The 48,449-nt window shown below is 69.8% G+C and carries 37 protein-coding genes and 3 pseudogenes; 19 read left to right on the forward strand and 21 right to left on the reverse strand.

From position 1 onward, the window contains the following. Positions 1-146 precede the first annotated feature (146 nt). The 4 genes from AB0G17_RS33765 to AB0G17_RS33780 form a co-directional block, all read right to left on the reverse strand. On the reverse strand, positions 147-1,631 hold the full coding sequence (locus tag AB0G17_RS33765; RefSeq protein WP_361390889.1) for a UDP-N-acetylmuramoyl-L-alanyl-D-glutamate--2,6-diaminopimelate ligase: 1,485 nt from the start codon (positions 1,629-1,631) through the stop codon (positions 147-149). Between the two features lie 909 nt (positions 1,632-2,540). Further along, on the reverse strand, positions 2,541-3,935 hold the full coding sequence (locus AB0G17_RS33770; RefSeq protein ID WP_361390891.1) for a chloride channel protein: 1,395 nt from the start codon (positions 3,933-3,935) through the stop codon (positions 2,541-2,543). 354 nt (positions 3,936-4,289) lie between these two features. Further along, positions 4,290-4,706, reverse strand: a complete 417-nt coding sequence (locus tag AB0G17_RS33775; protein WP_361390893.1) for an SHOCT domain-containing protein — start codon at positions 4,704-4,706, stop codon at positions 4,290-4,292. 69 nt (positions 4,707-4,775) lie between these two features. After that, positions 4,776-5,609, reverse strand: coding sequence for a class II glutamine amidotransferase (locus tag AB0G17_RS33780; protein WP_361390895.1), 834 nt, complete (start codon positions 5,607-5,609; stop codon positions 4,776-4,778). A gap of 818 nt (positions 5,610-6,427) precedes the next feature. On the opposite strand from AB0G17_RS33780, the gene AB0G17_RS33785 reads away from it, so the two are divergent. From AB0G17_RS33785 to AB0G17_RS33805, 5 genes are all read left to right on the forward strand, one after another. Next, positions 6,428-6,928, forward strand: coding sequence for a VOC family protein (locus AB0G17_RS33785; protein WP_361390897.1), 501 nt, complete (start codon positions 6,428-6,430; stop codon positions 6,926-6,928). Positions 6,929-7,427: 499 nt separating this feature from the next. Beyond that, positions 7,428-7,760, forward strand: a complete 333-nt coding sequence (locus AB0G17_RS33790; protein WP_361390899.1) for a hypothetical protein — start codon at positions 7,428-7,430, stop codon at positions 7,758-7,760. Between the two features lie 846 nt (positions 7,761-8,606). Next, positions 8,607-9,440: a PIG-L family deacetylase gene (locus AB0G17_RS33795; protein ID WP_361390901.1), complete on the forward strand. Its 834-nt coding sequence runs from the start codon at positions 8,607-8,609 to the stop codon at positions 9,438-9,440. A gap of 352 nt (positions 9,441-9,792) precedes the next feature. Beyond that, complete coding sequence (locus tag AB0G17_RS33800; protein WP_361390903.1) at positions 9,793-10,866, forward strand: hypothetical protein; 1,074 nt, start codon at positions 9,793-9,795, stop codon at positions 10,864-10,866. Between the two features lie 49 nt (positions 10,867-10,915). Next, the gene (locus tag AB0G17_RS33805; protein WP_361390905.1) at positions 10,916-11,593 is read left to right on the forward strand and encodes a hypothetical protein; all 678 of its coding nucleotides are present in this window, start codon (positions 10,916-10,918) and stop codon (positions 11,591-11,593) included. Positions 11,594-11,651: 58 nt separating this feature from the next. On the opposite strand, the gene AB0G17_RS33810 is transcribed toward AB0G17_RS33805, so the two are convergent. Together AB0G17_RS33810 and AB0G17_RS33815 are read right to left on the reverse strand one after the other, a co-directional pair. Beyond that, positions 11,652-13,019, reverse strand: a complete 1,368-nt coding sequence (locus AB0G17_RS33810; protein WP_361390907.1) for a hypothetical protein — start codon at positions 13,017-13,019, stop codon at positions 11,652-11,654. A gap of 352 nt (positions 13,020-13,371) precedes the next feature. Further along, complete coding sequence (locus AB0G17_RS33815) at positions 13,372-13,899, reverse strand: MarR family transcriptional regulator (protein ID WP_361390909.1); 528 nt, start codon at positions 13,897-13,899, stop codon at positions 13,372-13,374. 180 nt (positions 13,900-14,079) lie between these two features. Between AB0G17_RS33815 and AB0G17_RS33820 the strand changes: the two genes are divergently transcribed. The 4 genes from AB0G17_RS33820 to AB0G17_RS33835 all read left to right on the forward strand — a co-directional run bounded on the left by AB0G17_RS33820 (position 14,080) and on the right by AB0G17_RS33835 (position 19,019). After that, positions 14,080-15,393, forward strand: a complete 1,314-nt coding sequence (locus AB0G17_RS33820) for an SgcJ/EcaC family oxidoreductase (RefSeq protein WP_361390911.1) — start codon at positions 14,080-14,082, stop codon at positions 15,391-15,393. Between the two features lie 438 nt (positions 15,394-15,831). Further along, positions 15,832-16,716 (forward strand): hypothetical protein, encoded by an 885-nt coding sequence (locus tag AB0G17_RS33825; protein WP_361390913.1) that lies wholly within the window; start codon positions 15,832-15,834, stop codon positions 16,714-16,716. 43 nt (positions 16,717-16,759) lie between these two features. Next, a complete protein-coding gene (locus AB0G17_RS33830) occupies positions 16,760-17,773 on the forward strand; it encodes a clavaminate synthase family protein (protein WP_361390915.1) in 1,014 nt (337 codons plus the stop codon). Between the two features lie 235 nt (positions 17,774-18,008). Then, complete coding sequence (locus AB0G17_RS33835; protein ID WP_361390917.1) at positions 18,009-19,019, forward strand: hypothetical protein; 1,011 nt, start codon at positions 18,009-18,011, stop codon at positions 19,017-19,019. A gap of 4 nt (positions 19,020-19,023) precedes the next feature. On the opposite strand, the gene AB0G17_RS33840 is transcribed toward AB0G17_RS33835, so the two are convergent. Beyond that, positions 19,024-19,332 (reverse strand): hypothetical protein, encoded by a 309-nt coding sequence (locus AB0G17_RS33840; RefSeq protein ID WP_361390919.1) that lies wholly within the window; start codon positions 19,330-19,332, stop codon positions 19,024-19,026. A gap of 399 nt (positions 19,333-19,731) precedes the next feature. Between AB0G17_RS33840 and AB0G17_RS33845 the strand changes: the two genes are divergently transcribed. From AB0G17_RS33845 to AB0G17_RS33855, 3 genes and pseudogenes are all read left to right on the forward strand, one after another. Further along, positions 19,732-20,409: a hypothetical protein gene (locus AB0G17_RS33845; protein ID WP_361390921.1), complete on the forward strand. Its 678-nt coding sequence runs from the start codon at positions 19,732-19,734 to the stop codon at positions 20,407-20,409. A gap of 106 nt (positions 20,410-20,515) precedes the next feature. After that, the gene (locus AB0G17_RS33850) at positions 20,516-21,154 is read left to right on the forward strand and encodes a hypothetical protein (RefSeq protein ID WP_361390923.1); all 639 of its coding nucleotides are present in this window, start codon (positions 20,516-20,518) and stop codon (positions 21,152-21,154) included. A gap of 371 nt (positions 21,155-21,525) precedes the next feature. Continuing rightward, a pseudogene (locus AB0G17_RS33855) lies at positions 21,526-23,066 on the forward strand (MFS transporter); the annotation flags it as partial. Between the two features lie 95 nt (positions 23,067-23,161). Here the strand turns inward: AB0G17_RS33855 and AB0G17_RS33860 are convergent. Beyond that, positions 23,162-27,379: a S8 family serine peptidase gene (locus AB0G17_RS33860; RefSeq protein ID WP_361390925.1), complete on the reverse strand. Its 4,218-nt coding sequence runs from the start codon at positions 27,377-27,379 to the stop codon at positions 23,162-23,164. A 91-nt stretch (positions 27,380-27,470) separates the two neighbouring features. Between AB0G17_RS33860 and AB0G17_RS33865 the strand changes: the two genes are divergently transcribed. Both AB0G17_RS33865 and AB0G17_RS33870 read left to right on the forward strand, forming a co-directional pair. After that, on the forward strand, positions 27,471-28,418 hold the full coding sequence (locus AB0G17_RS33865) for a helix-turn-helix domain-containing protein (RefSeq protein WP_361390927.1): 948 nt from the start codon (positions 27,471-27,473) through the stop codon (positions 28,416-28,418). Positions 28,419-28,667: 249 nt separating this feature from the next. Beyond that, entirely contained in the window at positions 28,668-29,459 is a 792-nt protein-coding gene (locus tag AB0G17_RS33870; RefSeq protein ID WP_361390929.1) for a polysaccharide deacetylase family protein, read from the forward strand. A 67-nt stretch (positions 29,460-29,526) separates the two neighbouring features. On the opposite strand, the pseudogene AB0G17_RS33875 reads toward AB0G17_RS33870, so the two are convergent. Further along, positions 29,527-29,667, reverse strand: a pseudogene (locus AB0G17_RS33875) (SAM-dependent methyltransferase); the annotation flags it as partial. 368 nt (positions 29,668-30,035) lie between these two features. Between AB0G17_RS33875 and AB0G17_RS33880 the strand changes: the two are divergent. Then, a pseudogene (locus AB0G17_RS33880) lies at positions 30,036-31,146 on the forward strand (hypothetical protein); the annotation flags it as partial. A 210-nt stretch (positions 31,147-31,356) separates the two neighbouring features. Continuing rightward, positions 31,357-31,869: a hypothetical protein gene (locus AB0G17_RS33885; protein WP_361390959.1), complete on the forward strand. Its 513-nt coding sequence runs from the start codon at positions 31,357-31,359 to the stop codon at positions 31,867-31,869. Positions 31,870-31,958: 89 nt separating this feature from the next. Here AB0G17_RS33885 and AB0G17_RS33890 read toward each other — a convergent pair whose 3' ends face one another. The 3 genes from AB0G17_RS33890 to AB0G17_RS33900 form a co-directional block, all read right to left on the reverse strand. After that, positions 31,959-33,563: an amidase gene (locus AB0G17_RS33890; protein ID WP_361390931.1), complete on the reverse strand. Its 1,605-nt coding sequence runs from the start codon at positions 33,561-33,563 to the stop codon at positions 31,959-31,961. Positions 33,564-33,568: 5 nt separating this feature from the next. Next, a complete protein-coding gene (locus AB0G17_RS33895) occupies positions 33,569-37,126 on the reverse strand; it encodes a caspase family protein (protein ID WP_361390933.1) in 3,558 nt (1,185 codons plus the stop codon). Between the two features lie 127 nt (positions 37,127-37,253). Beyond that, positions 37,254-37,517, reverse strand: a complete 264-nt coding sequence (locus AB0G17_RS33900) for a hypothetical protein (protein ID WP_361390935.1) — start codon at positions 37,515-37,517, stop codon at positions 37,254-37,256. Positions 37,518-37,679: 162 nt separating this feature from the next. Between AB0G17_RS33900 and AB0G17_RS33905 the strand changes: the two genes are divergently transcribed. After that, complete coding sequence (locus tag AB0G17_RS33905) at positions 37,680-39,131, forward strand: amidase (protein WP_361390937.1); 1,452 nt, start codon at positions 37,680-37,682, stop codon at positions 39,129-39,131. A gap of 89 nt (positions 39,132-39,220) precedes the next feature. Here the strand turns inward: AB0G17_RS33905 and AB0G17_RS33910 are convergent, their stop codons facing one another. The 9 genes from AB0G17_RS33910 to AB0G17_RS33950 form a co-directional block, all read right to left on the reverse strand. Continuing rightward, complete coding sequence (locus AB0G17_RS33910; RefSeq protein WP_030224583.1) at positions 39,221-39,424, reverse strand: cold-shock protein; 204 nt, start codon at positions 39,422-39,424, stop codon at positions 39,221-39,223. 271 nt (positions 39,425-39,695) lie between these two features. Further along, complete coding sequence (locus AB0G17_RS33915) at positions 39,696-40,034, reverse strand: MerR family transcriptional regulator (RefSeq protein ID WP_361390939.1); 339 nt, start codon at positions 40,032-40,034, stop codon at positions 39,696-39,698. A 723-nt stretch (positions 40,035-40,757) separates the two neighbouring features. Further along, positions 40,758-41,678: an NADP-dependent oxidoreductase gene (locus AB0G17_RS33920; RefSeq protein WP_361390941.1), complete on the reverse strand. Its 921-nt coding sequence runs from the start codon at positions 41,676-41,678 to the stop codon at positions 40,758-40,760. Positions 41,679-41,906: 228 nt separating this feature from the next. Beyond that, positions 41,907-42,314 carry a transglycosylase SLT domain-containing protein gene (locus AB0G17_RS33925; RefSeq protein WP_361390943.1) on the reverse strand — a complete coding sequence of 136 codons (408 nt, stop codon included), beginning with the start codon at positions 42,312-42,314 and terminating at the stop codon, positions 41,907-41,909. A 1,004-nt stretch (positions 42,315-43,318) separates the two neighbouring features. Next, positions 43,319-44,038: a hypothetical protein gene (locus AB0G17_RS33930; RefSeq protein WP_361390945.1), complete on the reverse strand. Its 720-nt coding sequence runs from the start codon at positions 44,036-44,038 to the stop codon at positions 43,319-43,321. A gap of 272 nt (positions 44,039-44,310) precedes the next feature. Next, positions 44,311-44,922 (reverse strand): DUF6058 family natural product biosynthesis protein, encoded by a 612-nt coding sequence (locus AB0G17_RS33935; RefSeq protein ID WP_361390947.1) that lies wholly within the window; start codon positions 44,920-44,922, stop codon positions 44,311-44,313. Positions 44,923-45,073: 151 nt separating this feature from the next. Beyond that, entirely contained in the window at positions 45,074-45,340 is a 267-nt protein-coding gene (locus AB0G17_RS33940; protein WP_361390949.1) for a DUF4235 domain-containing protein, read from the reverse strand. Continuing rightward, positions 45,337-45,672: a hypothetical protein gene (locus tag AB0G17_RS33945; protein ID WP_361390951.1), complete on the reverse strand. Its 336-nt coding sequence runs from the start codon at positions 45,670-45,672 to the stop codon at positions 45,337-45,339. Before AB0G17_RS33945 ends, AB0G17_RS33940 begins: the two co-directional genes overlap by 4 nt. 120 nt (positions 45,673-45,792) lie before the next feature. Continuing rightward, positions 45,793-46,839 carry a YihY/virulence factor BrkB family protein gene (locus tag AB0G17_RS33950; RefSeq protein WP_361390953.1) on the reverse strand — a complete coding sequence of 349 codons (1,047 nt, stop codon included), beginning with the start codon at positions 46,837-46,839 and terminating at the stop codon, positions 45,793-45,795. Positions 46,840-47,029: 190 nt separating this feature from the next. Between AB0G17_RS33950 and AB0G17_RS33955 the strand changes: the two genes are divergently transcribed. Continuing rightward, positions 47,030-47,323 (forward strand): hypothetical protein, encoded by a 294-nt coding sequence (locus AB0G17_RS33955; RefSeq protein ID WP_361390955.1) that lies wholly within the window; start codon positions 47,030-47,032, stop codon positions 47,321-47,323. A 237-nt stretch (positions 47,324-47,560) separates the two neighbouring features. Next, the gene (locus tag AB0G17_RS33960) at positions 47,561-48,301 is read left to right on the forward strand and encodes a class I SAM-dependent methyltransferase (RefSeq protein ID WP_361390957.1); all 741 of its coding nucleotides are present in this window, start codon (positions 47,561-47,563) and stop codon (positions 48,299-48,301) included. Positions 48,302-48,449: the final 148 nt, after the last annotated feature.

A 48,449-nucleotide genomic window follows, 5' to 3' on the forward strand; every position in this document is an offset into this window, starting at 1 on the left:
TACGAGGGCTCTCGCCCGGCGCGCCGAGAGCACGCACCAGACGCCGCCGGACCGCCCTTCGGGCGACGACGGGAATTTGACGACAGGCCCTAGGACCGTGTCCTGGGCACTGCAAGCGGCGCCGGGCAACAAGAAGGCCGGTACGCCTACCGCGTGGAGAGTTCGCGTACCGTCGCCATGTCGCTGAACGGCAGCAGTTCCTCGTTGACGATCTGGTAGGGCTCGCTGCCTTTGCCCGCGATCAGGATGACGTCGCCGTGTCCTGCGGCGGACAGGGCGAAGGAGATGGCGCGGCGGCGGTCGGCGAACCGTTCGAAAGTGGTGCCGCTCGCGAGCAGGCCCGGGACGATCTGATCCATGATCGCCCGGGGGTCTTCGTTCCGGGGATTGTCCGAAGTGAGAACGCACAGATCGGAGTAGGTGCCGGCGATCTCTCCCATCCGGGCGCGCTTGGTGACGTCCCGGTCCCCGCCGCAGCCGAAGACCGTGACCACCCGGCCAGAGGCGAAGCCGCGGATGGTGGTCAGCACCTTCTCCAGTGAGTCCGGGGAGTGCGCATAGTCCACGATGACGGACGTGCCGTCCGGGGTCTCGTAGCGTTCGAACCTTCCCGGGATCGGGGGCATCCGCTCGAGTGCGGCGACCAGTCCGGCCAGATTGTGCCCAAGGAGGTGGCAGGCCGCGACAGTGGCCAATGCGTTGGAGACGGAGAACCGTCCAGGCAGGGGGATCGCCGCCGGATACTTGTGGCCGGCGTGGTGCAGGGTGAAGCGGGTGCCGAGGGCGTCCATGGTGAGGTCGGTCGCCCGGTAGTCCGCATCCGCGTCGATGCCGTACGAGACGACCGCGCCGGGCATCATCGCCCCGATGCCCGCTCCGACCGGGTCGTCGGCGTTGACCACCGCACGTCGGCACAGCCCCTGGAACAGACGCAGTTTGGCGTCCCGGTAGTTCTCCATGGTGCCGTGGTCGTCCAGGTGATCCTGCGTCAGGTTGGTGAACACCCCTACGTCGATGAACGAGTGGTCGAGGCGGTGGGTCAGCAGGCCCATCGACGTGGCTTCGAGTGCCACGGTGCCGACACCGCGGTCGCGCATGCACCCGAGCAGATACTGGAAGTCCGGCGACTCCGGTGTGGTCAGTACCGACCTCGGCATCGGGATCAGTTCGTCGCCGATCCGGCTGCCGCCCGTCCCGATGACCCCCACCCTGGCGTGCTCGGCGACCCTCAGCACCGACTCCACCATCGAGGAAACGGACGTCTTCCCGTTGGTGCCCGTGACGGCCACCATCTTCATCTGCCGGCCTGGCTCCCCGTGGTAGCGGGAGGCGACGACCGCGGCAGCCTTGCGCGTGTCCGCGACGGCTACGACGCATGCGCCGGCTGCCGACGCCCAGGCCACGACCGGAAGTCGCGCTGTCGCGGAGTCGATGAGTATCGCCGCCGCCCCGCGCGCGATAGCCGGTCCGACGGACTCGGGGCCGCCCTCGCGATGACCGGGTACCGCGATGAACAAGGATCCCGGAGCGGCGCGGTGGACGTCGAAGCAGGTGCCTCCGGTGATCCTCGTCTCCGGATCGCCCTCGATGACTTCATGATCGTGCCCGGCGAGCAACTCGCTCAACTTCACAAGGGTCCTCTCGAAGATGCCTGACTGCCGGTCGTCCGGCGGTCGGCGCGCAAGCGGCGCCAGGGCGCCAAATGATGACAAAGCAGGGGATTACGGAGAGGACCGTCGCCGTGCGGTTATAGAGGTGGGGAGGGGCGGCCACGCGGAAAGTGGTCCGCCCGGAAGAGCGGAAGGATCTAGGAAATGTCGGGAATCGCCCGGAATTGCTAGCCGTGGCCGTGCAACGCGCGAGAGTAGATCGCCGGCACGTTCACCAGATCGACGGCCGTCGCGCACGCGGCGGCCGGGCACAGGGCATGAGCGGCCTGGAACAGGCACTCCCTCACTGCGCATGTGCGACCCATGTGTGGAGTGTACGTCCCCCTGCGAGCGCGAGCGCCCACGCTCGTTCGCACATCTGCGTTACCGCTGCTGTACTGTCTCCCGCACCCGCGCCGCGAGGAACGCCGTGCGGTGGCGCAGCTGGATGCTGTTGGCGATGCGCGCAGAGGCGTGCAGGATGAGCCAGCTTCTCTACCGCGGCGGAGGCCGCCGCGGCCCCCGCCCCAGCTCCTGCTCTTGCTCCTGCTCCTGCCCGAGTGGCGGGGCGGACGATGGCTATGGGTCCCGCTCCACAGTGAGACTCCCGACGAAGCTACCCTGCCGGGGTGCGAGGCCCGCTCGTTGCTCGTGAGCTGGTGCTCGGCTTCTGCGCCTCTCCAGCAGGGTGACGGCCGTCGGCTCCCCGGTGCTCGCGACGAGTTCGGCGACGGGCGTGCCGTCCGCTCCGCCTGTCACCCGGTAGATGCCCTCGCCCCGGTCCAGCGTCCCGCGGGCCACCAGCAGGCGCCGTCCGGGGTGGTGGTCAGCGAGGTGGCGTGGTCCATCACCGTACGGCTGGGGTCGCCGTTGACCGGAGCGAAGCTGTCGTCAGGGTGCCCCGGCCGCTTCGGGGTTGCCCGCCTCCGCCGTCGGCTGTTCGGCGCCCGTAGAGGGCGGCATTGCCGTGCCGGCGGGCAGCAGTTCGGTGGCGACGAAGGCGATCACCGCCGCGAGGATGACGATGGGCATCATGGCGGAGCTTCCCAGCAGGAGGACGACGAGCACCACGCTGCTGACCGGCAGCCGCAAGGTGGCGGCCGTGGCCGCAGCCATGCCTGCCGCCATGGCCGGTACGAGGCCCAGGCCGGGCAAGGGGGCCAGCAGGGCTCCGACGGCCGCTCCGAGGAAGAGGGCGGGGAAGACGGGGCCACCGCGCAGGCTGCCCAGGCAGAGGGTGTAAGCGACGCCTTTGAGCAACAGGACGGCGATCAGCGCACCCACGCCCCAGGCGTGCGGGTCGGCGGCCAGTCGGCCCAGGGTGGTCTGGCCCGACAGGGCGACATCGGCGGGAGTACGGCCGGTGATCAGGGCGTAGACGGCTGCGCAGACGCCGGCTGCCACGGCGCAGAGAACGGTGCGGGAGAGCACGCCGCCCGCGACGTACGCGGCGAGGCGTCGGGCCGCCCTCAGCATGGGGTGCAGAAGGACGGCGAGGGCGACGGCGATGGGTATCGTCCACAGCACGTCCGCCGCGTCCAGGCGCGGTAGAGGCTTGGACAGCTGAAGGCTGAGGTTGCCTGTTTCCAGCCCGGTCCACCGTCCGAAGCCGGTGAAGACCAGGGCCCCCACTCCGCTGGAGACAAGGGCGGGCAGGATGACCGCGAACAACTGCGGCCCGCCGACCCCAGCCACCTCGATCAGAAGTACCGCCGCGATCAGCGGATTGCCGAAGATCGCGGCGATGGCAGCGGCGGCGCCGGCGGCGCCCAGCAGCGCGGTGCTCTGCGGGGTCGACGGAGCCCGTGTGAGGCCATGGAAGAGCAGGGCCAGCCCGCCACCCAGAGCGATCAGCGGTGCCTCCGGCCCCAGAACGGCACCAAAGGGCAAACTCGCGACCGCGGCCAGCAGGACGCCCGGCAAAGTGACCGGCGAAGTCCCTCCGGTGTGAAGGCCGGACGCGGGGATGTGCCCGCCGGCGCCGGGAAGACGCCCGGCGAGCAGACCAACGACGGCTCCGGCGACCAGGAGCAGGGGGAGCGGCCACCACCACGGCGGAGCATCCCAGCCAAGCCCGTGCGGAAGGTTCGCCCAGAGGCCGTGCTCCAGTTCGTGCAGTCCCACGAGGAACCAGAACGCGATCAGGGAGACCGGGATGCCGATGAAGGCGGCGAAGACGAGCACCCTGAGGTAGCCGGGAGCGCGCAGTATTTCGCGCAGCCGGTCCGCCTCCTGTGTCTGCTGCCCGCTTCCGCGGTCCGCGGGTTGCGTGCTGGGCTCCGTCATGGATGGCCTTCTTCCATGGATGGCCTTCTTCCTCGCCCATGACCAGGATTGACAGGGATGGCAGATTGACAGGGATGGCCGTCGCAGCAACGCCAGCGGCCGGATGGGGTCGAGGGAGCCGGCGAAGATGCTGGGCGAGTCGAAGCGTGGTGAGCAGAACCTGCTGCTACTCCTTCGGACAGGACGAGGACGCAGGTCTGCTGATTCCCGATCAGACCGTGTTCGGCGATGCGATCGGCGGGTAGGGCGCATCGGCCCTCCATAGGCGGACGAGGTGCCCGGCCGGGCAGCGGTCGTGCTCGGCGTTTTCAGGAAGCGAGGACTTTGCCCTTGGCCTGGTCGTACTCGGTCCTATCAGGAAGCGAGGACTTTGGCCTTGGCCTGGTCGTACTCGACTGCCGTGATGTCGCCATGGTCCTTGAGTTCGGCCAGCCGGGACAGCGCCTCGGCGTGGTTGGAGGTGCCGGCGCTCTCGCGCACGTAGGAGCGGAAGGCCTCCTCCTGCCGACGGGCCCGCTTGAGTTCGCGTTCGCCCATCCCGCGCCCTCGGGCGATCAGATAGACGAGGACACCCAGGTAGGGCAGCAGGATGACGAAGATGGTCCATCCCGCCTTGCCCCAGCCGTTCATCCCGTCGTCGCGGAAGATGTCCCCGATGACGCGGAAGAGCAGCATGAACCAGAGCACCCAGAGGAAGCACAGCATCATGGTCCAGAACATGTTCAGCAGCGGGTAGTCCACCGCCAGCAACTGTGCGGTCGATTCCTTCATGGCCGGTCCCCTGTCATGGTGGCGTTTCGGATGTGGGTTTCCCCGGACGGACGTGATCTCCGGTCGGCGCTACGCCGGTTCCGGGGCGAAGGTGTGCAACTCGTCAGCGCCGGGCTGGACAACGCCGTAGCTGCCTTCCGGTACTTCGTTCCAGGCGCCGGGCAGATCACCGAGGGGTTCGGACACGATGAGGCGGGTCTCCTCGGAGATGTCCCGCAGGAACGCGATATCGGGGTGCAGTCTGCGCAGTGCGTCCACCCGGCTGCTGTAGAACAGCGACCGGGAGGCGTGCCCGCTGGAGTAGCGGAAGGCCCAGACGCGTTCGCCGTCGGTGATGGCGAGCGTCATCTGGAGCGGGAGTGCCACTCCGTGGTCGTGGCCGGCTCGCTCCACGACTCCGGCCATCTGGGCCACGGCCGCGGGTGGGTCCTGATCCAGGCCGAAGGTGAGGGCAAGGTAGAACATCACCTCGGAGTCCGTCGTCCCTTCGATGTCGGAGTACAGCGCGGGGTCGACGAGCAGGGTGAGGTCCCGGCGCATCAGGTGGAAGCCGGAGATGGCGCCGTTGTGCATGAACATCCAGCGGCCGTGCCGGAACGGGTGGCAGTTCGACTGCTGCACCGCGGTGCCGGTCGATGCCCGGATGTGGGCGAAGAACAGCGGCGAGCGGACGTGGTCAGCCATCTCCCGCAGATTGCGGTTGTTCCAGGCGGGACCGACGTCCCTGAGGAGCGCCGGCGTGCTGTTGTCCTCCGAGTACCAGCCGACCCCGAACCCATCGCCGTTCGTGGTCTCCACGCCGAGCTTGGAGTGCAGGCTCTGGTCGATCAGTGAGTGGGCGGGTTTGTAGAGGATGGTGTCGAGCAGCATGGGTGTCCCGGAATAGGCAAGCCATCGGCACATCTGCGATCACCTGGGTCCTTACAGCATGCCGGACGGGAAAGATGCTTCCCGATCGCTCGGCGTGGGTTGCTCGAACGCCCGGCGTGGGCCCCGGCGTGGGCTGCTCGAACGCTCGGCGTGGGTTGCTCGAACGCCCGGCGTGGGCCCCGGCGTGGGCTGCTCGAACGCCCGGCGTGGGCTGCTCCAAGGCCTCGCCCGTCACCTCTTCGCTGCGACCGCCGTGGGGGGTGGGAGCGTCCCTGGCATGGATTGCCGCGGGTCTTCCGCGGGCGACATCGCGTGGATCTGGTCAGGCCATCTCATTCTCGGCTCACTCTCCGGGGCGCGCCACACGGGGGCGGGAACGCGGGGCCCACGGAGCAGTCGTCCGGGTTCAGCAGGCGGGTGCGGTGTAGCTCGGCCAGCAGGGTGGCGCGCGGGCGTGGCCAGACGTCGGCCACGGTCCGGCCCCGCGGCTCATTTCCGCAGGGGGCGTCTCCGTCCGGGACTGTGCGAAGCCGAGACTCGCAGCGAGGACCGCTCCGATGTCCACCTGCGCCTGCTGCAACTCGCCTGTCGCCTCCTCCACCATGAAGCGGCCCCACTCGGGCGCCTTCTCCCTGCCCCCGTCGCGAAGGAGAACCGACGCGAGGCGTGCTCGCCCCCGAGGCAGTGACGCACTTGGGAGAGAGCTCCTCGCGCGTGTGCAGACGGACAACCGGTCCGATTACGTATCGTAAGGACTCCCTCACAGCTCGCGGTATTTACTTGAAGTCTCACATTGTTTTATGGTCGAAGCGAGGCCACCGCCTCAGCCTTCGCTGCTCTGGGAGAACTCCATGCCTGTACGCCGCCTCAACCACGCGGTGCTCTACGTACGCGACGTCGCGCGAGCCGTCGAGTTCTACGCCGACGTCTTCGGCTTCACCCTCGACGTCGACATCCCGGGCCGCGCCGCCTTCCTCAGCGCCGAGGACACCCTCAACGACCACGACCTCGGCCTCTTCTCCGTCGGCCCCGACGCACCTGGCCCCGAGCACGGCCGCGTCGGTCTCTACCACCTCGCCTGGGAAGTGGGCACCCTCGGCGAGCTCGCCGCCATCGCCGACAAGATCAACAAGCGCGGCGCCCTCGTCGGCACCACCAACCACCACGTCTCGAAATCCCTGTACGCCAAGGACCCCGACGGCAACGAATTCGAGATCATGTGGCGCGTACCCCGCGAGGACTGGCCGACCGCAGCCGAGGAAACCCGCCCCGGCCCGCTCGACCTCGAAGAATCACTCAAGCGCTGGGGGCCCGACCGCAAAACAGGCGCCGCAGCCGGATCCGCCACCTGACCGACCATCCGCTGTCAGGAGCAGCGGGGAGCCAGACAAGAAACGGGGCATCAACCGCCAGCAGTTGACAGTGAGGTGGAGCGGCCCGCGCGGTGAGGGCGGTCATTGTTCGAAAGGCGGCTGGGCGCCGGGCATTGATCTCGATCAGCACTGGCCCCGACCGCCCGCACCACAGCTCGACGTGGGCGACACCGGAGTCGAATCCGACGGCGACGGGCCGCCTCGGTGGCGAAACACGCCAGTTCCGACGCCCGGTCGTCGTCCAGCGGGGCGGGAAGGACGTGGCCGAGCTCGACGAAGCGGAGGTGGGGACCCAGCCATTTCGCGGTGACACCGGCCACCGCCGAGCGCCCGCCCTGAGCGATTTGGGAGTCCTACGAGCGTGACGCCCTGGCCATCTTCGGGGCCGGAACCCTGACGTATCCGGGTGAGGACGGGGTAGGGCGCGGGAGTGAGGCGGCGTGGGCGCGTCGCCGTGGCCAGGCAGAAGGAGGAGCGGATGACGTACCAAAAGCCGTTGCCGGACCCCGAGTCGGCGGTGCAGGGACCCACCGAGGCCGAGCACGCGGGGCGGGCGGCGGTACGTCGCCAGGCCCAGGGAATGACCCATCATGAGGCGGCCAGGGCGTTCCGCCGGCTGGCCGCGCGCGCGGCCAGCCCGGAGCCGGAGGAGATCGGGGAAGCGTCGGCCGAGCCGGACGGCGGACGCCGGGCCGCCGAACTCGCCGAGTGGGAACGCATCGTGGAACAGCTGGCCGACCACGCGGGCACCTATGACGTCGAGTTGGACCCGTACGTACAGGGCGAACGCGCCGCTTCCGGCGAATCATAGGGGCAGGCCCTGGCACGGAGCGCGGGGCGCCGTCGCCATGCCAGTGCCCCGCGCGTTTGGTTGCACCGGCTCAGCAGTGGCGCGCAGCGCTCACACCGGACCTGCGCACCCTGACAGCGCCGGCCGCCACCGCCGCCGACACCGACGCCCCCCACCGACGCCACCACCGCCACCTGTCAGGCCGCGGCCACCGCCCCGTGTTCCGGTGCGCTGCGGTCGCGGCCCCCGGGGTGGCGGTGGCGCCCGACGGCCGGCGTCCTCTTCTTCCATCGGCATGTGCGACCACTCCGTGACCGGGGACGTTGTCTGCGCCGTCTGCCCTGCCCGAAGGCCCACCGGTGAGCGGGCCCCGTGGGGCGTACGGGGCCGACGGCCAACACGGGCCCACTCCCCTGTGCCGCGGCCCGGTCGGGGGGCTCGCCGGGTCGCGCGGCACGAGGATGTGGATTGCCGTTATAGGCATCATTACGTGGATTGGTGGGGCTTCGTTGCCTGGACGTGCCGGGCGGGACGGAAAGTAGCGGTGCGAAGCCGGATCGGACTTCGTGGCACTACCAGCAACACCGCGCGGCATGCCACACGCGGCGACGCCCGCCCGGCTCAGAAAGGCCAGAGCTCAGAGGTGTTCCGGTGTGCGGCGGGAACAACCAGTACGGCCGAAACTGTTGCACCGGTCGAGAGACCGGCGCCACGCGGGCGGGGAACACAGAGACCAACAACCGTCCCCACGTGATCCGGACTTCTCGGGTTCGCGGTACATCCGGTCATCCGACATTCGGGGGCGGCCGTTCATGTGTGTCCCCCGCGGACTCGGACCGAGACCTTTCCACGCTGGAGGACTGTTTCATGAACAACGGGCCCTTGACGCTCATGGCGGTGCACGCCCACCCCGACGATGAGGCCACGGGAACAGGAGGTGTCCTCGCGCGGTACGCGGCGGAGGGCGTTCGTACGGTCCTCGTGACGTGTACCGACGGCGGCTGCGGTGACGGACCAGGTGGTGTCAAGCCGGGCGATCCCGGGCACGATCCGGCGGCTGTCGCTGTGATGCGGCGTCACGAACTCGAGGCCAGCTGCGACATCCTGAAGGTCAGTCATCTGGAGACGCTGGGCTACGCCGACTCCGGGATGATGGGCTGGCCGACCAATGACGCCCCCGGCTCCTTCTGGCAGACACCCGTCGAGGAGGGCGCTGCCCGGCTCGCGGAACTCTTCCGGCGCTACCAGCCCGATGTGGTCGTCACCTACGACGAGAACGGCTTCTACGGCCACCCCGACCACATTCAGGCCAACCGCATCACGATGGCGGCGCTGAAGATGACCGAACTGACACCGAAGGTGTACTGGACGACGGCGCCCCGCTCGATGATGCAGCGGTTCGGGGAGGTCATGCGCGAGTTCGGTGTGGACGGGCAGGAACCGGATCCCGCTGAGGCCGCCGCGCTGGCCGAGATCGGACTCCCCGACGAGGAGATCACCACCTGGGTGGACACCACCTCGTTCGGCGGCCAGAAGTTCGACGCCCTGGCCGCGCACGCCAGCCAGGGCGAGAACATCTTCTTCCTCAGGATGGGTCAGGAGAGGTTCACCGAGTTGATGGGCGTCGAGACCTTCGTACGCGTCCAGGACACCACCGACGCGGCCGTACCCGAGAAGGACCTCTTCGCCGGACTGCGCTGATCCGACCCACCCGCCCTCTGTAGGCAAATGGCCCCGCTCGGTTGCGTGGCGATCATCGGGGTCCAATCACCCCACGCACCCGAGCAGGGCCACCCGAGCAGGGCCGCTGAGCGAAAACCTTCCCCCAGGTCCCGGTCCGAGCCGAGGCCGTATCAGGACGAGCGAGGAGGGGCAAGGAGGAGGAGAATTGAGGAGTGCCGATACCTGAGGGGCGGCTGCCTGGGTGCCGTATCGGTCCCGTATCGTCTCGTCCCTTCTTTCATCGCTCCCGCTCACTGCTCTCACTCTCCATTGCTCATTGCTCATGTCATACGCCGCGCGAATCCTCGGCAGATCGCTGACCGCCATACTGGTGAGTATCACGGTCGCATGGGCTCCGGCAGCCTACTCGGCGCCGAGCGCGGTCACGAAGCAGGAATCGCTCTCTCTCACCCCGTCCACGGGGCCGCCAGGGAGTTCCGTTCACATCAGTTTCACGAGCTGTGCCGCTCCTGGCTATATCAGTGGCATCAAGTGGGACGAGGACTACGTCGACTTCAGCGCAACGGGTCAGCCCGGCGGTGCCGATTTCTCTGTGCCGACCGACGCTACCGCCGCTACCGTAGGGCCGCATGACGTGACGGCGAGATGCTACAAAGGTGCCTACGCCACTGGTGCTACGACGTCGACGTCCTACGCCACCGGGACCTTCACCGTGACCGCGCCGGCTGACCCCGAAATCATCCTGCACCCCACCGAAGGCGCACCGGAGACATCGGTCACGGTAAGCGGTTCTGGATTCAACTGCTCATACGTGGATGTGGCGTGGGACGACACCCAGCTCACCGGTGCCGACGTCACGAGTGACGCGAAGACCATCACCACCGAGTTCTCCGTTCCGACGGGTTCCGCCGAGACGACGCACACCGTACGAGCCGCGTGCACGGACTATCCCGATCGCAGCGCCACGGCTGATTTCACGGTGACAGGTTCAGGAACGAACGGAACCGGGACCACAGGCGAAACGGATAACGGAAGCACCACAGGCAACACCACCGGAGAAACCAACGGAAGCACCACGGGAAATACCACCGGGAACACCAACGGGGACAGCAGCGGAAACACCACAGGAAGCACGAACGGGGACACCAACGGAACCGGGAACGTCACCGGGGACACGAACGGAACCAACCACGGGAGTACGACGATTCCGACCGGTTGGGTGGTCGGGCCCTCCCTCTTCGGAACCCTGCTGCTTCTGGCCGCCCTGGTCTCCCTGCTGAACCGTCGCCACCGTGGCCCACGCTGGGTCCATGACCACATCCGTGCGGCGCTGCGCCCCGGAGCCGGGACGGTCGCCCTGCAGGAGCGACGGGACACCGGTTCAGCGAACCGCGCCATACGGCTCGAACCTCACGCGGATCCAGGTGACCAGCGCCTCTATTGACCTCCGCTGACCTGTATCAGGCCCTATCAGCCTCCACCGAGGTGTAGCCATGACCACGACTGCCGCAGCGACAGAGCCGCTCACGGTCCGCGCTTTTCTGCTCGGCCGGGAGGACGACAGCCCGCCCGACGCGCTCGTCGGCCCGCTCCAAGGCAGCGGGGCGGCCAGACGACTCCTCAGCGGAGGGACCCGCCCCCTGACAGCCGCGGCCGAACAAGCCGTCGAGGGTGAAATGGCGGGCGTCATCGACTCCTTTCTCAGCCTGGATCTTTTCGACGTGGCAGCAGGCGGCTGGCGCAAGCACGCCGCCCTTACGGAGGCCGCGCGCCGCACCCGCGCCGCCCCGGGCAGCGAGGAGGTTGTCGCTCTCGCGACCCACGAGATCACATCACGTCACCGCCCTTACGTCGACGTGCTCATGGACGGCGTCAACCTCGGCACCCTTGAAGTAGGCCTCGACCTGAGCTTCCGGATCACCGGACTTGTCGCCGTCGTACGCGATGCCCAGCTGGTCGCCATCCGCAGCGGGGAATGCCGGCTGAACGGGTATCTCACCATCCAGCAGATTCTGCTGACGAAACGTCAGGCCCAACTGAACCTCCCAGGCATCTGGCACCTGCACACCCCGCTCCCACTGCTCAACAACGAGCCACCACCACCACCGCCTCCTCCACCGCCACCCCCGCCGACCCAAGCGACGTCCTGGGGCAGACCGCGCCCCCAGTGAACGGCCCTGGAACAGCGCCGCAGTTCGAGGGACGGTCGCTGGGCGGTCGCTGGGCGCACTACCGTCGGCGCACGGCCCGCCGTACTCCCGCACCCGCAGCCAGCAGAGCCAGTGCGCCCGCCCCAACCAGCGCGACCGACGATCCGGTCGAGGCGAGGCTCCCGCCCTGCCCCGAGCCGGACGTCGTGCTGCTGGCCGTGGTCGTCCCGCCGGTCGTGGTGGAGCCGCCCGCCGCAGCCGTCCCTGCCGACGACGAACCCGAGGAGCCGGAGGTCCCCGACGTTCCCGCCGAGCCGGACGTACCCGAAGTACCCGAGGTACCCGAGGTACCCGAGGTACCCGAGGTACCCGAGGTACCCGAGGTACCGGACGTACTCGTCCCGCTCGTTGTCCCGCCGCTGCCGCTGCCTCCTGTGGTCGAGCCCTGGCTCTTCGTCTTCACGACGATGTCTGCCCGGTTGTTCGACAGCTTGGTGTCGTACGACATGTACGGGCTGCCCACGTAGACGGCCCCCTTGGCGGTTCCCGCGCGCGGGCCGAGCTGCAGCTCGAAGGGGTAGGTGGTCTTCTGGTTCTCCAGGACGAAACTGCCGGTGCCGCACCGGTAGTCGACGCCGGGCCGCAGCATCGGGACGTCCAGGGCGGTCGTGTCCGGGTCAGCCACGACACACCCCTTCGGAGCCTTGAGGACCTTGACGCCCTGGGGGAAGTCGATGTCGACATAGGCGATGTTGTAGAATCTCCACAATTCACTCACCCAGGCGGGTCCGAGGTTGCGGAACTCCACCGCCGCCTGCACGCGGGCCCCGGCAGCACCCTCGACCTGTGTGCCCTTGACCGACAGATCCGCCGTGTTGGGGTAGAGGAACTCGTCGTCCGAGTTCAGATTCGGTACCGGCCGGCCTTGAGGCAGCTTCTCCAGCTTCAGCTCGGGCCCGGTGCCCTTGACCCCGGAGGACTGGCCGCGTAACTGCGCGCGCATGGCCGGGGTGTCGGCGTGGGCCTCGGTCCGAAGCCAGTCCTTGTACGCGACGTCCCTCCCCACCACGTCCACCTTGGGCACTACGTCGTACGCCGCGCCGGGCTCGTATGTGCCCGGCACGAAGCAGAGCACCTTGCCGTGGTAGGGCTGGACCTTGGCGACGTCCTCCGGAGTGGTGCTGTACTCGCAGTTGGAGAAACGTTGCGTCAGCTCCATCCCGCGGGTGGTGCGGAATTGCAGGATGACCCCGTCGACCGTCTTCTGGCCCTCGTTGACGAGAGTGAAACGACCGTGCTGGACGACGCCGCGCGCACTCTTCTTCGGCAGGTCGCTCCACCCGAACTTCAGCCGTACGTCTGTGGGTTGGTCCGCCGCGTGCGCCGGGCCCACCGCGCTCAGGGTGAGCAGTGTGGCGGCGGCGAAGACCGTGAAGGGAATTCTCATGCCGGTCCAGACCCGTGGTCCACCCCGAAGGTTGTCCCGCTGTTACCGGTCTGTTTCATTTTCTTGCTTTCGTCACAACCTCCGTCTTTCCCCTCCCGCATCCTCGTTCCCGCGCCCACCCGGCACCTGGGTGGCGAGGCGAGCCGGCTGTGGTCCGGGGGCGGTCGGCTCCGATGCGCCCGTTCGGCCGCGCCGGTGGGTGGAGGGGGCGTGGTACGCCACCTACAGGCAGCTCGCCGCCACAGCGGAAGGCGGGACCACGCACCGCCGCCGTGCACTGGAACTCCCGCGGCGCGTCGCCGGGCACCCGTTCTGGAAGCGCCCGGTGGCTACCTCCGCCGCCCGGGTCGCTTCAGCCCGTCGTCGGTGTGTCCGGTTGGTCGCCGAGGGAGATCAGCAGGGTGCGAAGGAGCCGCGCGAGTTGTTTGCGCTCGGTGGGGGCCAGGCCGCCGAGGAGGCGTTCCTCGTTCGCCAAGTGGTGTCCTACCAGGTCCTCGATGGCGCGTATGCCCGCGTCGGTCAGGGAGATGAGGACGCGGCGCCGGTGGGTGGAGTCGAGCTCGCGGTCGACGAGGCCCTTGTCGACGAGCCGGTCGATGCGGTTGGTGAGCGCAGGTGAGCTGATCATCGCGGCTGTGCTGAGCTCCCCCGCGCTGACGGTGTACGGCGGGCCCGCGCGGTAGAGCGTCGCGAGGACGTCGAACTCCCACGGCTCGACGCCGTACTGCGCGAAGTGCTCTTTGAGGGCCCGCTCCAGCAGGCGGGAGGCACGGGACAGGCGGCCGATCACAGCCATCGGCGCGGTGTCGAGGTCGGGCCGGACCTGCTGCCACTGCCGGATGATCGCGTCCACGCCGTCGCCCGGTGGGGTTGCCGCCATGTGTCCTCCCTTGTGGTGTCCCCCCTGGCCCGACCTGACATCGAACCGACTTCACCATGAGCTTAACACTTCGACGTCGAAGTTTTTGACATCGCGGCAGCCCTGTGCCTAATATTTCGACATCGAAGTTTTCGACCAGCGCTCAACCAGGGCGCTCGGCTTCCGCGAAAGGTGATCCCCGTGAAGGTCCTTCTCATCGGCGTCTCCGGCTACATCGGCTCCGCCGTCTCCGCGCACCTTGCCGACGCCGGTCACCAGGTGGTCGCACTGGTACGTGACACCCATCGCCCGGACGCCGGACACGAGCAGCGCGTCGGAGACCTGACCGACCCCGCCTCACTCACCCGCGCGGTCACCTCCGACATCGACGCCGTCGTCAACCTCGCGCCCCCGACCGGCGACCCCGCGGTGGACGCCGCAGCGATCACCGCGCTCACTGATCCGCTGCGCGGCACTGGGCGCGCTTTCGTGTACGCGAGCGGCGTGTGGGTCCTCGGCGCCACCGGCCCTGACGCTGCCGACGAGAACGCCCCGGTCAACCCGCCGCCGATCGTCGGATACCGCCCGGCAATCGAGCGCCAGGTGCTCGACACCGCCGACGCCGGCGTGCGGGCAACCGTGATCCGCCCTGGCATCGTGCACGGAAACGGCGGCGGCATACCCGCGCTGCTCGTCGATCGCGCTCGCAAGCAGGGGGCTCCGACGTATGTCGGCGAGGAGACCGTGCACTGGCCGATGGTGCACGTCGACGACCTGGCCGACCTGTTCGTCGCCACCGTCGAGAAGGCGCCCGCCGGCAGCCTGTGGCATGGTGTCGCCGAATCCGCGGTCCTGGTACGCGACCTCGCGGCAGCGGCCGGAGCGGCGGCCGGGGCCGACGGCGAGCCGCAGTCGTGGCCCCTGGAGGAGGCCCGCGCGGAGCTCGGCGCACCGTTCGCCGACGCGCTCGCCCTCGACCAGACCGTCAGCGGGGACGCGGCGCGCGAAAGCCTCGGCTGGCTGCCGCGGCGCGCGGGAGCGGTCGCCGACGTACGCGAACTCTCGTACCCGCAGGTGGACACGGACGGCATTGAGGTGTTCGGCGCGGCGGACGGCCAGCGGGCCGACGTCGAGGCCATCGTCCGCTTCGTGGCGGGCGTCCAGTACGCGCAGCAGAACGAGCTCGTCGACGCGTTCATGAGCAACTTCCGCAAGCAGCACCCGGTATGGACGACCGCGCACGGCAAGCGGCTGTCGGGCTGGGAGGAGATCGACGCCTTCACGCGCCAGGTGCTGCCTGGCGCGATGAAGCAGTCGACGGCCACCTACGAGGTCGTGCGGATCCTGTTCGTCCGCCCGGACGTCGCCGCGGTCAACGTCCGCCAGCGGCCGGTCACCCTCGACGGGCAGCCCATCGAGGACCAGCCGGAAGGCCGCCCGATGTACGTCCTCGCCAAGGACAACGGCCGCTGGCGGATCGCGGCCGCGCAGAACACCCAGGTCTTCTCCGGCTGACGCACCGGGCGCCCGCCTCGTCACAGCCCGGCTCCGGTGGCATCCCATCGGAGCCGGGCCTGGTCCAGGTTGCCCACACATCACGACGCGGCCTGAATTCGGTGGTGGCGTGGCCTGTCGCTGAGCGTGGGGGCGCCAACCGACCGGCTGGAATGGCGTGGATCAGGGTTTCGACTGAAGTGTTCATGGCCAAGTACTTTGACTATGGGCTTATCACCGGTTGCCGGTCATCCTGCTGTCGCCGTCTTTCGCGAGCCCCGAGGCGGGCGGGCCGCCCCGGCGTTGGGCACGCGGGTTCATGGTGAGGCGGAGCGGACCGCGCGCGTGCTGGCCGGGGTGGCGACCCATGCCAGGCCTGTCGAGCGGACCCTCGCACTGCGGCACGCCGCCTCTGCTGCCCACGCGTTGGTAGCCGTACTGTCGGACCAGGCTCCGGCCGTGTCCGGTGAGGGGCTTCCCGCCGAGTCGATCAGCCAGTCCTTCTTCCGGGTCCGTGAGGGAGAGTTGTCGGATCAACAGGCCGCCCTGCACGGCGTCCTGGTCGTCCACCGCGCTCTGGAAGACCTGTGTGATGCTCCGCTGTCGGGTGGCGACCTGGCGCTGGAGATGGCCGGGATGCGTCAGGCGGTCGTCGACCTCACCGGGGCGACAGTGGGCACCGACCGTGGCTTCGACCCGTCAGTCGCCGTCCCCGAACCTGGTACGGAGGCGTCGTTGGAGGAGGTGTGGAGCGCTCGGTGGCTCATCGGCCACCAAGTCCATGTCTTGTTCAATGTCTGCGCCGCGGTCGCCGTGGCCGACGCCGCCGGCCATCTGCGTCACGGCGACAGCGACGCCGCGCTGCTCAGGCTGGCGGACGCGACGGTGTACGTACGGGGTTTCCCGGCGGCTATGACCCACGCCAGTACGATCCCGGCCGATCACTACATGGCGGTGATACGCCAGACCATGGCACCTCCGTCGGTGGACATCCCGTTGAGCGGGCGCCAGCACCGCGGATACAAGCTGTTCCGGGCGGCGATGAGGGAGCTGCTGTCCGTCGTTCCCGACTCCTACGAGGACCTGGCGGCCCGCGCCCCGGAGCTGGCCGAGGCGCGGGGCGCCCTCCTGGAGGCCGACATCGTCGACGGTGAACGGCACGTCACGCTCGCGTACTCGATGGTGCATCTGAATCGTTCCATCGCCCAGAAACCCCAAGGCCCCGACAACGCCGTCGCCGAGCTTCGGCTCATGCGGCATCGCCGCGCCGCCCAGTACGCCTCCCTGATCCGTTTCGGGGATCACTACATCGCCGACGCCGTGGCCGGCCTGCGCCACTCGTGAGCCGCTCATCCGCCGCCGCCCCCATCCCCGGCAGGAGACTTTGATGGCCGAGACGACTCCCGACAGCACCCACAGCACCGGCCGCACCGGCGTCGCCGGCCGGGAACTCGCCCCGGCCGACACCGACGCGTGCGAGCGACTGGCCCGCGCCCTGTGCACCGGCGGGAACGACCAGGTCGACAGCCCCGAGTGGGTGGCACGGGCCCGGGACGCCTGGGAGGACCTTCCGCTACGGCTGCGCCGCGAAGTGCGCCGGTTCCGACGGCATTCCGGCCCAGACGGCACCGTGGTGATCGGCGGTCTGCCCGTCGATCAGGCCACCCTGCCCCCGACACCGACCGTACCCGGCTCGGTCCAGCGCAAGGCCACCATTCCGGCCGCCGTGCTCACCATGGTGGCCTGCGGGCTCGGGGAGCCGCTCGCCTATCTGGCTGAGAAATCCGGCGCCCTCGTACAGGACGTGGTACCCGTGCCCGGGCAGGAGACCTTCCACGGCAACGCCGGATCGGTTCCGCTGTCCTTCCACACCGAAAACGGCTTCCACCCCCACCCACCGGACTATGTGGTGTTCCTGTGCCTGCGCGCCGATCACGACCGGATCGCCGGCATGCGCATCGCCGGCATCCGCCAGGCACTGCCCCACCTCACCCCAGCCGGCCGCCAGGCCCTGTTCAGCCCGGAGTTCCTCACCACATCACCTCCATCCTTCGGCTCCCGCGCCACCAGCGAGCCGGATGCCGAGCCGCGACCGGTGCTGTCCGGAGCAGCCGAGGATCCCGATATACGTATGGCTCAGCTCGTCACCAGCCCACTCACTCCCCGGGCCGCCGCAGCGCTGAGCGAATTCGGCCGCGCCTGCGAGGCGACCGCCCACACCCTGCGCCTGGCACCCGGCGATCTGGTCATCATCGACAACCGCGTCACCGTCCACGGACGGACCGCCTTCCAACCCCGTTACGACGGAGCAGACCGCTGGCTGCAACGCACCTACGTCACCACCGACCTGCGCCGCTCCCGTGACCATCGCCCCCACGACGGCCACGTACTCGCCCGGTGACCCGTCCGCGGGAAGCGCAAGGCTCCGTGGTCGGCCGCAGAGCCGGGGTCTTGATGGTGCGCGGCGGAGTACACCTGCGTTGTCTTCTGCTGGATCCGCCACACCGGCGCGTCAGAGCTTGGCCAGGAGCGGGTGACTGATCGCGTACGGGGACGGCCGGCTGCGGGGCCGGGCCGTGTAGGCGGGGCACCGTCAGTCACAATGGCGCCAGAAGAAGAACGATCATGGGGGACGGATGACCAGGCTGCGCCTGAAGGTGCTGGTCGGTGCGGTGGTGCTCGCGCTCGCGGCCGCCGCACTGGTCTGGGGCGTGTGGCTGCGGGACGAGGGCGGGGACGACCTCGCCGACCGCTGCCAGGGGACGCTCGCGGTGGAGGAGGCACGGGCGTTCTTCGGCGGAGGGGAGCTGAAGGCGCGCGGTCACACCGGTGACTGGGTCGGCCACGAGTCCCAGTGGTGCTCGGTGTGGGCCAAGGGCGACGACGGCGGGGCGGTTCTCCGGCTCCAGATCCGTCCCCGGGCCGCCTACCGGGCCAACGGCGCCGGTGACGAGGCGTCCGCCACGCCGATCGGGCATGGCTGGAGCGGATCGTTCACCGACCGGAACGAGCCGCAGGCAGCCGTACTGGTCGACTGCGCGCCCCTTGCGGGCAAGGGCCTGTACGTCACGGCCGAGACGAACGAGCCCGCCGAGGAGCTCTCGGCCGGGCAGCTCCTCCAAGTGGCCCGCCTCGCCACCGAGACGGCACGCAACGCGGCAGGCCGCTTCTCCTGCGAGGGCAAGCTGGGCGAACGCCCCGCGAGCGTCGACCGCACGGACTGGACCCAGCGGCCCGTCGCCCAGGCGGCAGGCACCTGCGCCGACGTCGTCAACCTCCGCGAGGCCGCCCGGCTGACCGTCACGACGGTCTCCGAGAAGCCCGCCGGACGCGCGCTCACCGAAGAGTGTTCGCTCAAGCGAGGCGAGTTGGGGCTCTTCCACATGACCGCGTACTACGGGCCGTCGGCCGAGCAGGAGATGTACCTCGACGGCCGGTACCCCGGCACCGCGAAGGACTCCTACAAGCGGTCGGTGCCGTGCAAAGGCGCCATCGGAACCGCGTACTTTAAGCTCGTACGCACCAACGACCGTGCTCCGGACGGGACTTCCGGGGCGCACGGCACGAGCGACCCAGCCACGCTGAACCGCCTACTGGGTTCCTTCGCCACGGCGTCGGCCGGCCGGCACGGCTGCCCCGCCGCCTGAGCCGTCAGCGGACTTCGATCGTGATGTAGGAGATGTTCTGCCGGTACGGCGCCGCGCACGAGACCTTCGAGTTTTGGTACCACTGCACCCACGGGCCGTAGAACGTGTACCTGTAGTCGTTTACGCCGTCCCGGCAGGTGATCACTATTCGCTGCTGACCAGGTCCGTAGTGGCAGGTGGAGCTAGCCGTGGCATGGTCCAGCTTCGTCGACTGACAGCCGTGCGGGGCGGCGCTCGCCGGGGTGGCGAGCGCGACAGGCACCGCGACAGCCGCTCCTGCGAGAAGCAGCGGCGCGGTGAGCAGTGAGGTCATTTTCCTGCGGCTGCGCATTGAAGTCCCCTCCGGTCGTTTCCTTTTACCGTGATGTACGCCACCTCAGGCTAGAAGGGAGGGGCGGCTGCATGAGGCTCGATGGCGCGCTGTGGCTCAAAGCAGCCCCCGCTTCCGTATCCCCTTGAGAGTTCCGTCAACTCCCACTCGCGATACGTGAGTTGAGGCGCTCAGCGATCGGGCAGCAGAACTCCCAGGCAGACGGGCCTTGGCCGATGGCTGCCTGTATCGCGTACCCCGGCCTCCGTGTCGGCGTCGTTCTCGGCGAGTAATGACACCAGGCCGCTGTCCACGGGCAGCGACCTGGAGACGGGTTCGCGTGATGTCCGCGACCCCTACTCCCCCGCCATCCTCCCCGACCACCCGTCGTACGATCTTCGGATGGCCAAGCGCAAGGTGGAACGACGGGCCCGGAAGATCCTGGGCGAAGAACCCGCAGCTCTGGTGTGGTGCGGCATACGGAAGCCGATCCCCAAGCCGCCCAAGGAAGTCCACCGGGCGGCGGGCAAGGGACGGCTCAAGGCGCGACACCACTGGCTGCTCTACGTGGGCGCCGTACTGGGCTTCTTCATTATCGTCCCGTGGTTCCTCCTCGACATGCTGGGCAAGAAGATCGACTGGCTGCTCAACTCCAGGCCTTCCCGGGGACGACAAGTCCGCCGAACAACCGATGACCGCACTGACGTGCCGACTGTGGCGGCGACCGCCGATCGAGACCCGGCAGATGGCATCTTCGACGGAGACTGGAACCTGGCCGCCGGACAGCTCCTGCTGCGCTGGTATTCACAGTCCCCGAACTCCCGACGTCTCGTCCTGCTGACCCCGGACCGGATCTGTGTCGCTGCCTCACCTCGCCGCCGCCTGTCGCCCACCAAGGCCGATGACTTCCATATCGTGACGGAACTCGGCCGCCACGAGACACGTATCGAAGCGGAGACCGGTCAGCCGCGCGGCTTCGCAACCTTCCGCATCCACTTCGCCGACCGTTCATGGCTGGAACTCGGCCGGCTCGCTGCCCCCGAAGACGCGGACCACTTCCTGCGCACCGCCAGCGGCTGAACAGCACAGTGCGTGAGCCGGCCGCGACAGCGGGGGCGATTTGCCGGTTCCCGTGTTGCGTGGAACGCTGAGAACAGTATCCGAATGCCCGGATCGGAGGATTCCGATGCGTCTCGGACCATTGACCGGCCTGGTGGCCGTTGTTCTGATTGCCGTCGCTTTCGGCGTAGGCGGCGATACGCCCGATGTCGGGGATTCCGGGCCGCAGGTCAAGATGTTCTTCCAGGAGCACGACACGCAGCAGGCGGTCTCCCTGTACCTGCTGGTCTTGGCGGGAGTCTTCCTGGTTTTCTTCGCCGGTAGTCTTCGGCACCACCTCGCCGAGTCCGACCAGCACGGCTGGCTGCCCCAAGTCGCCTTTGCCGGAGGGATATTGTCGGCCGGGGGTTTCTGGGTCGCGTCGGGCGTGACGCTCGCGCTGGTCGACGCAAGCGACAAACAGAGAGTCGGCGGTCCGGCCCTCCAGGCCATGAATGCCATCGGCAATGACCTCTTCATTCCCTTCGTCGCCGGAATAGGCGTCATGGTGCTCGCCGCCGGTCTGGGCACGGCGCGCAGCGGAACCCCATTGCCGCGCTGGCTGGGCTGGGCCGGAATCGTGCTCGGCGTGCTGATGTGCATCCCCTGGGTGGGTTTCTTCGCCTTCCTCGCGTCGGGGCTGTGGATCATCGTCGCCAGCGTGCTGCTCGCCCGGCGGCCGCATGTCCAGGACGCCACGAGGACCCCGAGCGTGTCGACGTCCTGATCCTCGCGCGCCCAACGCCCCGGCCCCGCCCGGCCGTTGCCCCTTGCTGCGATCACCAACCCCTCCAGAAGGACAGGGTCCGGTCGTAGCCCCCGCGCCCCGTATGCCGGCCCCGCGCCCCACGGTCGGTGCCGCCGAACGCCGGCAGCGCGTCGACACGTCCAGCGTCCTCGAAGAGTTCGCCGTCTTCTGCTGGCGGGACCCCGCCCGCGCAGGGTAATGAAAAGGTCAAGCACCTCCCATCCAGGTCAAGATTCACGCTCGTACGGAATTCATCGGAGTCCTCTGGAATAGTCGCCTGGGGAAACGGGTTTGAGCCACACGTACCCAGCCCAGCTGCCGCCGACTTTCCCGCCTCCGGAGGCCCCGTAATGTCCCAGCCGACGACCGACCAGCAGGCCGCGCCGCGCGGCATACGCGGTGTCGTCCCCGTACTCGCCTTCGCCGGTATCACGGTCGCGGTGATGCAGACGCTGCTCGTGCCGGTCATCAAGGACCTGCCGGAGCTGCTCAATACCTCGCCCTCCAACGCCACCTGGGTCATGACCTCGACGCTGCTCGCCGGCGCCGTGGCCACCCCGATCATGGGCCGGCTCGGCGACCTGTACGGCAAGCGCCGCATGCTCCTGGCCAGCCTCGCCATCATGGTGGTCGGCTCGCTGATCGCCGGCTTCACCAGCGAACTCCTCGTGATGATCGTCGGCCGGGCCCTGCAGGGCTTCGCCATGGGCGCCATTCCGCTCGGCATCGGCCTGATGCGCGACGAGCTGCCACGCGAGAAGCTCGGCTCGGCGATGGCCCTGATGAGCTCCTCGATAGGCGTCGGCGGCGGACTCGCGCTGCCGCTCGCGGCCCTGGTCGCCCAGCACACGGACTGGCACGCCCTGTTCTTCGGCTCCGCGGGCCTCGGCGTCATGGCCATCCTGCTCACCCTCCTCTTCGTACCGGAGAGCAAGGTCAAGGCGGAGGGCACCTTCGACGTCTTCGGCGCGCTCGGCCTGTCCGCGGGTTTGATCCTGCTGCTGCTCCCGATCACCAAGGGCAGCGACTGGGGCTGGGGATCGACCACCACGCTCGGCCTGCTCGGCTCGGCGGTCCTGGTCCTCGTCCTGTGGGGCGTGATGGAGCTGCGCGTCCAGGCGCCGCTGGTGAACCTGCGCACCACCGCCCGGCGCGAGGTGCTGCTCACCAACCTCGCCTCCATGATGGTGGGCGTCGCCTTCTACGCCATTTCGCTCGTGCTCCCGCAACTGCTCCAACTGCCCTCGGCCACCGGGTACGGCCTCGGCCAGTCGATGGTCGTGGCCGGTCTGTGCGTGGCGCCGCTCGGCCTGACGATGATGCTGACCGCTCCGCTCTACGCCCGCCTCTCGGCCAAGTACGGCCCGAAGACCACTCTCATCCTCGGCATGCTGATCATCGCGGTCGGGTACGGGGCGGGGCTCGGCCTGATGAGCGCCGCCTGGCAGACCATCGTCATCTCGGTCGTCGTCGGCGCGGGCATCGGCCTCGCCTACTCCTCACTCCCCGCGCTCATCGTCGGTGCGGTCGACCCGTCCGAGACGGGCGCGGCCAACGGCCTCAACACCCTGATGCGCTCGATCGGTACCTCGGTGTCGAGCGCCGTCATCGGCATGGTCCTCGCCAACACGTCGCAGAACTTCGGTTCCGTCGCGCTCCCGACCATGCACGGCTTCCGCGTCTCCTTCCTGATCGCGACGGCCGCGGTGGCCGGTGGGCTGGCGTTCGCCCTCTTCCTGCCCAAGGGCCGTCCCGCCGCCCATCCGCAGCTTCGGGCCAGCAGCGAGGAGGACGCGGCGCTCGCAAGGGCCACCGAGGCACTGGCGCCTTCCACGGCCGGGTCGTCGGCGCGACCGGCGCGACCGTAGCGCGCGCCACGGTCACGCGGCTGGTACGCGCCATGCCCATCCGCACCACGAGGCGCGCCACAACAGGAAGGGGTGGCACGCCTCGTACCGGCGAGCCACCCCTCCCCTACCTACCCGGTCACAGCTTCAGGCGGTGCACACCTCCCTGCACCGTGCCCACGTACAGCCAGCCGCCTGCGGCCGCCAGGCTGGTGGCGTTGAGGTTCTGCAGGCCGGTGGAGATGTTCTGCCAGCTGCGGCCGCCGTCCGTGGAGCGCAGGACGCCTCGGCCCCCGCGCGGCAGGGCCGACTCCCAGTGGCTGGTGGTGGCCGCGTAGAGGGTGCCGCCCACCTGCAGCACGTCGCTGACGCGCAGCGGCAGCTTGCCGGTGTCGGCGGTGCGGAAGGTCTTCCCGCCGTCCGTCGAGACCTTGATCGCGTCGCCGCCGGTCACCATCTTCGACCCGGCGAACTCGATGGTGTCCACGCGTCCGTCGGCGACCTTGGTGATGTCGTCGCCGCCGTTGTCCGAGCGGTAGAGGCCGTCGGGGGCGCCGAGCCACAGCCGGTCCGGGTTCTTCGGGTCGCCCGCGACGGCGGTGAAGTACGTCTGGTCGTTGAGGAGGTTCTTCCAGGTGGTGCCGCCGTCCTCGGTGGAGAACAGGCCCCTGCCCAGAAGATTCGCGTACGCGACATACACGCGGTCGGGGTCGGCGGGGTGCACCGCGATGGCGAACACCGTGCCGTTGCTCGCGCCCTTCTCCTCCCAGGTGGCACCCGCGTCTCCGCTGCGTTCCAGGTGGAAGTCGCCCCAGGCGCCGTTGCGCACCCGCCATGCGATCCGTGAGTCCTTGGCGGAGGTCTGCAGCAGCCTGGTCTCGACGCCGATCATGCCTTCGCCGCCGGTGGTGCCCCACTCGGCGCCGGAGACCGGGAGCTGCGAGCGGTGCGTGCCCTGCCATCCGGCCGCGAGCAGCTGGTTTCCGCTGACGGCGAGGGAGTTGACGGTGCCGCCCTGGACGCCGAGGCGCCGGTAGTCCTTGCCGTCCGCCGTGCCCCGGTAGACACCGGCGGCGTCCGCGGAGACGGTCAGCGTGCCGTCGGCCCAGCGGTCGAAGTCGGAGGTGGTCGAGGCGCGGTTGACGGCCGGCAGGGTGCTCCATCGGCGGCCGTGGTCGCGGCCGACGCGGATGTCCTTGCCGTAGCCGATGTACATGTCGCCGCCGGTGAGGGTCAGGCCCGTACCGCCGTATCCATGGTTGTCGAGCGTGGCCCAGGTCTTGCCGCCGTCGAAGGAGCCGACGACGCCGGAGCCGACCTCGTACACCGCCACGGTCCGGCTGTCCGCGACGACGGTGACGGAGACCTTGCCGCCGGTGGGCTCGTACACCTTGGTGGCCTTGCCGAGGGTGCCGGAGGACAGGCCGTCGCGCTTCCACAGCGACTTGCCCGCCGCGAAGTAGAGGCTGTCGCCGCCGATTGCCACGTCGTAGACGTTGTCGACGGGGATGCCGAGGGGCTCGGTGGCCCAGGTGTCGCCGCCGTCCTTGCTGATCAGCAGGTCGGTGGCGGTGACGGCGACGAGGGCCTTGCCCGCCTCGTCGGTGAGGAAGTCGGTGATGTGCGTGTCGGGGGTGTTCAGTGTCTGCCAGGTGCGGCCGCCGTCCTGGGTGCGCAGGATCGAGCCCGTACGGGGAATGCCGGATCTGCTGTTGGCGGCGTACCACCAGCGTTTGGCGTTGTTCGGGTCGATCACAGTGAAGGCCTGGCCGCCCACGTCACCGAGCGGCAGCCGGGTGTGCTGCTGCCAGGTGGCGCCGTTGTCCTGGGTGGACCAGGGGCCGGGCTTGTTGTACTGGGTCAGGACGGCGGCGCCGGGGGCGCTCGGCGCGGTGGTGATGTCGCCGCTTTCCGAGTTGGGCCCGACGGGCTGCCAGCGGGACGTGCGGCTGTTCGCCGGGGTGACCTCGAAGCCGTCCTGGTTGCTGGTCAGTGTCTTGCCCTCGGCGGTCCGGCCGGTGGCGGACACCAGGTGGGCGCCCTCACCGCGGCCGGTGATCTCCGCCTGGTAGACGTTCGCGGCGCGGAGCGTGGTGGCGACGGTGTACGGGCCGCCGTGCGGCGGGGTGACGGTCAGGACCGGCGGCTTCGCCAGCGGCGCCGGAGTGAAGACGACGGCGGTGGACCTGCCGTCGCTCGGGTCGGGCCCGGCCTGGACGAACAGCTGCCGTACGACCAGGAGGTACGGGACGCGCAGTGCGGTGGCGTGCTCGGGGGTGACGGTGACCGTGCCGCTGATCTCGGCTTCGCCGGCTGGGCGATCTGCCCGCAGCGTCACGGTCGCCGTCGCGCCGGCGCCCGCCGGGATGCGCAGGGTGTCCGGGCTGACCCTGGCCTCGCCGCTCGCCTTCAGGCGGACGGTACGGGCCCTGGTGCCGGAGTTGGTCACCGTGAGCTTCTTGCTGCCGCCGACCGTGCGCTTGGCGAGGTCGGCGAGGCCGAAGGAGAGCGTGGCCGGAGTCGTGGTGATGCCGGTGTCCGCCGTGTCGGCGGCCGCGGCGACGTCGAGGCGGCCGGAGCCGACGGTGCTCGTCCCGGAGTCCTTGAGCTGCTTCGTGGACCCCACCAGCGCGGAGGTGACCTGGGCCGGGCTCTCGCCGGGGTGCAGCTGGCGCAGCAGGGCGGCGGCGCCCGCGGCGTGCGGCGCCGCCATCGACGTACCCGACATGCGGTAATAGCCGGGCTCATAGAGCGACTTGGGGATGGTGGAGCGGATGTGGTAGCCCGGTGCGACCAGGTCCGGCTTCAGGTCCCACCGCGGGTCGGGGCCGCGCGAGGAGAACGAGGCGATCTTGTCGGTGACGTCGGTGCCGCTGATCGTCACCTCGACCTTGCCCGTCGCCAGGCGGCGGCCGAGCTCGGCGTACTGGGTGGAGTCCATGCCGAGCATGACCATGGTGTCCATGCGCAGCGAGTCGCCGGAGGCCTTGAGGGAGTTCTGCGCGGCGAGCGGGATCGAGCCGTCGCGGGAGGGGGCCTGGGGTTGGTCCTGCGACAGCGGGGCCGGTGCGGCGAACACCGGGCCGCCGCCCCCGGACGGCCCGCCGATGAGGGCGAACGCGCCGTGGCGCTCGGCCTCGCGGGCCATCTCGATCTCGGTCATGTACAGATCCCGCGAGGACTGGGCCACCAGCATGTCGACGCGCACGGCCTTGCCCTTGACGTCACCGGCCCGCTCCCAGTCCTGCGCCGTGCCTCGCCCGACATCGACGAGATCGACGGTGACGGGCTTGGCAGGCGGATTCGCGGAGACCAGACCACGGTACGTCTGGATCTTCTCGCCGCCCTTGTAGGCGGCGCTCGGTATCCGCAGCCCGCTGATCGAGGCACCGACCGCGATGACGCCGTCGGCGGCGGCCGGAGTGCCCACGGTGCCCCTGCCCGGACCCTCGTTGCCGGCGGAGGCGACAACCACAACGCCCGCCTTGACGGCGGCGGTCGCGGCCGCACCGAGCGGGTCGGTGCCGTCCCCGTAGCCGCCGAGGCTCATGTTGATGACATCGGCGCGGTGCGGATTGGCGGGGTCGATCGCGGCCTCGATGCCGGCCACGATGTCGGAGGTGTAGCCCTCCCCCGCGTCGTCCATGACCTTGTACGCCAGGATGCTCGCGCCCGGCGCCACACCCGTGACGCCGTCCCGCTCGGCGGCCCTGCCCGCGATGATGCCGGCGACATGGGTGCCGTGGCCGTTGTCGTCCATCGGGTCGGCATCGCCGTTGGCGAAGTCGTAGCCGCCGACGACCTTGTGGCCCTCGCCGAAGCCGCCGCCGAGGTCGGGATGGGTGTAGTCGACCCCGCTGTCCAGGACGGCGACGGTGGTGCCCTTGCCGTCGGCGCTGTTGCCCGCCGGGTCCTTGCGCCGCCACACCTGCGGAGCGTTGATCAGCGGCACACTCGCATCGGTGAGTACGCGCATCTTGGCATCGGGGACCACGGAGGCCACCCCGGGCAGCTGCTTCAGCGCGGCGACCTCGGATGCCTTCACGGTCACCGCGACCGCGTTGAGCAGCAGGTTCAGCGTGCGTGGTGAACCGGCGTGCAGCCCGGCGCCCTTCGCCCGGTTGAGGAACGCCTTCTGCCGGCCCGCGAGGGCGGCCCGGTCCGTGCCGATCGCCCGGGCGTCGGCGGAGCGCAGAACGCCCTTCCCGGTCGCGGCGGCTTCCCCGGCCAGCGTGACGATGACGCGCTGCTCCGGATCCTGGTGGGGGTCCGCGGTGGCGGACTGGGGTACCGCGGACAGCAGGCCGCCAAGGACGGCGACCGCGAGTGCGGCGGTGAGGGTTCTTCGAGGGGTCATGCCGGACCAAGTAATCGGAATCCAGTGGTCCAGACAATGTTTTGGCCTGGCCCATTGCTGCCCCTGGCACATACGGGCCAGGATCATGGCCATGCCCCAGCTGACCGCTGCCGGAATCGACCCGTTCGACGAGAGCGTCTACCGAGCGATCCTTGTCCGCCACACCGCCGCTCCCGCCGAGCTGGCCGACGATCTGTCCTGCTCCCCCGAGCGGGTGGCCCGCGCCCTGGACCGGCTGCGCGAAAACGGCCTGGTAGGGCGGCTCTCCGGAACCCGCCGCCGCTACGCGGCCATTGAGCCGGGCGCGGCCCTGGAGTCCCTGGTCCGCTCCCGTACCGCCGACCTCGACGGCGTACGGGCAGCCGCCGGCGAGCTCTCCCGCCTGTTCACCACGGCCCAGCAGGGCAGCTACGAACAGGTCGAAGTCATCACCGGAGGCGAGGCGTTGGGCCGCTGGTTCGTACAGCTGCAGCAGGAAGCGCGCGAGGAAGTCATCACGCTGGACCGACCGCCGTACGCACTCACCACCTCCAACCCGATCGAGGCGACGGCCCTCACCCGTGGCGTCCGCTATCGCGCGGTGTACGCCCCCGAGGCCCTGGAATGGCCCGGCGTACTGGGCGACATCCGCGAGTTGGTGAACCACGGCGAGCAGGCCCGCGTCCTGCCCGGTCTCCGTATCAAACTCGCCATCGCGGACCGGCGCCTCGCCCTGATGCCGCTCTCCCTCGACTTCACCACGGAGGTACGCGCGGCCGTCATCCGCCCCTCCGCCCTCCTGGACGGACTGATCGACTACTGGGAACTCTGCTGGCGTACGGCCACCCCGCTGGACGCCCCCGCCGACGACCCCCTCAACGAGGAGGACCGCCAGATGCTCACCCTGTTGGTCGGCGGCCTCAAGGACGAGGCGATCGCCCGCCAGTTGGGCTGGTCGGTACGGACGATGCGACGCCGGATCAGCCGCCTCCACGAGGAGCTGGGCGCGGCCAACCGCTTCCAGGCGGGAGTGATCGCGGCCCGCCGGGGGTGGATCTGAAGCCGCGCGTTCTCCCGCCGTACGCCGACATGGTCGGTACCGTGGCTGCGGCGGGTGCGCGCCGGTTCCGGGGGCGAGAGCGGGCCAACCAGGACGGATCCGGCCGCTGTTCGTAGAGAGTTGTCCGCGAACTCTCACGGAATTGTCCGTGATCGGTAACGGACGCATCCCCTGGCCGTCGTTCCTCGTCCTGCCAGGTGGTCGCAAGATGACCGGGAACCGGCGAGGGACTGTGTGAAAGGGGCGGGCATGGCACGGCATGGCGGCGGACGGGGCTGGTACGGCAAGGTGGCCGGGGCGGCGCTCGGGGTGACGTTGCTCGCCACCGGTGCCTCGGTGTGGACCGCGCAGGCCGGTACCGCGAGCGACTCGTCGCCCGAGGCGACCGCGCCGGGCACGCCGGGCACGCCGGGCACGCCGGGCAGTGACGTCAAGCCGGTCGCGGCGACCATCGCGCACGCGTCGGAGGCGGGGGCGCGTGGCATCAACATCACCATCGACGACGGCCCCGACCCCGTATGGACCCCTCAGGTGCTCGACCTGCTGCGGAAGTACGGGGTGAAGGCCACGTTCTGCATGGTGGGGACGCAGGCGCAGGCCCACCCGGACCTCGTGAAGAAGGTGGTCGCGGACGGGCACCGGCTGTGCGACCACTCGGTGTCGCACAACACCGCCATGGACAAGGCTTCCCAGACCTATCAGTCGCAGCAGGTACTCGACGCCGAACGTATGATCACCAAAGCGTCCGGGGGTGTGCGGCCGATGTACTACCGGGCGCCCGGCGGGGCGTTCACCCCTTACAGCCGCGAGCTCGCCGCTTCCCGCGGCATGCGCCCGCTGGGCTGGAACGTGGACAGCAAGGACTTCGAGCGTCCGGGTACGAACGCTATCGTCGCCACCGTCGAGCGGGAGCTTCCCAACGGACCGACAGTCCTCTTCCACGACGCGGGCGGTGACCGTACCCAGACCCTCGCGGCCCTGCGCCGACTCCTCCCCCGGCTCAAGGAGCAGGGTTACTCCTTCGGCTTTCCGGTGCACTGAGCCCCTGCCACCCTGAGCATGGCGGCTCACCAAACCGGCAGGCGGACGGATACGGTCGGGCGTTCCGTCAGACGGGCTCTGTCCGGGCTTTGCGGGCGAGCAGGTGAATCTCCTGGAACTGCCGCCGGTCGGTGGGCTGGGGCTCGCGAACCATCCGGGCCACCTCGGCCAACCCGGACTCGCGCAGCATGGCGGCGAGGTGATCAGGCGACTGTCCGAAGCACAGGCCACCATGACCGTCCGGTGTGGTCCGCGCCGCGTCCGGCGCCACCCCCGTGGGCGCCGGCCTCGGACTCACACCAGGGATTTCAGCAGCCGTCGCTTTGTTCAGCAGCCCGTGTTCGTACTTGCTGAACAAAGCCGTATGGGCTGTGGGCGGAGGGGGTTGGCCGGTGAGCGGCTGTTGCGGGCGTGCCACGCGTGCTGGAGTGGCCTCACGGTGAGCGCCCAAGGCGGGAGGGGACAGCGGTGGGGCGTCGGGAGAAGCCGCTTGACCCGTCCGCGGGAGCGGTCGAGCGTTTCGCGTACGCGTTGCGCACGCTGCGGCAGGAGGCCGGTTCACCGACATACCGGGCCATGGCGCGCAAGGCGGGGTACTCGGTCACCGCCCTGTCCCAGGCCGCCGCCGGGAAGAAACTGCCTTCCCTCGCCGTCGCCCTGGCCTACGCGGAAGCCTGCGGCGCTTGTGTTGACCGCGCCGCGTGGGAGGCGCGCTGGCATGAGGCCGAGCAGGCGCTCCGGTACGCGACCACGGCCGCCCGCGCCGAACAGCAGGCGGACGACCCTGCTCCGTACCGGGGGCTGGCCCGCTACGAGCCGGGCGACAGCGCCCTGCCCTTCGGCCGCGACGCGCTGAGCGAGCGGCTCCTCGACCTCGTCGTCCGGAACCGGGTGAGCGTGGTCCTCGGCCCGTCCGGCAGCGGCAAGTCCTCGCTGCTGCGCGCCGGACTCATCCCCCGCCTCCAACACCCCGATGACACCGGCGGATTACGCATCGCGGCCCTGCGGATCTGCACACCGGGCCCCCGCCCCGCCAGCGAGCACGAAAAGCTCTTCACCCCCCGCGACACCGAGGCAGCCGAAGAAGCCGGGGACGACGCTGTTGTGATCATCGACCAGTTCGAGGAGGTCTTCTCCCTCTGAACCGACCCGGCCGAACGGGAGCGGTTTCTGGACCTGATCCTGGCCGCCCGCACCCCGGACAGCCACCTGCGCGTGGTTCTCGGCGTGCGCGCCGACTTCTATACCCACTGCCTGCGCCACCCCGGCCTCACCGACGTGCTGCGTGAAGCAGCCCTGCCCGTCGGACCGATGGCCTCGACCGAGCTGCGCGAGACAATCACCAAACCCGCCGCCGCCCACGGCTTGATCGTCGAGCGCGCCCTCAGCACCCGCCTGATCGACGACGTCCGCACCGAGCCGGGCGCCCTGCCGCTGATGTCCCACGCCCTCTCGTATCCTCCTCCGGCTGATCACCCCAGGAGACGGGACGCCCGACACCCGCCGTCCCATCACCCGGGACGAAGCCGAGACCGACCGCCCCGGCGACACCGGCGCCGTCCTGGAAAAGCTGGCCCGCGCCCGCCTGCTCACCCTCGACGACGACCGGATCGACCTCGCCCACGAAGCCCTGATCAGCGCCTGGCCCCGGCTCCACGGCTGGATCGACGAGGACCGGGACCGGCTCCGTCTGCACCGCCGGCTCACCGAATCCGCCAAGGCGTGGCAGGACCACCACCGTGACCGCGGCGTGCTCCTGCGGGGCGGGCGGCTGGAAGCCGCGTGGAAAGGGTTCGGTGCGAACGGCGACACGGCGGAACTGACCGGGTTGGAGCGGGAGTTCCTTACGGCGAGCCGGGCGGCGGCGGCCCGGGAACGCAGGCGGAGACGAGCGGCCGTGGCAGCACTGGCGGTACTGGTCGTACTCACCCTCGTCGCCGGAGCCCTGATCTGGCAGGAGAAGCAGACCGTCGACAGGCAGCATGTGCGGGCCGAGGCCCGCAGGATCGCCGCGAACGGCGACGCCACCCGACGGCTCGGCGTACTGCTCGGCGCCTTCCACCGCGCGGGCGACGCCACCCCCAACAAGCCGGTCTCGGCACTCGCCTTCTCCCCCGACGCCCGCACACTCGCCGTCGCGGACACGGCCGGGACCGTACAACTGTGGGACACCGCCTCCCAGTCCCCGCTCGGCCTCCCGCTCCCGGCTGCGGGCGACGAGCCCCTGGCCCTGGCGTTCAGCGGCGACGGCGGGACGCTGTACGTGGCGGGCACGCACGCCCCACCGCAGAAATACGCGATCACCGCGAAGACGCTGGCCGCGCAGGTGTGCAAACGCGCCGGAGGACCCCTGCTGCCCGCCGCATGGCACACCTACCTCCCCGATGTCCCGTACCGGCGGACCTGCTGAAGGCGTTGTCCTATCAGACCGGGTGCCGGCCGCAGGGCCGCTCCGCTCCGTTTTACGGTTTTACGGTCTGACACTCTGACGCGGTCCACTCAGCGAGCGTCCGAGCCCACCGACGGCAGATAGCGCGGTGTCCGCCAGGCCCGCAACCGCTGCTCCACGACGGCCCCCAGCGACAGCAGCCCCGCCTCCTCCCGGTCGCCGGCCATCAGCAGCAGACCCACCGGGAGTTCACCCACGGATCCGGCGGGCACCGACAGCGAGGGGTAGCCCGCGACGGCCGCGGGGGTGGAGGACGGGATCACGTCGTTGTCGCCGCGCGCGCAGTCGGTCGTCCAGGCCGGCGGGTTCGTCGGCGCGGCGATGGCGTCCAGGCGGTGGGCGGCCAGTGTCTCGTCCAGCGAGCGCCGGGCCAGGTCCGTCAACTCCGCCCGTGTGGCGCGGTACCTCGGGTCGGTGGTGGGCGGGGCCGCGAGGGCCTGCTCGAACAGTTCCTGCCCGGCAAAGCAGGTCTGCTCCTGGGGGTGACTGCGGTTGAACGCGATCAGCGCGGCCAGGTCGCGGGGCCCGTTGCGCGTGCCGAGGTAGGCGTCGATGTCCCGGTGGAACTCGCTGAGCAGCGCGGGGAATTCGAGCTCGGCCAGCCGGTCCTGGTACGGGGGCGTCACGTCGACGACCTCGGCACCGGCGTCGCGCAGTTTCGCCGCGGTACGGGTCATCACGGCGTCGACGTCCGGGCCGAGCGAGGGCAGTCGCCACAGCCCGATGCGTTTGCCCCGCAATCCGTCCTGACGGCCCGCCCCCTGACCCTGGAGTGCCCCCTGTTCCCCGGTCAGACCTGGCGGGCGGCGATCGCCGGTGAGCACGGACAGCGCCAGCGCGGTGTCGATGACGTTGCGCGCCATGGGCCCGGCGGTGTCTTGCTCGGCGGAGATCGGCACCACTCCCCTCTGGCTCACCAGGCCCAGGCTCGGCTTGAGGCCGACCACTCCGTTCATCCCGGCCGGACAGACGATGGATCCGTCGGTCTCGGTGCCGATCGCCACCTGGGACAGCGACGCCGCGAGCGCGGCGGCCGACCCGGCGGAGGATCCGCACGGATTGCGGTCCAGGACGTACGGGTTGTGGGTCTGCCCGCCCACCGCCGACCACCCCGATGTCGGCTTCGCCGCACGGAAGTTCGCCCACTCCGACAAATTGGTCTTGCCCAGGATCACCGCCCCCGCCTGCCTCAGCCGCGTCACCAGAGCGGCGTCGTCGCCGGGCGGTTTGCCGGCCAGTGCCAGCGACCCGGCCGTGGTCGGCATGTCCCGGGTGCCGATGTTGTCCTTGAGCAGTACGGGGATGCCGTCGAGCGGTCCGCGCAGCCGGCCGCTGCGATGCCGGGCGTCACTGGCCGCGGCCTGCCGCAGGGCCGACGGGTCGACATGCAGCACCGCGTTGATCTTCGGGTCGATCGCTGCGATCCGCCGCAGATAGACGCGGGTCAGCGCCAACGACGTCAGCGACCCCTTGTCCCTGCGCGCCTGTAGCTCCGGGATCGTCACCGTGTCCAGGTCGATCCCCTCAAGAGACATCGCTCCGGGCGACGGCGTCTTCGCCCCGCTGACGTCCTGCGCGTTGGACCCCGGCGCGGCCGCCAGCAGCGACCCCGCGACCAGGGCAGTGATCAGTGCGCCAACTCCACTCATTCTCATAGGAGTCAGCGCACTACATGCCTCCCCTCCGACGCAAGAGCCCTCCCGGGCGGGAGCTCGGCCAGAACCAGGCGGGCGGCGGCTGCCCAGGTCACTGAGGCGGCGAGACGGCTGCGTACGGTGTGCATCCGTTCGAACTCCTCGTCGCGGCCGACCAGGCACTTCTCGATCCGCGCGGCCCATTCCCCGGCGTCGTCCGCGAAGTTGCCCGTGACCGGAACGATCAAGGGATCGGCGTTGGAGCGGAGTTCCTCGCGCAGTAGCTGCGCCAGTCCGCTCTGGTCGCTGACGAGCACGGGCACGCCGCGCAGGATGGCCTCCTGGCCGACCAGGCCGAAGGCCTCCGAGCGGGACGGCATCACCACCAGCCCGGCCCTGAGCATGTCGGACTCCAGTTTGCGCGGGTCGGACGAGTAGGGGCGTACCACCACGCGCAGGCCGGGACAGCCTGACCAGTCCCGGATGAGCTGCTGCTGTTCATCGGCCTTCTCCGGCGGCGCGCCGCGGACGAACAGCTCGATCGGCTCCCCCGCCGTTCTGCTCCGCAGTTCGTGCACCATTCCGCAGGCCCGGGCGGCGAGGTCGACGCCCTTGAGCCGGACGTCCTCGGTACGGCCGACGAACAGCACCTTGTGCAGCCCGTCCGGCGGGGGTCTGCGGCGCGCGAAGGTGCTCGGCCCACCCCCCGCTCCGGCCGGTCCGGTGGACGTGGGCGGATCGAAACCCGGGTCCAGGCGCAGTGGTTCGGGAACTCCCGCGCCCCAGAGCTCGTTGCTGAAACGGCGTTTCAGCGCCGGGCCGACCGCCACCACTCGGTGGGCCGTCAGACCCAGCTCACGCTCGATCTCGGTGCGCTCCTCGGCCTGCCGGGCGCGGTCGACGCCGTCACCCAGCTTGTGCCATTCGATCTCGTCCGGCGCCATGTGGACGAAGTGCAGCCGACGGGCGTACGGGAAGAAGTCCTCCTTGAGGTGGGCGGCTGCCGGGCCGGTGATGCGGGCGTGTCCGATGACCAGGTCGGGCTGTGTGCCGTGCGGGAGGGTGGGCCGCCGGGTGAGCCGGCCGTAGTCCGGGGCTCCCGGCGCGCCGGGGTGGGTGAGCAGGGTGACGCCCTTCTCCTTGGCGTCGGTCACCTCGGAGGCGTCGGCGTCCAGCACGATGCAGAAGACCTGGGCACCCGCGGCCGCCATCGCCACACACAGGTGCCGGTTGAAGGTGCTCAGCCCGCCGCGGCCCGAGGACCATTCGGTGGCGACGACCAGGACGCAGGGCCGGTCCGACAGGACGCGGGCGGCGGCCAGTTCGGTGGCAGTCACCCCGGCGAGGCCGACGTCGAGCCTGTGGTCGAAGCCGGCGTCTTCGGCCGCTTCGGCGTCCGTGGCCAGGTCCTCATCCGTGGTCATGCCCGCGTCGACGTCGGCGTCAGCGGCCACGTCCTCGTCGGCGGCGGCATAGGACTCCTCGGCCGCGCGAGCCGCGGTGGCCGGGCCGGCGGCGCTGTTGTCGGCCAGCGCCCGCAGCAGCGGCTCCGGCATCGCGTGGCTCAGGTAGGCACTGTCCCGCGCCACTTCGCCGAGGATCCGGCCGGCTGCGGCGTGGGTGGCCAGGTGTTCGAGGATGTACGGGTCCGCCGCGGCCCAGTCGCTTCGCCCGTCGGCCCTGCGCGGGACCAGACGGGCCAGTCCCCGGGCCATGCGCCGCTGCTGCTCCCGCTCGTCGGCGGGCGCCCGCAGGAACTCAGCGAGGGCGACGTGGAAGAGCCGGTGGACGGTGGTGCCGTCGGGCCTGGTGCTGTCGACCACGAGGGTGCCCGCCCGCTCCCGGAACCGCTGGAGCTCCTCGGGCGTACACACATCGCCTGTGAGGGCTTCGACCAGCGGCGCCCACAGTTCGTGAGGCAGGCCCGCCCCCTGCGCGTAGGCGAGCGGCGACAGCAGGCGCTCCGAGCGTGCCTCGTCGCGACCGAGGCGTTGGATCATCAGGCTCTGGAACAGCGAGGGGAGGTGCCCTGCGTTCGACGGAACGGCGTCAGCCCTCAGCACACGCGCCGCCAGCAGGTGAACCATCAGGAAGGAGCGGCCCACCTCACGGCGGGTGACGTCGCGGTCGAACTCCGCCAATATCGCGGAGACCTGGCGGGGGTCCCGAGTCAGCCGGTAGGCGACCTGGTGCAGGGCGTCCTCGTCCCGGTACACGGGCGAGTCGAGGTCGAGAACCTCGACGTGTGGCCTCAGTGAATCCAGTTGAGCCGCGCGCGTCACGACCAGGAGCCGCACGGCGGGAATGCGGCCGAGCGAGCGGATGAAGTCGGCGAGCTCGTCGTCATACGTGGACGGGGCGATCTCGTCGAGGCCGTCGAGGACGATGACGACGGGGTCGGTCCGCGCGCGAAACGCGGCGAGCACGGCTCCCGGGGCCGAGCCCGGGGGCCGGCCAAGTGCCGCGGCCAGGTCGGCGGTCAGGGACCGCAGCCCGTTGACGCCCCGGCCACTGAGCGGGATGACAGCCAGCCCCGGTGGCGGCAGCGTCTGGGGCGCGGTGTTCATCCTGGCCGGGCTGTCGGGGTCGGTCAGTGCCAGGAACCGGCCCAGGAGGGCGGTCTTGCCGGTACCCGGCCCGCCGATGACCGCCAGCGGCGACGCGCCGGGCGCCGCCCGCGCCCAGGAGGCGATCCGGGCCAGGGCGTTCGTCCGCCCCACGAAGAAGTCACCCGGCTCGGCGGGGTGCGCGACGCCGCGGCCGCGCGGCTCGAAGTGGTCGCGGTGCTCGTGCCGCAGCCGGGTCACACCCACGGGGTCGAGGGTGTCGGGCGGCAGGTCCGGCACATATCGGGGGTTCGGGAAGAAGACCTCCGTCTCCTCCACCCGGTGTCCGGCGTAGAAGGGTCCGGGAGTTGTCCCGCGGACCCTGAGATGACGGCGCACCTCCTGGAGCACGTCGGCGAGGGGGAGATAGCGTTGCCGCGGCCCGGCGTACGAATGGGCGAGCGCGTACGTCCAGGCGGCGACCAGGGACACCGCGTTGTCGTCGGTGTTCCGGTTGTACGTGACCAGGTGACACGCGCTGTCCTGCGACCGCGTATGGAGGCTGGGCGCGGCCCATCCGGCCCCCGCCTCCTCGCCGGCTCCCCCCGCGCACACGTCGAGAACGGCCAGGGTGCTTCCCACACCACTGTCGGCGATCATGGCAGTGAGGTCGTCGGCGGCCAGCGACGTGGACGCGCGCCCCCGTTCACTGTCCGAAGCGAGCAGATGCAGACGCGTCCCGTCGGCGACGCCGTGGCCGGCGTAATACACGACCAGCACGTCGTCCGGCCCGAGCCGGGCTTCCCTGGTCCAGCGCACCACCCCGGACCGCAGCTGCTCGGTGGTGGGAGAGGTCCCGAGTTCGGAGAGGACGCGCTCGTACCCGAAGTTCGCGAGCAGGCCGGCCATCCGTTCCGCGTCCGCCCCGGCGCCGGGAAGGTCCGGCAGACGCGGTGAGCGGTACTGGGAGACACCGATGGACACCAGGTAGCGCCGCCCCGCGTCCGTGCTCCGACGGCCCGCTTCGCCTCCGTTCACACCCGTCCCCTCGCTCCGGCACGCGAGCGGAGGCCTCTTGCCGCCCGCCTGCCGACCCTGACGCCGGCACCCCGCTCCCCGTGGGCGCGAGGGTATCGCAGGAGAGGGCAAGGGCGCCCAGGCCCAGTCAGGGTCCGCCAGCGAGCCGACGGACCCTTCGTGAACGGCTGGGGCCGGCCTCAGCCTTGGTGCGGTTGGCTGCCTGGAGGGCGTTGTTGGCCTCGAAGGCGGCCAGCCCGGCCAGCCGTGCGGCCTCATGGGCCGCGACGCCGGCCCGCGCTTCCTGGGCGGTGGCTTCGGCGGCCTGGGTGTCGGTGCGCAGCGCGGCCGCGTGGGTGGCGGCGGCCTCGGCTTCGGCATGGTTCGCGGCCGCGTTGGCTGCGGCGGCCACTCACCCCGACGGCGCCCGGGCGGCCTGTGCCGTCCGGGCCGAATCCCGCCTGTCGGACGAACTTTCCTTGAGCGAGAGGAACATGATGGGCATTCAGGCGCCCAGCCTGTTGCGTGAAGCGACATTTCATGACCTCCATCAGAGGCCGATACGGTCGGATTCATGGAGTGGAACCTTCAGACAGCAGAACAGCTCATGGCTGCCTTGCGCGCCGGTGAAGTGACCTCGGCGGAGCTGACCGACGAGGCGATCGCCCGTATCGAGCGGGACGACAAGGCGATCAACGCGATCTGCGTGCCGGACTTCGAACGTGCCCGGGCCGCCGCGCGCGGTGCCGACCAGGCGCGCGCCCGCGGTGAGGACCGGCCGCTGCTCGGCCTCCCGGTGACGGTCAAGGAGTCCTACAACATCGCCGGGCTGCCCACGACCTGGGGCATGGCGCCGCACCGGGACTACATGCCGGCCGAGGACGCGGTGCAGGTGTCGCGGCTCAAGGCAGCAGGCGCGGTGATACTCGGTAAGACCAATGTGCCCGTGGGACTGCAAGACATACAGAGCTTCAACGAGATCTACGGCACCACCAACAACCCATGGGATCGCGGTCGCACCGCGGGTGGATCCTCCGGCGGATCGGCGGCGGCCCTGGCGTCCGGGTTCGGCCCGCTGTCCATCGGCTCCGACATCGCCGGTTCGCTGCGCACGCCCGCACATTTCTGCGGTGTCTACGCACACAAGCCGACACTCGGACTGGTGGCGGCCCGTGGTATGGTCCCGCCGCTCGCGCCGGCATTGCCGGCCGACCTCGACCTCGCCGTCGTCGGCCCGATGGCGCGCACTGCCCGCGACCTCGTGCTGCTGCTCGACGTCATGGCGGGACCTGACCCGCTGACGCTCGGTGTGGCGCACGACTTGACGCTGCCTCCGGCGCGCCACGAGCGGCTCGGCGACTTCCGGGTCCTGGTCCTCGACGACCATCCGCTCATTCCGACCGGGTCCGCTGTACGGGCGGGCGTGAACCGGGTGGCCGACGCGCTTGCCGAGGCCGGCGCCCGCGTCGAACGGCACAGTTCACTGCTGCCCGACCTGACCGAAGCCGCGCTGCTCTATACGCAGTTGCTGTTTTCGGGCTTCGGTGCGCGTTTTCCCGTCGAAGCGTACGAGCAGATGCGGACCCGCGCCGCCGAACTGAGCCCGGACGACCAGGGTCTCGATGCGGCGCAGCTGCGCGGCATGGTCTTCAGCCACCGCGACTGGATCGAGGCGAACGGCCGTCGCGACCTCCACCGCCACGGCTGGCGGCAGCTCTTCGCCGAGTTCGACGCGGTGGTGTGTCCCATCACCCCCACCCCCGCGTTCCCGCATGACCACAACCCCTATTCGATGGAACGCCGGATCGACATCGACGGCGTCGAATACCCGTACTTCGACCAGCTCGTCTGGGCCGGTGTGGCCACCATGCCCGGCCTGCCCGCCACGGCCATACCGACGGGCCTGTCCCCCGAGGGCCTCCCGGTGGGAGTGCAGCTCATCGGCCCGATGTTCGAGGACCGCACCCCGCTGCGGCTTGCCGAACTGCTCGAGCAGAGGATCGGCGGCTTCCGGGCGCCGCGGTAGGGCGTACTACACGCTTCAGGGAAACTGACGCGACCCCCGCCTCAGACCGAGGAATCGGGGGTCGCGCTCCGCCGAGGCGGGTGAGCAGGTCAGGCGGGGTTGATGTTCTCCGCCTGGGGGCCCTTCTGGCCCTGGGTGACGTCGAACGTCACGGTCTGGCCCTCCTGGAGCTCACGGAAGCCCGAGGAGTTGATCGCCGAGTAGTGGGCGAAGACGTCAGGGCCGCCGCCATCCTGGGCGATGAAGCCGAAGCCCTTCTCCGCGTTGAACCACTTCACAGTTCCTGTAGCCATGTCTCATGCCTTCCAGCCGATGAACGCCTCCCGCACCATGCGGAAGACGGAGGTGATCGCCCTGGTCCCTGCGGCACAGCACAGCAAAACGCCCACGCCGAAGGCGTGGGCAAAGGGAACTTCCGAACCACGACAGCTAACGCATACGCTACACGCCCGCACACCCCGTCACCATAGGAAACAACCCACTCGGACGACACACCCCGCCATACACCCCGCCATGTGCGCGCGGGACCCGACGGTGCCCGGCGGGTTCCTGCTGCCTGCTTCCTCAGTCCACGGACTCCGCGTTCGTCGATTTGGCGGCCTTGCGGTACTCGGCGTTGATGCGCTGGGCTTCTTCGAGCTGGTCTTCGAGGATGATGATGCGGCAGGCGGCCTCGATGGGGGTGCCGTGGTCGACGAGTTCCCGGGCGCGGGCGGCGATGCGCAGCTGGTAGCGGGAGTAGCGGCGGTGGCCGCCCTCCGAGCGCAGCGGGGTGATCAGGCGGGCTTCGCCGATGGCGCGGAGGAAGCCCTGGGTGGTGCCGAGCATCTCGGCGGCCCTGCCCATCGTGTAGGCGGGGTAGTCGTCGTCATCGAGACGGTCGAACGAAGTGTCTGCGGTCATTTGCACCTCTCTCATGGAACGCGTCGAGGGGCCCTGATGCCGTACGGCACCAGGGCCCCGAAGGAACTTGTTACACCATCTGCCGGCCCTGGTGTTGCGCGGGCCTTCTGTTTCCGCTGACCCGACCGAAATGCTGCCGGGTGCGCGGGGATCCTGGTTGCTTGACCGGAGACCACCTCACTGTCGATGTCCTGCGGTACCTGGGCCTACGTGCGCCCGGGTGATCCTGATGGCGTGGGTTCCTCCGTTCTTTCCCTCAGTGATGAACTTCTTCCTACGGGTACTGCTTACTGCTGGGTACTGCGTACTGCACTTCGCGGGTACCGCCACTGCCATGAGCGCGGTCCCGCTGATGGCGGCCCCTGATCACTGCGGGCCGCCCGGCCCGGTCGCCAGTCCCGTCGCCTTCCTGCAACAACCTGGCTTCGGAACTCCGCCACCGCGCCGTCCTGCGAACTGCACCTGCTTGTCCTGCTGACCGGCAGTTCATCTCTGCCAGGCCTTGCTTCCCTTTGGGCTACGAGAGAAACCCTAACCACGACACAGCCCAATGTCTACTCCGGCCAACACAGATTTTCTCGTGCCCGACAGGGAGGCAATCGGCCTCGAACAGCGGCGGAGGGGATGCGGGCCTTCACCGCGCCCTGGCCCAGTCCGGTCTGCTGCGCCCCGCGCGATGCGCTTTGCCGGAGCAGCAGTTCCAGGACGCCTGCGGACCCGATGTCAGACGGTGAGAACGATCTTGCCCCGGGTCCGGCCTTCCTGGTTCAGGCGCCAGGCATCCGCCGCTTCGGCCAGCGGGAAGGTCCGCTCGACATTCACCTTGAGCTTCCCGGCATCCGCGAGCCGTGCGAGCTCGGTCAGGTCCTCGCTGACCGGACGGACCCAGAGCGAGTGCCCGCCCTTCTCGACAGCCGTCTGGTCTGCGATGGACACGATGCGCTCCCGCTGCTTGAGCAGAGCCTGTGACAGATCGACGACCCCGCCCCCGACGAAGTCGAGCGCCGCGTCCACACCCTCCGGTGCGAGCGCGCGTACGCGCTCCTCCAAGCCGTCCCCGTACGTCACGGGCTCAGCGCCGAGCCCACGCAGGAACTCGTGGTTCCGCTCGCTTGCGGTGCCGATCACCCGGGCGCCGAGGGCCACCAGGATCTGCACGGCGAACGCCCCGACACCACCGGCGGCGGCGTGCACCAGCACCGTCTCGCCCGCCGTCACCCCCGCCCGCTGGACCGACTGGTAGGCGGTCAGCCCCGCCAGCGGCACGCCCGCCGCCTCTTCCCAGCTCAGCGCGGCGGGCTTACGCGCCACACAGCGGACGGGCGCGGCGACGAGTTCGGCGTACGCGCCCTGCTGCACCCAGTCCTTGCGCGCGTAGGCGAAGACCTCGTCTCCCACCTGGTACTCGGGCACGTCCAGGCCGACCGCTTCCACCACGCCCGAGACGTCCCATCCCGAGATCAGCGGGAAGGCGACTTCCATGATCGGATCGAGGTATCCGGCGGCCAGTTTCCAGTCGACCGGGTTGACCCCGGCCGCCTTCACCCTGATCAGGACCTCGCCGGGCGCCACCTTGGGATCGGGCAGATCCACGAGCCGCAGGTCGTCAGCAGAACCGTACTTTTCCAGCGCAATTGCCTTCATGATCAGCACAAACAGCAGCCCGTCCCACGCCATTCCCGGGCAAGCGGGATACACCCAGAAAGGCGGCAGCCCCGCGACTGCCGTATCCGATCCGCCGCCCGACCGCCGCGCAGGGACCCAGCCGCCTGCCTGCCCCTGCCCCGCCCGGGCCGCCGCATACGCAAAAGACGCTCGGCCGGGTGATCCCGGCCGAGCGTCTTCGTATGTCTGTCTGCTACCGCTGGTGGCTTAGTACCAGTGGTGGGTCTGCCAGAAGTTCCAGGCGCCGACGGGGCTGCCGTAGCGGGAGTTCATGTAGTCCAGGCCCCACTTGATCTGGGTGGCGGGGTTGGTCTTCCAGTCCGCACCGGCAGAAGCCATCTTCGAGGCCGGAAGGGCCTGGACCAGGCCGTAGGCGCCCGAGGAGGAGTTCGTGGCGGTGTGGTCCCAGCCGCTCTCGTGGGACACGATGTTGCTGAAGGCCTGGAACTGCGCAGGGTCCTTGATCATCTGCTGGGCGATCGCCTTGGCGCTCGTCGGGGCCGCCGCCTGGGCGGGCACCGTGGCGAGCATGGAACCGGCGGCGCCGAGGGCGACGACGGCACCCGCGAGGGTCTTCTTCGAAGCGGCGATACGGCGGATGACGGAGTTGGACACAGGCTGACCTTCCGAAGGGGACGAGGGCAGTCGCGGCATGCCGAAGACATGCGTGAGCCACTCACGCGAGGGAGAGGGGTTCGTCTGGCGGCGGGGAGAAACACCCGTACCGCTCCGGCGACTCATCCAGTTCTACCGACGTCCCCACGGCCTGGCAACGACCCCTCTTACTAGGGAGCCTCGCAGCCAGAGACCAGCGTCCCCACGACCACCGCAGGGCGATCCGTGCAGGTGGGAGCGGACACGAGGCAGCGCCACAGGGGCCTGTGGGAACTACGAGCCTCGCTCGTACGTGACGTGGGTCCTATGGGGCGAGTCACCCTCCAGGCGCCCGGATCTCACTCTCAGCAACCGGACGTACCCTTTTTGAGTGCCGGTTGAACGAGGCGGAAACCTCGGAAACAGGGGGATTCGCGAGGCTGGACGCTGCACTTCACAGGTCCGGTGCCATCGGCTTGACCTTGGGCATGCCCGCCGGACCAGGCGCCCGTCCGCCTCAGGCTGGCCGCGATCGTTCCCGTGGCACGGCAAACTGCCCGTGGCAGCACCTGCCACGGGCAGCGTTCGGTCCGTCGGGGTGCGACCGCCCACCGACGCGTCGCCGAGAAGAATTACGCGGCCGGGGCATAGCCCATCGCAGCGCGCGCAAGGGAATCGGCATGTGATGCCGACAACCGAATCGTGTCCGCCTCCCCCTTCTGAACCGGACGATGCACGGCCCCACGAACACCAACGGCGGCCTGGAACCCGTACGGCGTGCATGTGGATCGGCGGGCGCCTGCCGAATCGATCTCATCGCAGATCAGCCCGCACTCGCCCGAGAATTCTGAGCGAGCCGGAAGAGACCTTCAGTAGATCGCCGACATCGTCAACGTGTCCCGCCCAGCGGTGTAAGACCACTTGGACAAGACCGAGACCGCGCCCGCCAGCCCGACATGACTGTGCTCGCGAAACCCTCGCCGCTACTTAATGGCTGAAGTAAAGGACAGGGGTCGGGAGCCTGGTCAGGGCGTAGCGCTGCCCTGCGGAGACATGTGCCACTGGGGCGGCTGCTGAACCTGGGGCGCTTGCTGCGCCTGCTGGGGCTGCTTGGGCTGAGCCGGCTTCTGGATCTGCGGCGGCTTCTTCGGCTGACCCGGCTCCTGGATCTGCGACGGCTGCTCCACCTGCGACGGCTGCTTCGGCTGACCCGGCTTCATAGCCTGCGACGGCTGCTTGGCCTGGCCCGGCTCCTGGATCTGCGGCGGCTTCTTGGGCTGGCCCGGCTCCTGGATCTGCGGCGGCTGCTTGGGCTGACCCGGCTGCTCCACTTGCGAAGGCTGCTTCGGCTGCTCCACCTGCGACGGCTGCTTCGGCTGGCCCGGCTCCATAGCCTGCGGCGGCTGCTTGGGCTGACCCGGCTGCTCTATCTGCGACGGCTGCTTCGGCTGCTCGACCTGGGACGGCTGCTGCGGCTGCTGCTGGGTCGACTGCGCCTGTGCGGGCTGCTTGGCCGGAGGCAGGTCTGCCGGCGGGGCCGGGGGGTCGGTGCGGTCGTCGCCCGTGTCGCGTACGGCAAGGTTTTCCACAGAAGTGCTGGCCGCGTTATGTCGGGCGGAGGCGGATCCGTGAGCGTCGGCGGCGGCGTGAGCGGGGATGCTCGCTGCTGCGGTGAGCAGTGCCGTGACGGCCGTGGCAGCGGCCACGAGTGTGGCTCGGCGGACGGTCGTGTGATGAGAGCGCATGAACAGGCTCCTTCGGTTTGGCTCTTCGGCCGACCGTGCGCTTACGGTCGGCCCGTCTCCCAGGCCATCACCGAGCGCACAGTGCTGCCACTGAGCGGCCACCAAAGGGGTCACAGCTGGGGGTGACGCGGCCGTTGGAGGTGACGCCGCCGTACTCAGCGTTGGGCCACACGCTTCTATGGCTTCCCCGCCGAGCACTGCGTGCATCCGAGAACGGCCGCCTCCCCGAACGACGACCGCAACCGAGGCCGGCCATCGGTCATGGCACCAGGTCACGGGCGCGGGAAGCGGGTGCGCATCGCGGCGATGCAGGTGTCCCGGGAGGTGGGCCCGCCGAACCGGAGACGATCGTAGGAGGTGAACGCCGGTTCCAGCGCGTCGAGTTCATCGATCAGAACGTGCAGCCGTTCTGCCCACTGCGCTGAACCGGCGTCCGGCTCGTTCACGGCGGTAGTGATCGCGGTCGTCAGGTGATCCTTGCGTTGGATGGAGGCCGGGGTCACCGAGCGCAGGCACACGTACTGGCCGGTGAGATACGCGTTCCACTCGGCCTTTCCGGCGACCCGGTCGGCCCAGTGAGCGGTGAACCATGCTTCGAGCCGGTCTACGCCACCCGCCGCGTCGGCGAGCGCGAACAGGTCGGCCGGCACCATCTCGGCACCGTCGGAGCGCAGATATCCCGGAAGCGGCAGTTGCCGCCGCAGCATCAGCCGACGGACCGCGTCACTGTCACGGCCATGGACCGCGCACAGTTCCTCCAGGGAAACGAACTGCGCGGTGACATACGTATCGTCGGCATCGGTCATCGGGTGATCGCCGTTGACCTCGCGGAATCGCTCGGCGAGTCGCTGCTTCAGGGCTGTGTGCACCGCTGTCTGCACCATGGGGGGTCCTTCCGCGTCACCCGCGCGGGCCTCTCCCGCACAGGGCTCCGCACGCTACCGGTGGGACGGTTCGGCACTCACCGAACCATCGAATGCATCCAGCGCGCGAGGAACCCCGCCCGCAGCAGAGGCAGGGAACGGGCCCGGTCGCTCACCCGGGCCAGACGCCCGTCGAGCGGCGGAACGCCGTCGCTCCCCCTCGTTCCACCGCCGCCCGGATCACCGCGAACGTGGCACCCTCCAGGGCGGACGCCACCAGCACCTCGGGCCACCGCCGATCCTCGTCCAGCGGTTTGGGCGGCTCCTCGTCGGTGTTGATGCGCTTCCAGGCCCCGCGGAAGGCCTGCCCCGCGACCACCCCGGCGAGCACACCCGTCACCAGGCCGATCGGCTTGTAGAGCAGCTTGGCGGGGTTCACGACCGGCCCTCGCGGGCGAACCGCCGACGCAGTACGAACACACCGACGGCGGTGGCGGCACCGGCCACCAGGACCGACCTGGTGTGGCTGCGGCACACCCACGCCACCTTGGCCACCGTCTGCCGCACAGGCTCGGGAGTGTGCTCCTGGACCGCGTGAGCGGTCTTGGCGGCGGCCTGCTGGACCCCGGCCGTAACCTCGACGGCTTTGTCCTGGGCCCGCTTCACATCCGCCTTGGCGGCGAGCCGGCCGGCCCTCTCCCCGAGCCGGTCGCGGGTCTGCTCCAGCCCGGCCTGCGCGGCCACCAAGGTCTGGTGCTCACGAAAACTCATCGGTATGCCCTTTCGTTCAGTTGCGTGTCACGCCGGGCGCCCGCCCGGCGTGTTCCGTTCCGGTCTCGCTGCCGAGTCACCCGGTGTGGGCAGCGCAAACGCCCGCGGAGCGGTGAGCGGTCAGGAGCTGGCCTGCCCGGGGCCGTGCTGCTGGGGCCATGTGCGGGTGTCGCGCGGCTCGACGTACGGCTCCGCGTCCTCGGGCAGACCACCGGCGATGGCCCTCTGCCGGGCGAGCTCGGCGTCGAATTCCAGGCCGAGGAGGATCGCCAGGTTCGACAGCCACAACCACACCAGGAAGATGACGACGCCACCCAAAGCGCCGTACGTCTTGTTGTACGAGCCGAAGTTGGCCACGTACAGCGCGAATCCTCCGGACGCGAGCAGCCACAGCAGTACGGCGACGATGCTGCCGGGGGTCAGCCAACGGAAGCCGGGCCCACGGACGTTGGGCGCCCGCCAGAACAGCAGGCCGAGCATCACGACGAACAGGGCGAGCAGCACGGGCCACTTGGCGATGGACCAGATGACGACGGCCGTGTGCCCGACGCCGAAGACCTCGCCCGCGCGCTCGGCCAGCGGACCGGTGAACACCACGATCAGCGCGCTGGCGGCGAGCAGGATCATGAGGGCCAGGGTCAGCAGGATCCGCAGAGGGGTGAGTTTCCACACCGGGCGGCCTTCGGGCAGGTCATAGACGGCGTTGGCGGCCCGGATGAAGGCCGCGACGTAACTCGACGCGGACCACACGGCCGCCGCCAGGCTGACGGCCGCCACCACCCCGCTGCCGCCGCCGCTGTCGCGCAGTTGCAGTACGGCTTCGCTCAGCAGGTCCCGCACGGCGCCGGGCGCCAGCTGTTGGAGGTCGTCGAGGACCGAGTTGGTGGCGGACTCGCCGATCACGCCGAGGAGGGAGACGAGTACCAGCAGCGTCGGGAACAGGGACAGTACGCCGTAGTACGTCAGCGCGGCGGCGCGGTCGGAGAGTTCGTCGTCGAGGAGCTCCTTGCCGGTGCGCCGCAGCACCGACCACCACGAGCCGGCGGGCAGTTCGGTGGGCTCGTCCGGCTCGGCCTTTTCGACCCGGTGGCCGGGACCGACGCGCGGCCTCTTCTCCCGCGCCTTCTCCGCCTCGCTTCGGTGCCTTCGCCTGCCCAGGACTCTCATACGGATACGGATTGCCCGAAGCGGGGAGTCCAATCGGAGAGGTTCCCTGGAGCCCCCGCACGTCGGGCCGCGGACACCTCTTGGCCGACGGCTGACGACGTGTGCTCCGGGCGGCCGAACTGAACGAGCGTTCCGCCTCGGCTACTGGTCAGCTGGGAGTGCCCCAGCAGTCGACCGACAGAGGGACCCCATGCCGATCATCATCGTCTTCGACATCCCCGGCGCCACCCAGGCCCAGTACGAGCAGGTCACCGCCAAGATGACCGGCGGCCCCGGCCTGAGCAAGCGCTCGGACTGGCCGGTGCCCGGTCTGATCTCCCACGCCACCGGCCCCAGCCCCACCGGGTGGTTCGTGACGGACGTCTGGGAGTCCAGGGAGGCGTTCGAGAAGTTCGGGGAGAAGCTCGCCCCCCTGATGCGCGAGGCCGGAATGCCGGAGGCCGAGCCGAAGATCTACGAAGCGTTCAACGTGGTGACCAGCTGACTTCGGCGGCCGGTGCCCCAGCCCCCGCGGTCCCGCCGGTTTCGGCGGGCCGGGGGGCTTCATCGGGTGAGCCACCACCTGCGGCCCGGCGTCCCGGGTGGTGGCGAGGTCCACACGCCGGTCCAGGGGCGAGTCCCTGAGAGCACTTCTGGTGGGGCCGCAAACAATTCTGGCGCCGGAGCACCGGAAGGTAAATGCGTCGACAACTCCCCTCGGCGCTCGGCAAAGTGGCTGTCCGTGACGAGTAGTGAGCTCTGGACCCGCGCGACCGCCGACCGTTACGACACCGAAGAGACCGAGATGTTCTCGGACGCCGTCCTCGGACCGGCTCTCACCTTCCTTGCCGAGCTCGCCGGAGACGGCCGGGCTCTGGAATTCGCCATCGGAACCGGACGAGTAGGCGTCCCGCTCCGCGAACGCGGCGTGCGGGTGGCGGGCATCGAACTGTCCGAGCACATGGCCGCGGTCCTGCGGCGCAAGACCGACGAGGCCACGCTCCCGGTAACGATCGGGGACATGGCCACCACCGTCGTCCCCGGCGAGTTCACCCTGGTCTATCTCGTCTACAACACGATTACGAACCTGCTCACGCAGGACGAGCAGGTCGAATGCTTCCGCAACGCCGCGCGTCATCTGGCGCCCGGCGGCCGGTTCGTCATCGAGCTGGGTGTACCGCCGCTGCGGTTCCTGCCTCCCGGCCAGGTCGCGGTGCCGTTCGACGTCTCCGAACAGCATCTCGGCTTCGACACCTTCGACCTCGTCGAGCAGATTCTCGTCTCCCACCACTTCACGCGCGACGGCGCCGAGGGCCACTACCGCCGCGACAGCTCCCGGCACCGGTACGCCTGGCCCTCAGAGCTCGACCTGATGGCCCGGATCGCCGGCCTTGAGCTGGAACGTCGCGTCGCGGACTGGCACGGGGCACTGTTCACCCAGGACTCCGCGAAGCACATCTCCGTATGGCGCAAGCCGGCCTGAGGCCGGCCACCGGTCCGTGCCCCTGCCCGTCGCGGAACACTGCCGAGCCGGACGGCTAGGGCCTGTCGTCAAATTCCCGTCGTCGCCCGAAGGGCGGTCCGGCGGCGTCTGGTGCGTGCTCTCGGCGCGCCGGGCGAGAGCCCTCGTA

This window comes from Streptomyces sp. NPDC023838, assembly GCF_040639555.1.
Classification (GTDB): Bacteria; Actinomycetota; Actinomycetes; order Streptomycetales; family Streptomycetaceae; genus Streptomyces.

Bases quoted from the DNA above. Each gene is read 5' to 3' on its own strand.
- AB0G17_RS33830 (WP_361390915.1), top strand. From the start codon at position 16,760: ATGGCCGAGACGACTCCCGACAGCACCCACAGCACCGGCCGCACCGGC.
- AB0G17_RS33870 (WP_361390929.1), top strand. From the start codon at position 28,668: ATGGCACGGCATGGCGGCGGACGGGGCTGGTACGGCAAGGTGGCCGGG.
- AB0G17_RS33860 (WP_361390925.1), bottom strand. From the start codon at position 27,379: ATGACCCCTCGAAGAACCCTCACCGCCGCACTCGCGGTCGCCGTCCTT.
- AB0G17_RS33775 (WP_361390893.1), bottom strand. From the start codon at position 4,706: ATGAAGGAATCGACCGCACAGTTGCTGGCGGTGGACTACCCGCTGCTG.
- AB0G17_RS33805 (WP_361390905.1), top strand. From the start codon at position 10,916: ATGACCACGACTGCCGCAGCGACAGAGCCGCTCACGGTCCGCGCTTTT.
- AB0G17_RS33840 (WP_361390919.1), bottom strand. From the start codon at position 19,332: ATGACCTCACTGCTCACCGCGCCGCTGCTTCTCGCAGGAGCGGCTGTC.
- AB0G17_RS33905 (WP_361390937.1), top strand. From the start codon at position 37,680: ATGGAGTGGAACCTTCAGACAGCAGAACAGCTCATGGCTGCCTTGCGC.
- AB0G17_RS33790 (WP_361390899.1), top strand. From the start codon at position 7,428: ATGACGTACCAAAAGCCGTTGCCGGACCCCGAGTCGGCGGTGCAGGGA.
- AB0G17_RS33865 (WP_361390927.1), top strand. From the start codon at position 27,471: ATGCCCCAGCTGACCGCTGCCGGAATCGACCCGTTCGACGAGAGCGTC.
- AB0G17_RS33815 (WP_361390909.1), bottom strand. From the start codon at position 13,899: ATGGCGGCAACCCCACCGGGCGACGGCGTGGACGCGATCATCCGGCAG.
- AB0G17_RS33780 (WP_361390895.1), bottom strand. From the start codon at position 5,609: ATGTGCCGATGGCTTGCCTATTCCGGGACACCCATGCTGCTCGACACC.
- AB0G17_RS33920 (WP_361390941.1), bottom strand. From the start codon at position 41,678: ATGAAGGCAATTGCGCTGGAAAAGTACGGTTCTGCTGACGACCTGCGG.
- AB0G17_RS33785 (WP_361390897.1), top strand. From the start codon at position 6,428: ATGCCTGTACGCCGCCTCAACCACGCGGTGCTCTACGTACGCGACGTC.
- AB0G17_RS33770 (WP_361390891.1), bottom strand. From the start codon at position 3,935: ATGACGGAGCCCAGCACGCAACCCGCGGACCGCGGAAGCGGGCAGCAG.
- AB0G17_RS33850 (WP_361390923.1), top strand. From the start codon at position 20,516: ATGCGTCTCGGACCATTGACCGGCCTGGTGGCCGTTGTTCTGATTGCC.
- AB0G17_RS33935 (WP_361390947.1), bottom strand. From the start codon at position 44,922: ATGGTGCAGACAGCGGTGCACACAGCCCTGAAGCAGCGACTCGCCGAG.
- AB0G17_RS33915 (WP_361390939.1), bottom strand. From the start codon at position 40,034: ATGACCGCAGACACTTCGTTCGACCGTCTCGATGACGACGACTACCCC.
- AB0G17_RS33945 (WP_361390951.1), bottom strand. From the start codon at position 45,672: ATGAGTTTTCGTGAGCACCAGACCTTGGTGGCCGCGCAGGCCGGGCTG.
- AB0G17_RS33950 (WP_361390953.1), bottom strand. From the start codon at position 46,839: ATGAGAGTCCTGGGCAGGCGAAGGCACCGAAGCGAGGCGGAGAAGGCG.
- AB0G17_RS33930 (WP_361390945.1), bottom strand. From the start codon at position 44,038: ATGCGCTCTCATCACACGACCGTCCGCCGAGCCACACTCGTGGCCGCT.
- AB0G17_RS33795 (WP_361390901.1), top strand. From the start codon at position 8,607: ATGAACAACGGGCCCTTGACGCTCATGGCGGTGCACGCCCACCCCGAC.
- AB0G17_RS33835 (WP_361390917.1), top strand. From the start codon at position 18,009: ATGACCAGGCTGCGCCTGAAGGTGCTGGTCGGTGCGGTGGTGCTCGCG.
- AB0G17_RS33845 (WP_361390921.1), top strand. From the start codon at position 19,732: ATGGCCAAGCGCAAGGTGGAACGACGGGCCCGGAAGATCCTGGGCGAA.
- AB0G17_RS33890 (WP_361390931.1), bottom strand. From the start codon at position 33,563: ATGAGAATGAGTGGAGTTGGCGCACTGATCACTGCCCTGGTCGCGGGG.
- AB0G17_RS33955 (WP_361390955.1), top strand. From the start codon at position 47,030: ATGCCGATCATCATCGTCTTCGACATCCCCGGCGCCACCCAGGCCCAG.
- AB0G17_RS33810 (WP_361390907.1), bottom strand. From the start codon at position 13,019: ATGAGAATTCCCTTCACGGTCTTCGCCGCCGCCACACTGCTCACCCTG.
- AB0G17_RS33910 (WP_030224583.1), bottom strand. From the start codon at position 39,424: ATGGCTACAGGAACTGTGAAGTGGTTCAACGCGGAGAAGGGCTTCGGC.